Raw genomic sequence first — 44699 nt, forward strand, 5'->3', positions numbered from 1 at the left:
CTGGGAGAGAGGGGGAGGGGGAGAGGGGGAGAAATTAAGGCTTACTTTTTAGTCCTTCCTTTGCACTTTTGAGAAGGGACAGGGAAAAGCAGAATAAAGGATAAATTTTAGCTTTTCTTTCTTCAATAAAAGCTAACAATAACTTAAGGATAACCCTTTCTACATCAGGCTTCCCAGAGCGTCAGCGTTAGACTGAACTCTCAGTCTAACGCTTGTCAAACTACACGGCGAAGCCTTCCCCCTCCCTTTCTCAAAAGTACAAAGAAGGGACTAGAAAGGTTTTGCAAAAACCCTGAAATTGGAGGCTAAAACGCTTGTTTTTTCGTTACATGAGGGATTGATTTACAAATATGAGATGCACCCTAGAAAGTAAGCGTCAACTTCCCCCTCTCCCTTTCTCCCTTTCTCCCCCTCTCCCCCTCTCCCCTTCTTTTACTTTAACGAGTTTTTTTCGGATTTAATACTGTGTTAATTGCCCGGTCTAAAAACTCGATAAACTCACTGGGATAAGTAGAAAATTGACTCTTTCTCACCTTAGATTTGGGCGGTGTCGAGTTATAGCGTTCGTTATAAGACTCGTCAGCAAAGGATTGAATCAGTTCAATCTGACTAGGGTTAACTGTAACTCCCAAGACTTTAATCCGTTCCGGTACTGTCCAAGTTGCTTTCTCTTCATTACTAGAAGAGCTACCATTTTGAGCAATAGATACAAGGCTTTTTTCTGAAGTTTTAGATTGTTCTTTATCTGCTATTGCAGTGCAATCGCTATTGCTGCTATTCTCTAAAATTCCTGCATTTGTCAAGTATTCTTCTAAGATGGGAATTATAGAGCGATACCACTTCAATTGGTTGCCACTCCACTTGTTTGTCGATGAGGTAGCCAGTAAGGAAATACCATGAGTTTTACCCGCTTCTGTCAGTATCCAAATCCGCTTGGCTTCGTTGCGCTCTTGATATCCTAATGCCACTAGAGCTTTGTTGACGACATCTGGCTTGATTTTGAACTCTAAGCTGTCTGTGAGCAGCGCTGCTAGTTCCGTTACTGTCATCCCAACTTCTGTCAGAGGAGAAGCTGCACCAATTAGTTGCTTTGCAGTTTCTGCTATCCCTCGCAATTCTGGGTACATTGATGCCAGCGAGTTGAATTTGAACTGGGCGATTGCGGAGGCACTTAATCCGGTATCTTGTAGCCAAGCAGTCAAGTGGTCGATTGTCTCTATGGCAGCAGCAATTTCTTCGGAAGTGGGCATTTTTGCTCTTGAGTTTTCCATGTGTGCAATTATTGTAGAAATTATCAACAGAAATTGGGGAGTGCTAAATGCCGATTCCAAAATTCGCAGAAGCTACACTTCGCCAAAACAGCAGCCCCCAATCTTTTGAGCGCGGTGAAACCTACTATCGTAATGGCGCAGTTGTAGCCCTCACCTTGCGTGGTAAGATCCTCCAAGCTGAAGTAGAGGGTAGCGAAGCCCCATCTTACCGCGTCAGGCTTAGCTTTGAAAGCCAAAGCTTAACCGAAGCCTCTTGTACCTGCGCCTACAGTTTTGGTGGCTGGTGCAAGCATATTGTTGCCACTCTCTTAGTTTGCCAGCACCAGCCGCAAAAAATTGAAGAGCGTCCCACTTTAGAACACCTATTAGATCGCCTCAACCACCAACAAACTCAACTCCTGTTGCAAAATCTAGCCGCAGAACAACTCGATCTTATCGATCGCATTGAACGCCACATTAATCGTATTGTTGGTGTTACCCATGCTCAAAAATCCCCAACTACATCCCCACAACCTAGTACAATTAATACAGCACCTTACCGCCAACAAGTTCGCCAAATTTTGCGCGATGCTGAGCATTATTTAGAAGATGGGGACGAGGAAGATCCGATTACACCAGATATTCTCAACTTAATTTCAGAAGCTCAAGAATTTAGTCAATGTGAAGATGGCAATAACGCGATCGCTATTTTGCAAAGTATTACCGAAACCTGCATAGAAAATTGGGATACTGTTGCTGATTACGGCGCATATAATGAGGGCATTGTTACAGCCCTTGATGAAGCATGGACGGAGGCTATTCTCTGTGCTGAACTCACTAAAGAAGAGCAAAACAAACTTAAAGAAAATCTTACAAATTGGCAAGATGAATGGGATGCCAATTTTGCTATGAGTTTAGAAGCATTGCGCCAAGGTTGGGACTTTCCACCCCTACAACTTATCATGCAAGGAAATATTTTAGAACGAGGAGTTTGGGAAGGAGAAGCACCTGATTATGCGGAGGATATTGCTCTGATTCGCTTGGAAATCCTAGAGCGCCGAGAACGGTATGAAGAATACTTGTATCTGGCACAAGCAGAAGGAATGAATCAACAATATTTAGTAATGTTAGTTAGTTTAGGACGAATTTCAGAGGCGATATCGGCTGCCAAAACTCTGATGACATCAGTAGAAGAAGCAAAAGCCTTAGCTTTTGAACTGCGGAAACAGGGAGCAAAAAGTCAAGCACTAGAAGTAGCTCAAACGGGGTTTTCCTTGGAGGGACATTGCCTGTATGAACTCGCAACTTGGGCAAGCGATTTAGCCCTAGAATTAGGCGATTGCGCCACTGCTATGAAAGCCAAAATCCAGGCATTTTCTGCCCAGCCTTCTTTCGAGGATTACCAGAATATTAAGGAGTTATCGGGAGAGGAATGGGAAACTCTAAAAGTTGAGCTTTTAACTAACATTAGCTCCCAAGATAGATGGGGAATTCAAGAAGCTAAAGTAAACATTTTCTTGCATGAAGGGTTTATAGATAAAGCTATTGAAGTTGTCACACCTTTGAATTATTATCATTCTCGGCTCATTCATCAAGTCATGGAGGCTGCTATCCCTTACCGTCCAGATTGGGTGATTGAAAATGCGAGCCAGGAAGCTGAATCAATTGTTAATCGAGGTAAAGCAGATGCCTATGATGTTGCCATACAATGGCTGTATAAAGTTCATAGTGCTTACTTGCAATCTAATCGTCAATCAGATTGGTTAATTTATCGCAATTCTCTTGTAGAACAACACGGCCGCAAACGAAAATTTATGGAATTACTCAAACCGCTTACTTAATTTGATATTAAACCACAAAAAGTTAAGGGATTAAGCATGAGAAGATATCCCCTAACGGGAGAAGTTGAAAACAATTAACTTCTCAAAGGTTATGGACTCTAACACGGCTTTAATTGGCTTCTCAAATACTTGCTCTAAACCTGACAACGCTCCCCCCAGTGAAGTCAAAGAAGTGGTAGCGGTAATTTTTCCTTTTCTCACTCCGCCTCCTTTCGCTCAACTTCCCTTTAAAGTAGGCGATATCGTCAAATCTGGCAATTATTACGGCACGATAACAGCCCTCAATCAAACCGATAGACCTGTAATAATTACTTGGGATGCTAGTAACAACGAAGATAGTTTTTCTTGGAATTATACACTTGATGAAATTCGGGTGCTTAAAATCTCAGTTTTGCCTCAGTTTATTCCTCAAAAAACTACTGGTGAACTTCCCGATTGCACAACCATTGTGCTTACTAATTCGCAAAAAATACAATTCAGTAACACCACTACTTTCCAAGTAGAATCCCTAACTGAACATCACATTCTCATATTTACTCTTGACCACTATTATCTCTTTCCCATCAACTTGTTCCCTGGCTACCCGACAAGTTGTGTCATAGATGTCTTTACACCCCAACAATTAGAAGCCAGTCGCTTTTTGTCTTTCAATGACCTAAAAATTAGGGCTAAGACACACTTGGTTTTTGAAGTCCCCGACAATTTCTTAGAAATTGCCTTACCTATTCAAAAGCAGCAACTCAAAGAGAAACTGACTAAACAATTGAGTACAGAAAGTTATGAGCTTCTCGACTTTGATATTGCTTGGGAAGAAGCCTGGGACTATTGCCTTAAACATTTAGCAAAAAAATATGGATGGAGTGGTTTTCGAGAGGGGGATTGTCTCGAACAATGCCGAAATGAAGTCCAACGAATGGGAATAGTTATTAGTTTGAATATTCAGGAACTACGCCCATTTCAAATTCAATGGGACAGTGGAGAAATTCAAAGCTACAGCTTGACTGAACTCAAAAGTTTAGGCATTACTCATATCCCACTTCTTGTTAAATTATCGCCCAATGTTGCTTACCAAGTTAGCGAAGACTGCTCTTACTTTAAAGCTTGGATTGGTTTCCGTACTAAAGCTTTAGCTAAGGCTTGGCTAATAGTTATTAAAAAGCTAGTTGGTCGCCTTAGCTACCTAATTGATTGCCAAATTCCAGAACTTCAACATACAGGTTCTAAATACGAGTATGTGGTAGAAATACACAGACATAAAACTTTAAAGAAGCGCTTAGAAGCTCTGCGAGAAGTGGCTGAACTTGATTTAGAAAAGATGCCAAAATGATGAGAATTAGTAAAAGGTAAATCACCATGAACAAAACAGTAATAATTTCCGGCAGTCGTTCCATCAAGGAATTGCCATCCGAGGCTCATACCTCTCTCAATCGCATCATTGAACTAGGGTTTGAAGTCAGAGTCGGTGATGCGCCTGGAGTTGATAGCTTAGTTCAGCAATACTTGCGGTCTAAGAACTACGAGAAAGTTTTGGTTTACTATGCCTTGTTTAGCGGCAATGGCAAACCCAGAAACACTTCTGGTTATCCGGCTGTCGGTATTCCCGGAAACTATAGCGCTCGCGACATCGAAATGTGTTCGCATTGTGACTACGGATTAGCCATTTGGGATGGACATAGCATTGGCACAGCAGTGAATATCAAACGAGTTAAAAAGACCAAAGTTGTGATTGTTTAACAACTAACAACAGCAGCAAAATTAGCTCTGAATTATCATAAAATTCAGAGCTAATTTTTGATTAAACAATACTTATGACAACTTTTCTTGTCAATGACATAATCAGATTTTTAGGTAAGTTAGCCTAACGGAAAATCAACCCTTGTAGCCATTCTTTTCTGAAATTTGGAACTATTGTTATAAGTCAGTTTTGATTTGAATGTTCCTCCATACTCCTCCTCAAGCTAGCGCTTATTAGGATGCGAACGAATTAGTATTACTGTACACTAATGATTCAAAATTTACTAGAACGACCGCAGGAATTTAAACAAATTCCCTTTACTCTCAAGCCGCAGCAGGAGCAAGCGCTCGACAATTTGAGAACATTTGCAAGCAGCACTTCCGCATTCTTCTTGCTTTGCGGTTATGCAGGCACGGGAAAAAGCACACTTATTTTCCTTCTCATCAAAGAACTCTTAGCTCAAAGCAAGCGCATTGCCCTCACAGCACCCACTAACAAAGCCGTCGGTATCCTCAGAAAAGGCGACCCAGCCCAACTTAATCCTGTTGGAGAAAAGCGCTCGCCTGCTTTCAATATTGCCAATAAAGCTGTATTAACTCAAGTGGTTAGACAAGCTGGAGAAAGCCCCGTCCTTGATTTTATTACTGAATGTCGCTCTTTTGTCAAGAGTAAAACTGATGTCTTTTTGCCACATCCGAATTACAACTCATTGGACAAATCTAATGGTGCATTCAAAGTTAAACCAGAAACACTCATCCAATATGCTATCAAAATCATCAAGCAAGAATTTGCCTCAAATCCTGATTGTTTTCGGATTTTGTGCTGGACAAATAAGCGAGTCAACTATTACAATCAGGCTGTTCGAGAACAACTTTATGGTCGAACAACTGCCCGATTTATATCTGGAGAAAGGTTAATTACTAAGAAACCAGTTCTGGCTCCTGATGGTAAGACTGTGATTTTAGCCACATCAACTGAATTTACCATACAGCAAGTTGAAATAAGTCAGCACTACGGCTACCGAGTATGGCTGTTGAAAATTGTGACTGATGATGGTCTATTTCGGCAAATTTTTGTGCTCCATGAATCGGAAAATAAGCGCTACCAAGCTGAATTGAAAGAGAAACTCAAAAGTGCCAAACGTAATGGATTTCTCTGGCGGAAGTATTACTGGTTTAAAGATGACGTATTTGCCGAAGTTGACAATTGCTTTGCCCTAACTATTCACAATTCTCAAGGTAGCACTTTTGATGAAGTTGGTTTGGACAGCAATGACATTTTGACTCGACTTTTGGTAGGCAAGGAAATGAGCAGCCAAGAGAAACTTAAAGAGTACCACCGTCTTTTATATGTTGGAACAAGCAGATGTCGCCAACGAATACTATTTGTCCCTCCTAATTCATTCAGAGTGCAACGAGTATTAGGTCAATTGTAGAGGAAGGGGAGGGGGAAGGGGAAGGGGAAGGAAAGATAAGTTTTCACTTTTTTGAGTTGAACCTTCTTGTCTCAGGACTTACGCACACGATACCAGAAATCAGTTTGCTTCGTAGATATCTAGTTGAGAAAGCAACAATTTTTCAGAGAAATCTGGTTGATGAGCGTAAGTTCTGTTATCTCACTTATCAAAATCTAAATAATCAGTTTGCTTCAACTTGAACATAACGCGAGTTTACTGAACTTGTTCCACCCTTTCCCCTCCCCTTCTCTTAACCTTCCCCTTCCCCTTCCTCACTGCTATCGCAGCGACCAATCAAATTCTTGACACCGACTAATTATTATGGCAAAAACTCGACTTTCTGGAACACCTTCTAAAGAGGAAGTAGTGGAGAGAACAGCTAAGAAAAAACGCTCAACTGTAACAGTCACTAATTTGACTCCTACTACGAAGCCATCAGTCAAAAAAACAACTAAGCTTTCTTCTCCCCTACCCAAAACAACACAAATAGAAGAAGTAGAAGCGAACTACATTACAGATAATGGAACTTCTACATCTTCTGACACCCCAACAAATCCCCCTCCTGAAACCCATCTCAATACTGAAATCGCAGCATCTCTCACTCCGAAGCCTTCCCCATCGGCTCTTGAAATTGCCTGTGATTTAAGAGAATTCAACGATTACATACAGACACTCAAAAGCATCATTCCTAGCAATACCAGTCATCCTATTTTGTGCAATATCTTGATTGAGGCTGATGCCGAAAATCAACAACTGCACCTCACTGGTTACAATTTGGAATTTGGAATACAAGTGAATTTTGATGCCAATGTCAATCAACCCGGAAAACTCACCCTCCCCGCACCTATACTCGCTGATATTCTTGGGAAATTTCCGAACGGCCGCCTTACCTTAAAGAGTTCCTTTGAAATTATCAAAGGAAGTGACATTCCCTCTGTCAGTGCGACTTTAAGTTCATCAAATAGCAAGCACGTTATTCGGGGGTTAGCTGCGGATGAATTTCCGACTATCCCTAGTGTTAAACAAAAACTTGTAACACTTCCTGCTGGTGTATTAATCGCTGTTCTCAAAGCTAGCTTATTTGCTGTTAGTTCTGAGGAAACCAAACGCATTTTGATGGGAGCTAATTTTCAACTGAGTCACGACGTAGACAGAGGACTTAATCAACTAAGAGTGTGGACGACTGACGGGCATCGGGTAGCTATGATTGTCGGATTGAGTGAAAGCAGCAATTCTCAGTTTTTGAACTTTCAAACAGTAAATTTTACTGTTCCCGCTAAGGTACTCCGGGTATTAGAGCGTTCTGTAAATGCGACTGACAAAGTTACGATTTATTATGATGGTTCGCCAGAACAACCAACTAATTTTGTGGCATTTGAGTGGAATAATTTGCGATTAACAGCGCAGTTACTTGAAGGAAATTACCCGAAATGCGACCAGATTATTGCTCCTTATCGGTCTGAACTTAGTCATCAAATCGTAGTTGAAAGACTCAGCTTTTTAAAAGCTTTAGAGAGGTTGGCTACTCATAGCGACAAGTCTCACATTACAGCAATTTTTGACTTTGATTTAGAAGTGCAACAGGTGCGAGCATCACTCAACAATACTCTCAGTTCTGGTACTGAGACAGTTGATGCCAAACTCTGGGGTTGTGACTTTCGGCTCAAGTGCGATATCCGCTATTTGATTGATACAATTAAAGCTGTTTCTAGTTCCGATTTGCGGCTCCTGATGGCAACTCCTACGGCTCCTCTACTAATTGTACCCTTTGGCACGCCAGCTTCAGGTACAGAGGCGTTAGAGTGCGAATACGTTGTAGCTCCGCAAGAATAATTGTGGGGGTGGGGAGTGGCATCTAAATTTGATGCTGCCCCCTGCAAGTTGATATGCACATAGGGGTACAAGTCGCGCATTTGCGATCGCTGTCCTACGATTCCGTCAACGATCGCACCCATTGATAATCACTCTCACTTAGTGGTGGGACAGGCTGCTGTGAGTAATCAATTGCCAAGTCTAAGGCTGCTTCTTGATAAACTTGTCCCAAAATCTCAGATAAATTCACAACAGGTTCTCGCTCTGGTGGCTGCAAAGGAAACAAGAATTGGGGAATCGATTCACGCACATTAAACGGGTAGAGTTCAGCTTCGGGACGGAGATTAGCCCTACTAACCAGAATGCGGTAGTCTGAGCGAATCGAAGCATCCATTGGCATAAAATTTCCCGTTCTCAGCAGATCGATTTCAACTAAGTGAGTAGCACTGTTTAACACTTTTTGTCGCTTGGTGAGGTACTTTTCTCGACCTTCACCCACTCGTTTATTCTTAGGAGAGAGAACTTCTACCACCGTTACCACCTTTCCAGTCTTGACCTCCCGAATCTCCAGATAACGTTCAATAATTTCTTCAGTCAAAGGCAATGTTACTCGAATTGGCTTGGTTATTACCCCAGTTGTTACCGCAGAAGCTTGCTCAGCTTCAGGGTTTTGTTGGAAAACAGACGCATCGGGAATACCCACCAGTAGAGCATCCAAGTAAACCCGTTTTTCTACAGCCGCTCGATACTTTGGTATGAGTAAGGGATTGAGCGAGCGTGCTAGTTCGACAATCAACCAGGAGTGAACCTCTGACCACAAAGAAGGATTTTCAAGATAGGGGTTCATGCCTGGAAAATTCGGTGCCATAATCGCAAGAGAACGAAGGGTAAAAGGGATGAGGGAAAGAAGTACGTTCCATCTATAATACAATTTATTTGGCAAAAATGCAGAGCATCACACTCCCACCTTCTCTCGGTTCTAATGGGGATAGTGGCATCAAGTTACGCCTGCTTTATTTCGATAGCAAACTCTCTGAAAAAACCATATATCTCTTATTATTCATAGCCTGATTGAAGCAACGCTTGTTCTAGCAAATCAGTAAGTTTTAATGTCTCTCCCCATTGGTTCAAATAAGCTCGATTCAGCCGCCCTTGCTGCACCTTCAAAACTCCCAACACATCTCTCCATTGCTTTTGGGAACCATCAGGAGTCAGCTTATACCAACTAAGTTTTTGCAAGACGATATCTTCAGGTGAGTAAATGAAAATTCCCGACTCTGGTGAACCAGTGAGCGGGTAAAATTGGCGACGATTCATCACGGAAATAGAAAAAGGGTCATGGTTACTCATTACAAAAATATCTGCTTTCTCCATTGAAGGTAAATAGATGACATTGAAAGATGATTCACGGGGTGTTGCCGTTGAACGAGAAATTGCTTCAATCACCGCTGAATCACTAATATAAAACTCATCTGACATGGCATCGATTAATTGAGATGCTTGGGAAATAGAGATATTAATTACTAAGTCCAAGTCTTGAGTGGCTCGGCTTTCTCCTAGCAGTGAACTCGCCACTGAACCCCCAATTATATATAGAATATTCAAAGGCTCTAAAATCCCGATTATTTTTCGTGCTAGTTCAATCGGCTCGGCAATCACTAATTCACCCCAATCTTTACTAAAGGATAAAATTTCGAGCCACTCCCCACCCAAACATCTTTTAATAAATTCTCGCCGAATTTGGGTTGTAGTAGCGTGAGGATACTGCATTTCTATTCCCCATCGTGCCAGTTTTCTTACTGATTGATTGAAGTCGCAAAACCGCTGCACTTTTTGTTGGGGTGTCAATTGTCGAAATAACTGAAACATCAACACATCAGCATCAATGCTGGTATCAATTGATTGCGGCTGGTATCCTAGTTTGACTATGGCTTTAGGAATGGGTGGCACGGGAGTGGGGAATGGGGAATGGGGGAAGAGTGTTAAGAAGTTCTTTCTCAAGCAATACTGCGGACAGTTTTCTTTTGCGATCGCCCAGGTACGTAGTTGGGCCCGGCCCTGTTTGGGCATATAGCGGTTCAGGGTGAGATCGGGTACGCCATATTCTTTAAATTTCAAGGGTTTCGAGCTTTTGTTTGCACCTCATATTTCTAACAAAGGCGTAAAGCGTGCAACAAGTGTAGGTTGCGATCGCCCTCAAATCAAAGAGCGCTCTTATCGCCACAACGTACCTGAGAGCGCCATCTTAAAACTGTCCGAACTATTGTCTCAAGCTCCTTAATTAATAAAGATAAAGGTTGTAAAGCAGATGTAGTTTTACAAGAAATAATTGGATACCATTATAACACGTCTAAATGAATCGTACAACTCAAACAGAGTTGAAAAAACAATGGCACAACTCAAGAATTACCAATCACAGGCCTTTTCCAAAAATCAAGTATAGCAATTCTTACCATAGTAAGATAAGCTGTTGTACATTTAAACTGTGATACAAGCATTACCTTTGTTTTTGATTTTTCTTCCCCATTTAATAATCAACTCTCCTTCATTTAAGAGGCGATGCAATAAATACTCTAGCTCTTCAATTGATGTGAAAAGTCGATGAGCAATATATTCCTTTGCCGAATGCCAGACTAATTCAATTAAGTTATAGTCTGGGCTATATTTCGGCAGAAATTCTAAATGAAGATTAGGCATTTCTGTTTCAATTTTTTTCAGGTACTCTTCTTTCTTATGAAAACTAGCATTATCAAGAATAATCACTATCTTTGCTCCTTTTTTCTCAAAGTCTGATGCTTGGTTCCCGGCTTCTACCCATTCATAAATTAGTTCTTGATAAAATATTTTTAGAACTTTATAGAAATTATCTGAATTGCCTTTACTTATAACCTCTACGAACCTTTTTTTATCTGAATTTCTCAATCCTCCCATCAAATTAATTCTGCCTTTTCTTCGGTCTCCTCTGAGCTTTTTTTGGCTACCTTTTTTACACCAATTCTTTCTCCTTGTTACTCTTAAACTAAATCCACTTTCGTCCCAAAACCATACCTGCAATCGTTCTGGAGTTGCCTTTTCTATTTTTAAAAATTCTAATATTTTCTTTTTAAATGCTGTTCTTTTTTCGGGTTCTCTCTTAGATTCTAAGCTATATTTTGCCCAAATGTACACGTACTTTTTTTTCTCTAATATCCTCCTAACTTGCGCTCCACTTAATTTAATTCCGGTAGTTATCTCTAAATATGTCGCTAATCTCTGTGATGTCCATCTGCCAAAATCATAGCCTAATTCTTGGGGGTCTTTATCTATGGTTTGCAATAATATTTCTATATATTTATCTGTAGCTTTTTTATGGTTTCCCTTCATCCTCTCATCTCTTAAACTTTCTAGTTTATCTGGGTCGCCATGAATGCACCAGTATGATACTTTATTTACTGAACAACCCACAAATTCAGCAATTTTATTTTGTGTTTTTCCGTCATTTAGCAATAATAAAATCAAGATTCTTTCTCTAATATCTCCGTTTTCTTCCTGTTTTAAGGCTTGCTGTAGTTTTTCTATTTGTTCTTGATTGAGATGATTTTTAGCTGGCATTTTTGTACTGCTTGACTAAGTTAAGTTTCCATTATACACTATTTAAGTGTGCAACAGCTTAGTGAGGTATAACAAATCATTTAATCGTCAAGCTTTTTAGCTGAAATGATGTACCTCATCGACATGAGAAACGCTATATTAGGTAAAGAAGCAAGTTAGTTGTACAACGAATTTAGACTTTACTATATATCCCCTCATTCTTCCCCACTCCCCTCGCTTCTTCCCCACTCCCCACTCCCCTATCGGGGAATAGTTACCAGAACTATTCTAACTACTCCCTATGTACCAACCACTGCACCTTAAATATCGACCCAAAACCCTACAAGAATTAGTGGGTCAAGACAGCATTAAAACAGCGTTGACGAATGCCATTGTCTCATCGAAAATTGCTCCAGCTTACCTATTTACTGGCCCTAGAGGAACAGGCAAAACGTCAACGGCTCGCATCCTCGCTAAATCCCTCAGTTGCTTGAATACTAAACAGCCGACAGCTACTCCTTGCGGACAATGTTCAAGCTGTAAAACCATTGATTCCAGTTCCAGTTTAGATGTAACTGAAATTGATGCTGCTTCTCACAATGGCGTGGATGATGTCAGAGAATTAATAGAACACAGCAACTTTGCTCCAGCGATGAGCCGTTATCGAATTTGGATTTTAGACGAGTGCCACCAACTCAGTACCAGTGCTCAAAATGCTCTTCTCAAATGTTTAGAAGAACCGCCCGCTCATGTGGTGTTTATTCTCTGTACAACTGAGGCACATAAGGTGTTACCCACTATCATCTCTCGCTGCCAAACTTTTAACTTTCGAGCTTTGTCAGTTGATGCTATTGTCGGACAATTGCAGAAAATTAGCTCTGCTGAATCTATTGCAATTACCATTGATTCAATGCGGGCAATTGCTCGGATTTGTGATGGAGGATTAAGGGATGCTCTACAATTACTCTCTCAACTTTCACTGCTGAATTCAGAGATTACACTTGATTCAGTTGCAGAAGTCTCTGGTAGTATTAACGAGCAAGATTTGATTGCCATTCTTAAAGCTATTCGTTCCGGCGATACTCTAAGCATACTACAATCTTCAAGAATGCTCATCGACAGCGGCAAAACTCCCAAACTTATTCTCAGTAGTTTACTAGCAGCAATGCGAGATTTGCTCATTATCAAATCTACGCGCCAATGCCAGAATTTAATTACAGGGCCAGTCAGTTATGATAAACTGAGATCGCTCGCTCTTCATCTCGATTTTGAAACAATTGATGTGGCTTGTACACAATTGCAAAAATCAGAATTTCAATTGAGAACCAGTACGAATGCTGCTACTTGGTTAGAAGTCTGTTTGCTAAACTTGATGCTGTCAAGCAAACCCGCTAGCAAGGAAATACAATTGCCGACAACTTCCCAATCTAAGCAGCCTGACAAATTTGATAAAACCCCTCAAAGATTAGAGCCTGATTCTCCCGACTTAGAAGAAACTTGGGCGCAAGTAGTAGCCACAGCGAAACCTGGTAATCGCGAACTCTTAAACCGTGCTAAACTTGCAGAACTTTCTACTCATTCATGCGTGTTAGCAGTAGAAAGAAAATACGCGAATAAGTTTCAAGCCCACCTTGAATTTGTGCAAAAAATCGTTAGTAAAGCTTTAGGCTACTCTATTACTGTGACTGTCAAGCAACGGGAAGAGGTAGCAGCATGATTAGCATCCTAATTGGGAATGACACCTACGCAATTGAACGAGAAGTTGAAAAGTTCAAAACTCAAACTCACCCTCTCTGGCGAGATTTCAACATCCATCGGTTTGATGCTTCTTCCCTAGATGTAGCTATTTCTGCGGCTGCTTCAGTTCCTTTTGGTGTCGGAAGTAAACTTATCGTAGTTGAGAATTGTGATTTCAAGCAATTTGGGGAGACGGGGCTAGAATTACTGCAAATCTTGCCCCATTTACCTACCACAACACACTTAGTTTTCACTGCTGCTGTTATCGATAAACGGCTTAAGGTAGTCAAACATTTGTTGCAATTTGGTAAACTTAAGGAATTTACTCTCATTCCTCCTTGGCGTACCGATTTAATTGAAAGTGCGATCGCTACTACTGCTAAACAAATGAATCTCTCAATTGCCAGAGATGCTGTTAGCTATTTAGCGGTGGCGATTGGTAACAATTCTGCTAGAATGGTCAGTGAACTGGAAAAATTAGCCATCTATGCAGCAGGCGATCGCATTACGAAAGAATCGGCTTTAGCCCTGGTTCCGGCTACCACAGCCAACAGTTTTCAACTTGCCGAAGCTCTTTTAAGAGGTCAAGCATCAGTGGCGATTAAGGTACTTGATGAATTGCTCTCTAGAGCAGAGTTTCCTTTGGCAATTATCGCTACTCTTCAAACTCAGTTTAAAACTTGGCTATGGGTAAAAGCGGCTCTCTTTTCTGGGAAAAAGTCTGATAGCGAAATTGCTAGTTTGTGCCGACTTAGTAATCCAAAACGGCTGTATTTTCTGAAACAGGAGGTTCAGGCTGTATCTGCCAACTGTTTAAGTCAAGCACTCTCCATTTTGTTTGATTTAGAAATTGCTCTCAAAACTGGAGACAAGCCTGACTCGATGTTATCTGCTTTGCTCAGAATCACTCAACTCACTAAATAACAGGAAAGGGCTGCCGAATTAAATTGGCAGCCTTTTTCTATTATTTCTAGGATATGTTAAACTAAGCAAAGCTTACACAACTAAATAGGAAAGTTTGCTATGCTTGCCAAGTTAACGGCTGAAAATCAGCTTACTCTACCTAAAAGTATAACTCAAGCTATCGGGGCGGCTGAATATTTTGAGGTTAAGGTAGAAGGTGGACAAATTATTCTGACTCCAGTAAAAATTCAAGGGGCTGATTCTGTAAGGGCTAAGTTAGGAGCGTTAAATGTCAATGAACAGGATATTACTGATGCTGTAGAATGGGCGCGTCAGTTATGATTGAGTGTCCACGAGTAGTAATTGATACAAATTTAGTGTTGTCAGCCTTAGTGTTTGGAGGCCGACTGTCCAGACTGCGCCTTGCATGGCAGAATAATCGCTTTATTCCTTTAGCTTCAGAAGTTACAATTGCTGAGTTAGTTCGGGTGCTTACTTACCCAAAGTTCAAACTCACAAACTCTGAGCAGGAAGATTTACTGTCAGACTATCTACCGTTTTGTGATACTGTGTTGATACCCGATACTTTGCCTGTCGTTCCTGAATGTCGAGATCCTTTTGATATCCCTTTTTTGCTGTTAGCTGTTGTCAGTCAGGCTGATTATTTGGTGACAGGTGATGGTGATTTACTGTGCCTTTCAGATAATTTTTCTTGTCCAATTTTAACAATTGATGAGTTTTTAACCGCTATTAATTATCAATCACTCTAATTTTCCCTGTAACAACGTCGTTAATTAGGATATTGGAATTGCGTGTAAGGATTTCACTTTTATAGCTAGGATATACATTTTCATCTAACAGATAATTGACACTCGTTTGTGATTTGTTCAGCTTTTTTTCGGCGCTCAATTTTTGTAGCTTAACAATAGCAGATGGAGACTGTAATTTCTACCAGAAGCAGGCCGGTTTTCAGTAAGTTTTTTTGCCAATCTCTCTCATTTTTTTCCCTACCTATCGGTAGTAAGAGGAAAAAGATTCAGAGAGAGTAACCTATGCTTCCCAATTATATCAATCTCCTTTCCCAACTCATAGCCCCATCTAATTTTAACCAAAATAACAATAACGTCGCCCAAGCAGCCCATCGGGAGCCAACTGCAACAGCCGATTTGTTTGAATTTTTAGGTGAAGAAGTTATTTATCATACAATCACAAGCGCCACCACACAAAAGCGCTACAAAATTCCTCAAGACTTGCCACCTTCAATAATTTCTGCTTTGCACCACCAAGGTATTCAACAACTTTACTCACATCAACTTAAAACACTTAAAGCTGTTCGGCAAGGCAGAGATGTCATCCTCAGCACAGCAACAGCTTCTGGCAAATCTTTAAGTGCTTACCTGCCCATCTTAGAGGGCATTATTCAACATCAATTTACTGCCCTATCTGTTTATGGCTTGAAAGCTTTAACAGCAGATCAAGGTCAAAAACTTGCCAATTTTATCCAACTCATTCCTGAGCATGAACGCCCAGACCTTGCTATTCTAACGGGTGATACTCCTACCGAAACTAGAGAGCACTTACTAGCTACAAATCCTAGCATTATTGGCGCAACACCAGAGTTAATTCATTATGCACTAAAAGGTGTTCACTGGAGTCAACCTTGGCAACATTTTTTAAGCCGTCTTCGCTATATTGTGCTTGATGAAGCTCACACTTTTAACGGAGTTTATGGAGCTAATATGACGAGCTTAATTCGGCGTTTGAAATTAGCAGTAGATGAGCGCGGAGGTTGTTCTCACAAACTGCAATTTCTGATGTTGAGTGCTACTATTGGCAATCCCGTCCAATTAGCCAAGTTACTATCTGGTAGAACTCGAAAGCAAACTGCTAATAAACCAGACCGATTAGTTTGGATTAATTCTAGCGGAGCCGCTACCCCTGAACGCCAATTAATTGTTACTAAACCTAGTTATGATGCGAATTCTGATGTGGCTCGCATCATTTTGTTTTTATTACAACAAGGGCAAACCGGAATTTGTTTCAGCAATGGTAGACAAGCAATTAAGAACTTGTGGGCAACTTTGAAGCAAGAAGCAATATCTCAATCTTACTATGGAATTGAGTCGCAAGTAGCAATTTTCTACGGCAGTTTAACAAGCGAACGTCGTACTGAAATTATCAACTCTTTGCAGTCAGGAAAAGTTAAGTGCATCCTCAGTACCAGCGCTCTCGAAGCAGGAATTGATTTGCCTCAACTTGACTTTGCTATTATTAGGGGATGGCCGGGAAGTTTGCAAGCTTTCAAACAGAGAGCTGGTCGAGCTGGTCGCACAAAATCGGGTTTAATTGTCTTTATTCCTATTGCTCAATCGCCTTTAGATAACTATTTTGCTGAACGCCCTGAATTGTTACTTTCTGCCGAATCTGAATTGGTGAGTTTTAATGCCAATTATCCTATAGATATTGCCAAACATTTGATGTGCGCGGCTGTCGAAACTGGCATTCCTTCCAATAAGTTAAAACACTACTTTGGCAAGAGCGCTCCTCAAATTGCAACGGCTTTAATTGAACAAGGTGTTCTTCACAAAAGTCGGGATAAATTATGGGCTAAGGGCTTTCCGCATAAAGATGTAAATTTTCGAGGGGGGACGGGTGCTAGTACGGTACAATTGGTGGATGCTGAGACTCAAGAAGAGATTGAAATCCTTAGTGCGGAAATTGCTTATCGAGAGGTGTTTCCTGGTGCTATTTACCGCACACAAAACTCAGATGGTTGTTTAGTTACTTATAGTTCGCAATCGCTCTTGAACGGCAAAGCTATTTTGCAGAAAATCCCTGAAACTCCACTATTTACTGTAGCAATTAGCCGTACTGATACCAGCCTTAAACAGAAGTTGAGCCTACCTCAACAAATTCCGTTAGTTATTCCAGAAATTGAACGCTATGTTCAAGATAATTCAACGGATAGTAATGCCATTTCAGGTCAAGCTATTTTGGAACTGGTTTGGGGAGAAATTAGCCAACTTGTTACTGGTTATCAATTATTAACTCGTAATTACGGGTTAACTTGTCTCAATAGAAAATGCGTCAATTACAGAGAGCCTTTATCCCAATGTACTGCTTGTCCTGTTTGTGGTAAAAGAACTCGCTCGGCTGAACTAACATCGGTTCTTAATGAGGTGAACTTTGAGCAAGCCTACGAAATTAAATTTGCGACTCCTATGCTTCAAATTAGTTTGAATTCCCCAGTAGAATTGTACTTACAACAGATAGTAACAACTACTCGCCAGGAATTGCTGCAATCTCAACAGCCGATTCCTCCGGGATATCAGCAAATGTGGGAGTACCCTCCAAGTTTGTTGGCTATTCATAGCTTCGGTCATCAGATTTTAGCAGCTTTACCTCTAACTATTTTAGCTTCAGCTAATGATGTGAATTTTCTGGTAGAGAAAAGAGGTGCGAATGAGTATGTAGGACTGTTTTACGATTTAGCAGAAGGGGGTTCTGGAACCTCAGAAGCTATTTTCCATTCTCTCCCTCAATTAGCTTCTAATGCTGCTGAATTAGCTCGTAGTTGTTCTTGTAGTTCTGGCTGTCCTAAATGCTTAATTCATCCAGGGTGTCCTGATGGGAATAAAGCTTTGCTTAAGCAGGTGGGGATGTTGCTGTGTGAAGCATTTTAAGAAGGGGAAGGAGAAAGGGGAGGAGGAAGGCTTCGCCGTGAACTCTGCTGAACGGAAAATTCTAGGTTTTTTTCAATAAGGTTTAGTTAAGATTGACAGCATGATTGATGATCCAAATTTTGGGGCTTTTTAACTGAACCTTATTGAGTCTTAACTGAACCGAATCTTATTGGGTTATTGTTAGCTTTTATTGATGAACAAATAAAAGCTAAAATTTATCCTTCCTTCCCCTTCCCCCTTCCCCTCCCCTTCTGAAAATGTATGAACCGCAACTGCGGTTTTAAGAGGCGCATTTTTCATAATTACGCCCATGAAAAACACACTTATGTTACCAATTATTGACTCACAAACTAGAGAGTCAATGCTGTTACATTTCAGAAAGCAACCCTACAAACCCAAGAAAAAGCAAGCTCTAATTCCCAACCTTGAACGAGATTTAAAGCATGGTTGGCTGCTGAAAATTCTCGCACAAATAGACCGATGTTTATGGGGAAGATGGGATTATTGGGCTTTGTGTCAAGCTATTCCCGCTCATGCTTGGATGCGGTGGAAAATGGAGCCAATGTTAGCTATTCTGGAGAATAGAAAACTAGAAAAACTACCCAAGTTTGTAATTGAGGAAACTTTGCCAGCAGAACCGATTCCCCAAATCGAATGGCAGCATTCTCCTGTTGCAGAAGCTATGCTAGATAACACCCTCAATTGCATTCCCCAACATGGAGAATGGAAAACTTGGTCAGCTTGGGACTACTTGGAGTTTTTCTTGGACTGGGTTCTGTTCGCATTCGGACATCCAGCTTACAAAATTTTACCCAAAGAACCCGTCGGTTGTAAAGGTGCATCAATGCGTCTTTATCAGATGTTTGACTTGTCAATTCTCATGCTTTATCCTGAAGATTATATGGGTAGACTGCTACCCCAAATTTGCGGAAAGACTGCTCAAAAAAGTTCAGGGTTTTATCCGACACCCTTAGCTTTGTGTCAGTTCATGTCTAAGTTAGTCAGTGGTGATAAGACAGAGCGAACTTCCAACTTCAATGAACCCGCTTGCGGTACGGGGGCTTTAATGTTAACGCAGTCTAATTACTGTTTGAGCGGTGTCGGTCAAGATGTAGAGCGTACTCTGTTAAAATGCGCTTTGTTCCAGTTTTATATGTTTTCACCTTGGTTAGCTATTCCGATTTGGTGGTTGGGTCAAACTGACTTGCTGCTAGGCAATTCTTTAAGCAGCGAACGACCCCAATCAATGAATGCTGCTTACTGGTATGATGAGTGGTTTGAACCTGTTGATTCCTCAACTCAAGATCGTACCGATCGCGCAGTAGAACCTGAAATAATTTTAGGAGAGATGTCGGAAGTTATCGAATTAAACGAACCCCCATCTATTCACTCAAATCCAGTTGTTCAAGAAGTTGTTAAGGGCAAACGCCGACCAAAAAAGAAAACAACATCGCCTCACCAATTGACGCTTTTTAATTTGGACGATTTTTAGCCCAATACCTACCTATCGAACGATTGTTGCGGTACAGGTGAAGAGTTGAGTTCAAATCACGTTTAACGTTATTCTCATTGTTGGGAACAAAGCTACCGATATCGTTGGTAAGCGATCGCACATGAATTCGGAAAGCAACAAGCCGAGTATAGCGCAGTCAGACACTCATTGCGATCGCGACTACACAACGAATTTAGGATGCCGAGACACCTGAACATCTATCTGTCAATGCCTACGCACTCTAAACAAATCGTTCACTTTAGGGTGCATCGATACCGGAACGACTAATCTATCGATTGCTATGCACCCTAAACAATTCGTTCACTTTAGGGTGCATCGATATCAGAACGACTAATCTATCAATTGCTATGCACCCTAAAAATTTAAGACTTGAGCTTGCCCAGATAGAATGAATGATGCGTGCCGTCTTTACGAAATCTCAAGTAGGCATAGGGGCCACATCCTTTAATGGTCTTGGATTCGATGTATCCCCTACTACCGCGCGCACCGGTAGCAGCCATTTTTTGTTCTCGTTTTTCTTCCCAGTCAGAGTCGGCTTCCAACTCTGACAACCTTTTCTCTTCAGCGTCAATCAGCACATCAATTGCATCGTTCAGGTACTTGAGGTCTTCCAGCTTGAGTTGATAGCAATCCTGCAACACGCTGTGCAGCGTTGGAATTTTCACGGAACAACTGCGCTTTTTGGGCATAACCAGTCAAATTTAGGGGCAAGAGCGATCGCTACACCTCTAATCGGTTAAAAACTGAACATCGGCGGACAAAAGGGCATACTATGCAAACCTTGAGTCAATGCACCCTAAACTGATAGAGCGCAAGCGAACTGAAGTTTCCACCCAAACCTCGTGTCTTGTACAATTTTTAGTATAGGCTTACCACTTGTTAAAACTGTAGCACAGATATAAGGTCGAGCATGGGACGGAAACAGAGATCGCCTTCAGGCATTGTTTTTCGGGCACGAGTTGCACCACAGACACCAGAAAAACTTGAAAAGATAGCAGCTTCTATGGGTCACTTGTACGGAGGGAAGGGAAAACCCGGTGCCCTACTAGATATGCTGGCATCGGGAGATTTGGTTCTCGTACCCAAAACCGCAACAGATGTCATCAAATCTGTGGCACAGTTTTTAGAAGAAACCGAGCAGCCAACCGTCAAATTGGATCTTTTGCAGCGGGACGGTACTCAAACAATTCCTGCGGGGTCGCAGCAAATCTAGACCAATCTGTTCCTGATGGTGGTAAAGCAGATGTGGGTTATAAATTTTTAATCCTCTTATGCGCTCTCCGACTTTTTCTGTGGCGATCGCCACTATTGCTCAGCCTTTTATGCTCTGAGCAATGTACCTCATTACTCTGTCCAACCTCAATCAAACTGTCCAGCCTAACCAACTACAAAAACCATCTTTAGTTCCCAACTATCTCCAACAACATTTGCAACTACTTGTCAAGCAAATTTTAATCGGATTACCTGTTGAGACAATTCTCAGCAGTAATCCCCAGTTGCAGCAGTGGGTTAACGAACTTAAAGAACTATCGCCAACCCTATTTTTACCACAGCGAAAACTTTTTGTTGACATTCCAATTCAAGCAAAGCTACACCTAAAAAAGCAGGGAGAAACAGTAAAACACTCTTCCCCTTCATTTAAAGTAATACAAGTTCCAGCAAATGTTGGTTTTGTCAAAGGACGACCAAAGCTATTTGAGTGGGCGATTCGGCATCCTGTAATGACTTGGGAAGACCGGGTAAAGTTATGGGTAGCTACTCAATTCTTTAAGATAGAGCCTGAAAAACTGCAACTAATTGTTTTGGCATTGCATCCAACTCAACCTGCACAAAAAGTTAAATTTGTCTGGGATACTAAGCAACATCGACAAACCAGAAAATGGTTGCAAACCAAAATTCATTCTCAAACAATCAGTGAATTTGTTAGTTTCGGTTATGCTTTAAGGGTAAAACCAGAGTCAATAGTAACAGCTATTAATTTGGATGAAATCGATGAAGTTACGCTTTAACTCGTTCAATGATTAGAAACTGACAATTATGCTAAAGCTAAGGCAAGCCTTGGCGATCGCGTTGAAAGAGAAGCAAGGGTTGGCGTAAGAGCGATGCAAGGGCGATCGCGACTATGCTTGCGTTGGCTGTCCTGGACCGGAGGAATTAGACACCATCGCTCGCCCAAGTGTCCCAGCCAGCGCCTGGAGGTTTCGTGTGACCTGTCAAAACCTAATAATTGACCCACGCTCTAAACTAGCCATAGCTTGAGGATTAAATCCAGACAGGCTTGCGATCGCCTTAAGTCAAGTCCCACATACCTTGTCCATTTTAGTCAAAAGGGAACTCTAGTTTAAAACCTCGCTTAGTACCGCATGGTTACACGAAGTCAACTGAGGCGGGCATATCGGCTCGCCAAAATGGTTCTGACACTTAGCAATGTTTCTCCTTCCTACGACTATCAAACCAAAGACAGACTAGCAGTATTAAAAATCTTCCCAACAGATGAGGACACTACTAGCTTGCAAGTTCAACAATTTAGGAAGCGAACTTTCTGCCAAATTTCGGCAGAAAGTTCGCTTCCTAACCTTTAACCTGGAGAACAAATGATCGCTGGAGTAAAAGCAACCAAACCATCAACCATCCTAATTGTCGAAGACGATCCCATGATGCAATTAGGACTATCGCGACTCCTAGCAGCAGAACCTCAATTTACTATTGTCGGGCAGGCAGAAGATGGCAATTCAGCAATAGATGTAGCTTCAAAGCTAAAACCAGATATCGTAGTGATGGATATTGGCTTGCCTGATATCGACGGCATTGCTGTTGCCAGTCAAATAAAAGCATTGCTACCCCATACCCGCATCCTCATGCTAACTTCACACACCAGTGATACAGAAGTATTGGCTTCCTTATCTTGTGGAACCGAGGGTTATTGCATTAAAGGCACTAGCACAGAACAGCTATTAACAGCCATCAATGCTGTCCGAGAAGGTAGCACCTACCTAGACGCTAAAATTGCCAGTTGCGTCATTCAAAATCTAAGAAAACCAACAACTAACTGCGAAGAATCCCTGTTTACCTCGCGAGAATTGACGGTATTAAAACTAATGGCAGAGGGCAAAAGTAATAAAGATATCGGTCATCAACTGCACTTAAGCCCTAATACTATCAAAGGTTACATTAAAGCGATTTTCAACAAAATGGAGACTAACGATCGCGTACAAGCTGCGGTTATTGCCCTGCGAAGTGGTCTGGTTTAAACACTGGCAAAGTGAACCAAAAAGTAGTACCCTTACCTAGCTCACTCTCTACACCAATTTCTCCACCATGCGCCTCGACTATTTGCTTCGAGATGTAAAGCCCTAACCCAACCCCAGCAGTACGCTTAACTCCACTACCTCGCACATACAGTTCAAACAATGAAGCACACTGCTCTGATTTTATTCCCACCCCATTATCTCTCACCGTGCAGCGTAGATAAGAGGCCTCTGGCTCCAGCGATGCACCTAATGTTAACGTAAATCCAACTGGATTGTATTTGAGAGCATTGCCAATCAAATTTTCAAAGACTCGCCTGATCTGAGCGGAATCGGCATTAACTAAAGGTAAATCAGGAGTAAATTGATAATTGAGGACAATTTGGCGTTTTGCCAACATTAATTCCCACTCAAAGAGAATGCTGCGTGTCAAACTGTAGAGATCCATGGGCTGTAACTCCAAAGGAACACCTACAATATCACCCTGCTGCATTTCAATCAGAGAATTAATCAGTTTGATTTGGCGCGAACAGCTTTGCAGGATACTTTCTAAACTTGACTTATCAATAACAACTTCATTTTCTCCTACCACTTTCTTTGGTTCAACTGACTGCTCTTTGAGGAAACATTGCAAAACAATTGATATTCCTGTAATGGGATTTCGCAAGTCGTGGGAAACAGCGTGCATAAAAACTTTTAAACCCCTTTCAGCCTGTTGTCTTTCCTGAATTTCCTGAGCGAGTTGGCTATTTTGTGTAACCAATTGTTTGTTAGCACAAAGAAGTTGCTGCTGCAATCGGCTCATTTTTAGCTGAGCTTCCACTCGTACCAGCACTTCCATCGGCTCAAAGGGTTTAATAATGTAGTCAGCGCCACCTGCTTCAAACCCTTTTACTTTGTCAAAAATATCATCCAAAGCACTAATAAAAATAATCGGAATTTCTGCCGTATTCTCTTGTGCTTTTAAAATACGACAGACTTCATAGCCATCCATCCCTGGCATTTTTACGTCCAACAAAATCAAGTCGGGAGGCTGGAGGCTCACTGCTTTTAACGCTCGCTCTCCACTAATGACTTTCCTAACTTTGTAGCCACTTTCAACCAGCACTTTAGACAGTAAGTGAATGTTGTCACGGCTGTCATCTACAATCAAAATATCAGCTTTTATTTGCATAATTTAAGAGGGGGAGGGGGAAGGGGAAGGGGGGAGAAAGGGAAGGGAGGGGATTTATCATTGTCAAACTTCGTCTGATGCACCCTACAAGTCGATTTGAGTGTGACAGTTACGTAAGTCCTAAAAAGCTAACAATAACCTAGATTTTCCGTTCAGCAGAGCCCACAGCGAAGCGTTCCCCGTCCCCCAATAATCAGCTTTTTCTACCCTTCCCCCTCCCCTTCTTTCCCAATCTCAGCATCTAGCAGTTTCTTCCTAAGACTGCTAAAAATTAATGCTTCCGCAGCCAGAGACTTAGAAGAATTGGCAACATTCCTAACCTCCACCTCTCCAGTTGTCACTGGTTCATCGGGGTCATTGGGATGAGGCAGCATTTTTTCAGCAGCTCGAATCCGATTTTCCAATTCCCGATCGATATTAATTAATTGTCCCGTCAATCGGTTCACAGACAGCAAGGCCGCTCTTTGAGACAACTGCGGACAAATATGACTGTCCCAGAGAGCTTCTGACTCTTTAGCTTGCTTTAAGTCTCGTTGTCGAACCGGGATTTTCAAAGGATAGGGAAACAGAGCTTCTGAATCCGAACTGTAGGCTGGTGAAGTGATGACACACTTCCCTTGCGGAAACCTCAGAATCTCATCGGCACTCAAAAGTGGTTTCTTTTGCAACTGCTCGCTCCAATTGACAGAACGGCTTGTTTGTTGCCCCGTTGAGCTACCTGTCGAGCGATTTTTTACCAGCACTTCCATTTCCCCATACCGCTTAGAATATTTCTCCGCTGTATCAAAATCGCCGGGGTTGAACAAGACATGAGTTGACAAAGCACTTGCGATCGCCGCCCCTTTTTTATCCCCATAAAGATTATAGAGTTGATTGAGGGATTGAATGCCAACAATCGGCACACCACCAGCCGAACGATATTCGTTAGCCCACTGATCCATTCTATCGAACTTGAGAGACGGAAACTCATCGAGACAGTACACAAATGGGTCAGAACGTACTCTACTCAAATTAGACACTACACATAAGTGAATAGCAGCAGCTAATAGCGGCCCCACTACAGTGCGCCTTTGGTCGTCTAATTTAAAAATAATGCACTTTTTTCCCGACAAAACAATGGGAATTGTACTGTGACCAATAAATGCCCGCAGCAAATCTTTTTGAATAAAACTTGAATAAGTTGCCTCTGCACTTGCCTTGATACCCGCCACTGTTTTTTCAGCATCTTTTGAACTTAATAACTGTGAAAAACTAGAGGCAATCCACCTGTCCATTTTGAGAGGATGGCCCTCCGGGCGGTGGACAGCATGGTGAATGCGACTAACTAAATCTGGAAGCTGAATAATTGCATAAACAAAAGCCAAATCTGGGTAAGGACTGCCTTTTGCTAACTGCACTAAACCCTTCGCCATTAACTCCCCTGCTTTCTCAAAAAACTCATTACCTTTACCCTCACTTGAACTAGCATTTCGAGCAATAACTTGCCCAATTTCTGCTGCCATTACTGCATCTTGGGCATCTCTCATAAAATCCAGAGGGTTGATTACACCCGAATAAGCTTCCCCCGGTGCAAACACTTGTACGTCATAGCCGTAGCGCACTGCTAGGGGCGCGTGCAGCTTCATCTGGTCTCCTTTTTTATCGTAAATAATCACAGGAAAACCTTGCTGAAATGCACTCTCAACCATCCGGTCAATCACGCTAAAAGTTTTGCCAGAACCCGGAGCACCAATTACTAAAGTACCGCGTTCAGCATGGGGAAACCAAACAGTAGGATTTGCGCCTAATAGCGTTTGTAACTGAGCGCTCAATCCCTTTATATTCTTGAACCAATAAGTCGGCGTACCGCTCCATAAAGTAACGGGTTGCCGCTTTTTTTCTTTCATTTGTTTGAGCGCTAGACCTGTCGCTGCCATCTTTTCAGCCGTACCGCACAACCGACCCGAAGTAACTTTCCCTTTGCCACTTCCAATGATCTTGGAGAAAATAAACAAAGCTAGTAATAAGCCTAGCATTGAAAGTCCTTCTGGATTGATAAATTGACCAATCAAACCCTTGAAGTCTATACCAATAAGCGGGCGTTTAGTGACAGGCTGGGTTTGGACTTGAAGCACTAATTTTGGGTTGTTTTGAGAAAACAATTGAAGATTTTTCATAGGAAGGGGAAGGGGAAGGGGAAGGGGAAGGAAAAACTAGGTTATTGAGTGAGGGGGAAGGAGAAGGGGAAGAGGAAGGCTGCGCCGTGAGATACCGAACGGAAAAACAGGTTATTATTGCTTTTATCGCTACTAAGCTGTCATCTACAAACCTGCAATCTGCTGTATCCTTCCTTCCCCTTCCCCTTCTACATTAAAAGAACGGCTATCGCCTCTGGGGGTTGATAACGACTCAAATAAGTAAATAATGGTCAGAACTAATAACGCTACACCCCAAACAAAGACTAAAATATCAACACCTAAAAGTGCAAAGGAAGCTACTCAAGAAAACACAACTTCTGAAGCATATAAAGTTGACCCAGAACTATTCGGCAGTGGATACAATCAAGCACGCAAACCGTCTTTACCCTACGGTATTGTCATCAATGATAACCCTGCTGGCATCTTAATTCCTACTGACCAACTCATTAAAGCTGAGTGGTACTCCATCCCATCCGAAGCCGAGTTAACGACAGTTGATTTAACTGAAGAAGTGACAGGATTGCTGCTCCAAAAAGTGAAAATTTTGGTATTAGCTTTTATGCCAGAGTACATTCGATACAAAGATATTGAAGAAAATGGTGAATTAGCTGGTGCATTTGTTGGATTGTATGACGAATACCGCCATAGTTTCAACAAAAAGATGCAGGAAGTCTGTTCAGAACACGCTCTCATTTTCTTAAATTCCCAGAATTTACCATTGCACAAATCCCCCATAGTAGTGCGGTTTAAAAATGTCTCTCTTTGGAGCTTTAAGAGTGCTAGAGAAGAGTTTTACCGCAACTTAGAAAGGGCATTTGCTGATTACTTTGAGGTAGAATACAGTGGCAAGAATGACAGATGGCGCTCTTTAGGAGTCTTGAATGTTCACTTCCGAGCTATCAAAGAAGGGGAAGGCAAAAATAAATCGTTCTGCTGCAAAACTTACAGCATTACTAAGCCAACTAAGGCGAATTTGCCTAAACTATACCTCGGTAAGCCAAAACAGAAAAAAGAGGTTTGGAATCTACACAATAGCATTGGTGGCTTTCTTGAAGCTGGAGAAGCTCAATTACCAGCTTTAGCGGCTAATGCTGATAACAAACCAGAACGTTCAGCCTCCCTTAAAGTTCAGGTGTTGCCTGCTTTAAGTAAAGATTTAGACCACCGTAAAGGTCAAGCCCTTAAAGTTCAGGTGTTGCCTGCTTTAGGTAAAAATTCAAACCACCGTAAAAGTCAAGCGAAAAGTCAATCCAAGCTGCCTCGTAAAATATCACAAGTTGAGTCAGAATTTGATACAGAACTAGACGAATTGGATGACTTTGAAGTACCAACAGAGGTTGAAATTGAGGTGGATGGAGAAACTGACTTTGATTAAGTTTTGAAGGAGGGAATGGGGAATGGGGAGTGGGGAGTGGGGGGAAAGGGGGAGGGGGAGAATTTGAGACTTACTTTCTACTTCCTTCTTTGTACTTTTGAGAATAAGGGGAAGGGAAGGAGAAGGAAAGATAAATTTTAGCTTTCCTTTCTTCAATCAATCCTTCGGAAACTTAGGGAAAAATGACTACAAGGGTTAATTTGCTCTTGGTGGTAATTTTCCTCAAACCCTTATTCTGTCGTTGGTAATCAAAAGCTATCCGATACTCCCTACTCCCCATTCCCCACTCCCCACTCCCCTTTCCTACGTCAGTTGATAGACAAGACCATTATAGCAAAATTTCAGCCTGCGTTGGCTTGTTTTTACGAGTTGGTTCACAATTAAACAGGGCAATTCCACCTCCGCTTGTTCACTTCCTTCAACTGCAAATAAAGCTGTTTTTGGTGCAATATTGGGGTTAAGGTAAGCTGTGAAAACTTCACGTTTAACCTGACTTTTATCATTAGGGATTAAGTAGCCAACGTAAAGACAGCCCATCTTGCCACACAGTTTGGAATTGTTAAAGTCGTACAAATTAAGTTGACCTTTATTACCCCTAACTTGTTGGACACGCATAGTGGCGATCGCCTCTTTTGGCTCCACAATGCTACTATGAGACTGTACAATCTCGATCAAGGTTTCTGCGGGAACAATTCCACTAGCTTTCTCCCAGGATAATTGAGAAAAAGTTGTATCGCTACTCGCACTGCAAGCAGCCGTCCCCAATAGCATTGCTAAGCCAATAAAGATTGTTAAACCAATACGAAACCAATAGCCAGTCCGATTCAACCAAGCTGGGGGTTTACTACATTTGACTACCTGTTCATTCAACTCTTGCATATTTTCCTCTATTCAGACACTAATAAATTCAATGAGCAAGTGTAGTTGCCGCTATTGCTACTGCTAAACCCAAAATGGCTTGTAGTAGAAATGAGTGTTTCAAGCGTACTGAAAATTCTCCCCTAAAGAACTTTATTGACCCTAAAACCATGCTGATAGTCGCGGCTATTGGCAACCAACGAGTACGCCAAGTCCATGTCTCACCGCCAGAGTGGTTGCTGATAGAACTCGAAATGCAACTGCTATTGTTGCGGTTATAGTTGTAAAGGGTTTTGACTTTTTCTCCGTACTGCTTAAGCGAGTAGCCTCCTAAAATGTCCGAGTAGCTGGCATCCACCTTGCTACTAGAACCGCCAAAGTGCTTTTGTGCCACTCGTTCAATTAAGCGATCGCCACTGAATAACTGCCTAGTTGTCGGGTCAATTTCCTGCTGCGTGCCAACTACACTCTCAGCCAGAGAATTTTGCAAAACCCGATCCTGAACCGCTGGGGGAAAATATTGAAAAAGCTCCTCAGAAGTAGGCTGGGTGCCACTATTAACTTTTTTGAGGAACTCCGCACCCCCAGGTACAGAAGCGATCGCCTCCTGCACATCTTCCCGGTAGCTCATAAATTGATAGCGACCGAGTGCCCGCCCGCAGTTGCGTGAGCCATCTGCACAGGTAGCAGTACCGATTGCTTCGTAGTCACCACTACCTGCACTTTCCAAATTGGCGATCGCCTCGGATAAAGCAGCCACATCTACGTTGTTAATGTAGGTGGCAGGTTGGGCGCAATCTCCCTTTGATTTGGGAGTGGGTGGACGGTTTTGTTTAAGCTGAGGCGGCTGTTGATTTGAGCCTTTTGGTTGGGAAAGTTTTGGTGAAGATACAGCATCAGTAGGGCGAGAAATACTGTTAGAAGCACCCCCCTCCACTTTGCCAACAAAGATAGGGGAATTTGTTTGGTAGGACAAGAACGGAAATGGGCCAATAATGTAAGGCGATTTCCCACAAGGCAAACTAAACCTGAAGTACAGAGCCGTGTCAACAGTATCGCTGGTTTCTGATGGCTCCATTACCACTACTTTAAACGCATCTCCAAAGGGATGCCGACCCGTTGGTTCCCAACCAGCCAAACAGCCAGAACCGCCTTGCACTTCCTGATATTTCCCACTAATCCACTGCTTCCCTTCCAGTTTCGATGCAAGCTTGCGACCGCTGTTTTCTAAGTCATCAAGTTCAATGTAAGCACAATCTTTCTGGCACGCTACCGCAAATCCTTCTACGTTAGAACCTGAGATTGTATTAGAGCGCTTACTTTCAGCCGTTCCATAAATCATGTCAATTCGCATCACAGTTGAACCCAGTTCTCCCACAGGAATTGGGAAACTGCTCAAAGGCACTTGATTGAGTAAGGGAATGTCAGCAATCCGCTCTGATATCCACCCCTCAAACTGTTCTAAATTGACACTTGATAAAGAGGGAATGTCCATTAAAGAAAACCCAGAAAGGTCGATTTGGTTGAGAGAAGCTTCTGCGAACTGGGGAAATTTAGACATAACTTGACTGAGCGGTAGTTCGCCAGCATTAGAGACATTTATGAGCGAAGTTTGAGAAGCTAAAGATGCAAGAGGGACAACTTCTTTCAATTTCAAAGAGCTTAAATTTGGCACAATTTGGATGAGCTTCTCTACCTTTTGTCTGCCCAAGAGTGGAAATGCTGCTAGAGAGATATTTTCTAGGTTTGTTCCTCCTGTTGCTAACTGTTCAATGCTTTCAAGAGAAAGAATTTCTGGTTTGAGAGCTTCGCTGATGTCTCCAAGTTGCAAGATTTGGTCAGGAGTGTTGCCTTGTGACCAACTACGACCTCCCCAACTAGATGAATTAGAAACTGGTGGTAAATTGCTAAAAGTAATTTGGCTCCAGTCAGGTAATAAAACTCTTGTAGCAGACTTTTGCTGGTCATTACCAGGAATTTCCCAAATCCTAACTGGTAAGGAATTTAACTCAGAAGAAGCATTAGCAATTCCTGGTAATTCCAGTGCTATGACAACAGAAATTAACCCAATTGCTGTAGCTCTTATTAAGAGCCAAATTAACTTATTCAGTTCAAAGCAAACATTATTTAGCACTTTCATAGCATTGGCAGTTCCAACAACAATTAGAGCAATTTTCAGTGATAACAGGGTAGTTGCTAATTGCTAATTGCTAATTAAAAGTAGTACCTACCCAATTGAAAACTGCTATAAGTGGGAAGGTTGGGTTGCCTATGTCATAAAGCTGCCCTCCCCACTCCCAACTATTAAATTTCCAGTTCAAACTGTGGATTGGGATGAGATGCTGTGTCCGTCCAAGCACAATCTGCTAGATTGGACTCGTCGTACACATTTTCTTGATAGCCGTCTTCAAAGTTACCTTCTTGAGATTTCTGAGGTAATGAATAGCCACCTGATTGATAGCCCTCTGACTGGTAGCCAGAAGTGTTGTAGCTTGATGTGGATTCGTCTGAGTAATTAGGGTTCATAACAATACATGAAACTAGAAAACACTTCTAGCCTAAGTTAACGATCAAACCAATGCCATCACCACAATCGACAATATTTGATAGCTCAACTGGATCGATCCTAATGGAGGGGGTAGGTTTAACTATAAACAACAATCTTCTTTAGCAATAGCTTGCTACCGATTGCGGTTGTCAACAAGCTATTAACTAATCTTGGGATTATGAATTATTTACCTATCCATCCTCAAAACCTGTACGAAAAACTATTAACTAATCCACCTTATTCGTGGTTTCCCTCATCAGAATTTGTTTTAGAAGAAATGTTAAAATATGCTCAAGTCACTCCCGGTATTGTAGCGTTAGATCCGACAGCCGGAGAAGGTGCTGTTGCTAGAAAACTGCAATCTGCTGGAGCCATTGTCGATGTCATTGAAATTAATCCCTTGCTGCAACAAATTTTATTTCAGCAAGGATTTAATTTAGTTGGCTCGGATTTTATGAAAGCTGAACCCCAGCGTCTCTATCCACTATTAGTAGCCAATCCTCCTTTTTCATTTAGTCCATCAGAAAGAGGAGTTGACTTAACAATTATCAGACGAGCTTTCGATCTATTTCTCGCACCGGGTGGGCGATTGGTTTCAGTTGTCAGCGCTTCTCACAAGCATAGCCAATGTTCTAAGGCGAGAGCGTTTAGGGGATGGTTAAATCAAATTGATGCCCAACTAATTGAACTGCCCCTAGAAGCTTTTTGGGGAACATTAAGGCCTGTTACTGTCGAATCTTGGTTAGTAATTGCTAAAAAATAAGGGGAAGGGGAAGGGGAAGGGGAAGGAAGGATAAATTTTAGCTTTTCTTTCTTCAATAAAAGTTAACACAAACCTGGATTTTCGCTTCCCTTTCCCTTCCCTAAATAACTTGTTTTTCCTCACCCTCTCACCCTCTCCCCTTCTCCCTCCCTTTCTCTTAACCTTCCCCTTCCCCTTCCCCTTCCCCCTCCCCCTCAAATGAAACTTAACCTAGTTCAAACTCCTTATCAACTGTTAAATAGTGGTTCAGAATTAGAATTAGCTCTTAAACCATTTCAACAGGCTTCATGCTTTGGAATTGACTGCGAAACGGCTTTTGGAATTGACCCATACCGAGCTAAAGTTCGCCTGGTACAGCTTGCTATTCCCGATAGGCCAGTAGCGATCATCGATCTCTTTGCGATCGCGCCCACCGATCTTGGCCCCCTGCGTTCCCTGTTAGCCGGAAATGCCCTCAAAATTGGACATAACCTCAAGTTTGACTGGCTGATGCTGACTAGGGCTGGGCTTTCACCATCCAAACCTTTTTTTGATACTTATCTGGCTTACCGCGTGCTAATAGCCGGACTCAAGCGCACTTCGTCTCTGGAAGCTGTTGCTGATAAATTGCTGAAAGTGAAGCTAGACAAAGCACAGCAGGTTAGCGACTGGTCAGGAGAACTGAGTAGAACTCAACTGCAATATGCTGCTACTGATGCTGCCATCTTACTACCGCTATGTGAGGTACTTCACCGTCAACTTTATTCAGCACAACTTTGGCAGACTGCGAAACTAGAATTTGCCTGTTTACCTGCGGTGGCTTCTATGGAACTTAATGGGATGCTTTTAGATAGAGAACAGTGGGGTATTTTAGGAGAGAAACTCGCGACTAAACGCGATTCCCTTTTAAGACAAATTAATTCACAACTCCATCGACCTAACCCTCATAAACAAATCTCTTTGTTACCGGAATTCACGGATACAATTAATCCTCGTTCTCCGAAACAAGTCTTAGCGGCTTTGCAAGAGAAAGGCATTCCTGTTACTTCCACTAATTCTCAACAATTAATTCCTTTACAGGGCGAGTATCCCGTTATTCAAGCACTCTTAGAATATCGCAGCTTATCAGCTCGTATCAACACTTTTGCTCTGGGTTTACCAGAACATATTCACCCAATTACAGGGCGCATTCATCCTAACTGGTTTCAGATTGGGGCTCGGTCAGGGCGGTTTAGTTGTCGAAAGCCAAATTTAACAAATATCCCTAGAGATAAAGAAACCAGGCAGTGTTTTAAAGCTGCACCCGGTTACGTCCTACTTAAAGCCGATTACAGCCAGATTGAACTGCGGATTATGGCGAAAGTGTCGGGGGATATTAGGATGGTTAAAGCTTACTCTCAAGGGGAAGATTTGCATTCTTTGACAGCTTCCTTGGTGTTGGGAAAACTTTTAGCTGAAATTACTATCGAAGATAGACAACTCGGCAAAATTATTAACTTCGGTTTAATTTATGGCATGGGAGTTAGGAAATTTAAGCTGATGGCTCAAGCAGAGCATGGAGTCATTTTAACTGTGGAACAAGCTTCGTACTTTCGGAAGAAGTTCTTTGAATCCTATACAGGTATCAAACAATTTCATGCCAAAGTTCGGAGTGCATGGAGCCGAGGTATTCGAGAAAGTCGCACCGTTTTAGGCAGAAGGAGATTATGGTCAAAAGAGACTAAGCCGTTGCTTAATGAGATGTTAAATAACCCCATTCAAGGAATGAGTGCTGACATTACTAAACTCGCTCTTGCTCTATTGTTTAATCCTTTGAGTCGCACGAGAGCGAGACTGATTTGTGTCGTTCACGATGAAATTTTAATCGAGTGTCCTCTTGAAAAAGTGTCGTCAGTTAAAGCAATGCTTGAAAAATGTATGGTGAGAGCCGGGAATAAGTTTCTCTCTCCAATTCCTTGCCAAGTAGAAATTAATGTGATTGAAAGTTGGGGAGGGTAATAGATTAACGAGGAAGGAAAGGAGTGGTGAATAGAAAGTGGTAAAGCGGCTACTGCGTTCAAGTTAAGTCTTAATTTATGTGACTTGAGCGCAACCGGATGGTGGCGTAGGCTTAGCCAGCACTTCCTACGTTAGTTACCACCGCAGGCATCGCACACTATCAAACTCACGTTGCATTAAGAATGGTATGTTATATTGATTAACCATCAACCGAGAGAATCGTTAGGTCATCGCACACCATCGCTCAATTAACTGTTGTAACATCCGATCGAGGTCAGCGATCGCTCCCAGGTTGAGACAAAAAACATTCTCAAGGGTAGCGCGTAACTCTGCAACCGTTGAAAGGATACGATGTTCTGTTCGACCGTCCAAATAATGTACCGTAAACTGATTATTCCACAAGGCATAACGACAATTTGAATCCGGTTTTGCCGCCATCAAGTTAGTAACAAAAATCGAGTTGGGATGAGTTGAAACATACCAATTACTCACCTCATAATCGGGTAATTCTTGCTCCTGAAGATCGAATCTGTAAAGTGATTTCCACTCCTGCTTGATATATGCTTGCATGATGTAGGTGCGATCTGTGGCGATAAATCGAAATGATTCATGGGATGTAGCTTGTTCAATATCCGGTGTCAAAGCAAGCGGCGTGGTGAGCGTTAATCCTCCGAATCCCACATCTGCAATGTATGGCTCTCCATCAATATTGACCCACAATACCATATGACTGCGAGGTGCGATCGTCCCGGATGGTAAATTCCACAGCACACGGGCTGCCAAATTTTTTAACTGAAAGCCAAGAGCAAGCAAAACATCCCGCAACAGTGAATTTTGCTCAAAACAATAGCCGCCCCGTCCCTCATTGATTAGTTTTTGTTGCAAGGATGCTAAATCCAGCTTTACAGGTTGTTTCAGGAGTGAATTGAGGTTTTCAAACGCGATCGTTTGGGAATGTCGTTGATGAATTGCCTGTAACGTTGTCAGCCTGGGTGAACAGTCGCCACTATAGCCAATTCGTTGAAAATAGGCATCAAGGTCGATCTCAGTCAGTCGTTGTTGCAATGGTTGCAGATTCGCAGCAATCTGTTCGGCGCGTAAAAGCAATGGGTGTCGATCTACCATAGGGGTCATCCTCCAAAAACTAACTGTTCCAGTCAACTCGCAAGCTGGTATGTACCACCCCGTTTTAATGCCTGTTGATAGGCCGGGCGAGAATGGATGCGATCGCAAAACTCCATTAGCCTGGGACGACTGGCATCCAATCCGCCTCGCGCAATTGCTACCTCAATGGGAAAGCTCATCTGAATATCAACCGCGGTGAATTCATCTCCAGCAAACCAGAGGCTTTGCTCAAGCTCTGCTTCTAAATAATTGAGGTGCTGCGTAATTTGAGGAGTAATGAACGTATCCTTGGTGCGTCTGGCGATCGTCTGTGCGATCGGTTTGATAAAAAATGGCAGGGGTTGTTGCTCAATGCGATCGAAGACCAGCTTGAGCAGCAGGGATGGCATAGCTGAGCCTTCAGCATAATGCAGCCAGTAGATATAGCGCCATCGCTCGGGTGTGCCGGGTGGCGGTGATAATCGTCCTCCACCGTATTGCTCCACCAAGTATTCAATGATGGCTCCAGATTCGGCTAAGGTTAGCGTTCCATCAGTGATGACAGGCGACTTACCCAGAGGATGAATCTGACGCAGAGCCGCTGGTGCTAGCAGCGTTTTGGGGTCACGTTCGTAATACTTGATGTCATACTCCAGCCCCAGTTCCTCTAACAACCATAGAATGCGCTGGGAGCGAGAATTATTTAAGTGGTGGACAGTAATCATCTGCTTACTCTAATTGTTGCAAGTGCGTTCTAATTTACCAGAATGCTCAAGTCCTTTGATCTAGATATAGATTTTAGGGGAAATAATTTATATCTAACTATCTGATTCCTGTGCTACTGTCAAAATCCAAGGCGATCGCCTTGAACATTGACAAGCTGATTACGATCGGTGTGTTTTTACAGCGCTCGCCATTTATTTGGATCGCCAAAAATTGCCTTGACGATCAAATTGGATCGTAAGCAGGTGGCCGGTACTCAAACAATTCTTGGTCGCCCGCTGCAAACAAAGAGCGATCGCGACCAGTTGCAGGCCGAGCAAAGGACGCTTTATTACGAATCCCCTGAATATCTTCAGAAGAACGCTCAGATGACAGCACAAACTGAGTCCTCTGATAACGTAAATCAGCCAATTCAATTTTACCCGGCCTGCCTTCACAATAAGCTCGTTCAGCGCAGCGCTTAACTGCGATCGCAATTTCCGCACTCGTGGCTCCGGCATAATCAGATAGCAACGAATACCACTGCCTTTCACTCCAAGGATTCTCAATTCCATCCCCAAACTGCTCCTTGAAATACTTAGCCAAATGCAAATTGAAAATCTCATAACGAGCGCCGCTATGTGGCAAATCCACAAACCAGATTCCGCCATCATCAAATCTGCGGATAAGTTCAGCCGGCAGCATTTCTAAACGGTTAACAGTAGCTAACATTAGCACTTCACTTTCATGCTCCTGCATCCAAGTTAGCAACTTCTGTGACAGCCGCCTAGCTACACCACCATCCGCATTTGATTCCCAGCCAGAAAAACCCTTATCAAAATCATCAAAAAACAGCACACAGCCACCCAAATTATCCGCTGTCTCCAGCATTTTATGGAGAGCGCGATCCGGATTAGAAGCACCGAGAATATTGCCCCAACTTGCGGATATAAGCGCATAGCCTAGTTTTTTAGCAGCTAGCTTTGCACTCAAACTTTTGCCCGTCCCCGGCGGCCCCCACAGCAGCATTCCTTTCGGAGGTTTAAGGTGATATTTCCTCGCATTACTGTCGGATAACTTCGTGACATCTTGCAAATAAGCATCTAATAGATCTAAACCGCCAGCATGAGGCACGTCTGGAGAAGCAATGAACTCCAACCCCTGGTCTCGAAGTTGCGATATTTTATACTCCAATACCAACTGTGCGATATGAACAACTGAAGTGGTCACAGAGAGCGATCGCTCTAACACCAATTCAATTTCAGCCTGTGGCAGCCCTAAACTAGAAACAGCCAGCCGTTTTTTAGCTGTCACCGCATCTGAACCAAAATCAAGGGAACAATTCCGAGCGCAAAATTTATCTATAATAACTCCTACTTCCAAACTATCAGGTAGCGAACATTTAAGTAGAGGAATTAAAGGCCTTAACTTTGATGGTAATTGGATGTACTCACCCAGGAGTACCCAATATTGCTCGGCTGAACGCTCTTTCAACTCAAAGAATGCGTTAGCGAACTGAGAATAACGGCGGATAATAGGCTCACTGGCACTGCCTGACTCCAAAATATCCTCTAACAAAAAGATGCCAGGGCGGTCACTTTCCAACATAAATTGCAGAACATCATTCAAAGCTGAAAGCTCAGTCTTGCAGAGGACGCATTTACTATCAAAACATCGCACCTCCTGAATATTTGCATATCCGGGATTCCAGTAATAAACAGGTAAAGAGCGCTCATCGCCATACTGATAAAATGATGACAAGATAGCTTTTCTATCTGCACTGCAATATTCTACTGCAACAATGGGAGTATTATTTGCCAATATATTTGTAAGCGAGGAAATATTTTTCACTTTTCACTTCTCCAATAACACTTCAACTACTTTAACCACCAATCTTTAAATGTAACTCCCTACTACTAGATGAATTAACATCCCTCAATTGGAGGGAGAAGGGGTGAGGGGGAAGGAAACGTCAAATTCTCTCAGTCTCCCTCTCCGCACTCCCCCTCAATTTTAGTAATTGTGCCTAGCGGCACTCATAAATTGATGTTATGTAAGTTAAATTGTCAATCATGGCCATAACTAAAAAGCAAACCGCAGCTACTCCAAATCGCTCTCAGTCACCTGTTGCTGCTAAATCTAAACCGCCTGAAAAGAAGAACAGTCAAACAGTCGGCAGTAATAATGGAGCCAAATCAAAACCTCAACCTAACCTCAGCGCCGAGCAAATTGCTGTTGAGCTAGTCAAACAGATTCGTAATACAATTCATAAGAAGTACGGTGTGACAATTCAGCGTCGCAATAGCCGTATTTCGACAAAGGTAGGTCACGCAATTCGTGAAAAACTGGGATTAGATATTCAAGCTCAGTTGAACAAGCGTAACGGCAACGGCAATGGCAAAAAGTTCGACTGGCAAGAGTGGAACAATACTGTGTTTCCCAAGCTAGTTGGTCGGCCTGATGAACTCAAGTATGATGTCGAAGTTGTTGCCCTAGCGATGAGCCAACTTTACGATTCCATTGCTGAAAATCCACAAGCTGCTATTGCGGATTTAATGGAGTTCAATGCTCAAAGTTTAAAGCGTCGCAACGAGTTAGCTAAGTCCTCTGAAGAAGATACTGAAGAACTCGATGATAACGACGAACTCGATGATGAAGATGATGATGAAATTGATGACATACTCGATGGAATTGATGACGAAGACGAAGAAAGCGATGAAGATAACGATGAGGAGGATGATGGCTCAGACTCAGACTCAGATGATTTTAGTTTAGACGAAGACGAGGAATTTGACGAAGACGATGAATAATTAATTGCTCAATTCCGATGAGAAAGCTCTGCCGAAATAGTAGAGCTTTTTTAGCCTCTATCGAGGCTTTTTCTAAGAATCGCAATTCATTTAATAAGGAGAGGGGAAGGAAAAATTTTCAGTAATGACGCGATTTTACTAAAGTTTTTCTAACCATTTCCCTTCCTTCCCCTTCCCCTTCCCCTTCCCCTTCATGGTAATGATTGTCGCCACCATCCGAGTCAGGGTGCTCTGGGAATTATACCAACAAATTCACAACCAATTAAACCTTAGCATTGGTTGTGAATTTGATTTTACCCACCCACCCACCACTAATCTTTTTAATTAATTCTAATTAGCCGACTTTCGTCGCTTTAGTTGTGAATAAAAAACACTTGGAGTGTTAATCATGGCTAATCGCAAATCCGCTCAAACTCCGATGCAAAAGCAATTCGCTGAAACTCTTGAAGAACAACGCTTTGAGATGTTTCTGCACGTCGCTCGCGAATTAACGGGACGTGCCAAACAGCGGCAGTTGCCGAAAGGTAAAGCTCTTGACTGGGAAGCATTCAATACTTGGTTTAACAAGCAATATGAAGGCTACTCAGCTAACGAGATACTTGAAGAAATCCTGAGCAATGTTTACTGGCTCGCATCGGAGCAAGCAGTGATTGACTTGCACTTCCGCTATATCGAATCGGCAGTTAAAGCCGCTAATAAGAAAAAGGTTACTGACGATGATGAAGACCTTGATGATTTCGTCAAGTAAGTTGATTGTTACCCCCAACAAAGGGGGTAAAGTCCTGCTCAAAGCAGGATTTTTTTTAACCCACCCACCACACCCAGTTCCATTTGCAACATTTAGAATCGCATTTTCTGAAAGTTTTAGTTGATTGGTTTTAGGCAACAAAATAGGTCGAACAACAAGTTGGGAAAAACTGCCTGTTTGTAAATCAAATGATTGTTTTATTTAAAAAGATTTGAGTTTAAACGCGAGCGCGTTTGAGAGATGTTCTACTTGTAAATTCTCGCCATGTACGAACCTATTCAACATTTTCTCACCCTAACAATTGAAACTGTAGTAATCCTTGGTTACGGTGGCTTAATTGTTCACTATATCGCTACGCTTTCTACATCGAAGCAGATGAATCTTGCGGAAAAACAGGAGGCAGAAATTACCCCAAAGTTTGTACCTATTCTCAATGAAATTACTTCCTTTCCTGCTGTTGCTGAATGTGCAGCAACTCAAGAACTAACAGCAGAACAAGGCTTAACCTCTTCGCTACAAGTTAAAGCCGAACTTGCTTCAAATATTCAACTCGATACTGACCCATTAAATCTGCCCTTCATTCAAGTCGATAGCCTCACTCTTCGACAATGCCGCACCGTTATTCGAGCAATCAATTCTACTCTGCCTAAAAGCGATCGCCTGAGTCTTAAACTCAACAAAAAAGACGCACCTATCGATTGGTTGAAAACACAAATCAAGAAGCAACTTGAAAATCATCCACAGCTATTTTCATCTTTAAACCTTGACAATTTGGAGAGCTAGTTAATTGCTTTTCTCGTGTTTGCCAAGGGTAATTAGATCCTACCAAGTTGTTCGCTCTATTCATTGAAGCTCAATCCCCCTTCAATCGCGCTCGCACGAATTCCCTCTCCGTCCTACTGACGTTACCTAGAGAATTGCTACATAGCAGCATATCTGCCTGCTGCGAAGATTTGTCGTGCCGTTAATTGCAAGTCAGGAAAAATTGAGGAAATCAGTCGATCTTCATTTTGAAACAACTGTTTTTGATACTCATCATCTTGCAGCGTACAAATAGTAACTGTTGGCTGTTTGGGTTTGCCAATATATTCTCTACCACCAATACCCAGATAGTCAACAATCCAATATTCAGGCACTCCTAGCAGTGCATAATCTTCAACTTTACGGGCATAGTCGTTCTGCCAGTTAGTGCTAACAACTTCAGCGATTAGTTTAATTGAGGAACCTGACGTAATCACAGGTTCTTGTTGCCACAAAGGTTCATTAATTAGTCGATTTTGATCTAATACAATCACATCAGGGCGAAAAGCTGTTGCTGTTCCTAATAGTTTGATGAGACAGCGAGGAGGGAGAAAGTAAGGTAAATCCAGGCGGTCAATTTCTACATTCAGTTTTCGTCCCAGAAACCCAGATACTTGCTCGTGAGGCCCTGTTGGTTCCATTTCGGTTAATTCACCATCAATTAGTTCGTAACTATCGCTGTCGCCGTAGTTGGTAATAAATTCATCAACAGTTATAAGTTTTGGAGGTGATTGAACCATTGTGTTTGTTCCTCAAACGACGGCAATGTGCATTTTTATTTAAAGCTCCGCCATACCTGAAAGCTTAGCGGTGGGTTGTTTGCGCCTCTGTTCCTCGGTGTCAGCCAAAGTAATCTTTCGCCTACCAATCTGTTCAATCAATTCACTCAAGCTCAATCCTCGCTCTCTGGCAATAGTGCGAAAACCCTCCCATCCCGCAGATGTTACCTGAATGTTCCTTTGCTTCTTTGGCTCCTCATATCGAGGTTCGCCTCCGCCTAACTTCAAATTAGCCAGAGAGTTGGGGTGGAGTAGCGTTCCTTTTCTTGGAGGCATTTGGCAACATTATCCTTTCTCTATTTTCTTTATTATCCCACATTTTTATTCCGATTCCATGTTACTATAGAAAATATGGAATAAACCTATACCAGCGATAATCTTCAAGCTGGTGTCTGGCTTTATTGCTGACAAGCTCAGGGCTGACTTATTTCAGGAGGCACAAGAAAATGTACCCAACTCAGGAGACATTGGGCAATGAGCAGCGTCAATCGTTAGTAGTTTTGCTCGACCCAACTTCCAAGCGCCGCCACACTGTTGCGGACTCCCCGCAGATTGACCCAGAATTCAAGGCGCTCATCCCTCCTTTGAGTCCGAGCGAGTTTGCTACCTTAGAAGCCAGTATCCTTGAGGAAGGATGTCGAGACCCATTGGTGGTCTGGACTGAGGAGAAAATTCTGATTGACGGTCACAACAGGTATGCTATTTGTACTGCACACAGCATCCCCTACCAAACTGTAGAAAAATCTTTCGACAGTCGCAACGCTGTCAAAGTTTGGATGCTCCTCAATCAACTGGGTCGCCGCAATCTTACGTCTGAATCTGTTAGCTATTTGCGCGGCACTTGCTACGAGCTGGCAAAGCAGTCCCACGGCGGCGACAGAAAATCAAGTGGTCATTTTGACCACTTGAAAACAGAGGAAAAGTTGGGGGTGCAGTTCAAGGTATCCCCAAAAACGATTCGCAGGGATGCTCAGTTTGCTACAGCAGTAGATACTCTGGGTTCCATTGGAGGAAACGAAATGAAATGGAAAATACTAACTCGCTCTGCTGGGTTGACAAAAAAGGAAGTCCTTGCTTTGGCAAATGATGCTCGCAGCCGTCGGGCTAAAGTTGCCCAGGCTTTACAGGAGCGGTGCCAAACGGTGGAACCTGAAAATCAACCTCCCATTGCTCACCAACTGACACTCAAATGTGGTTCCTTAGTAGAAGTGTACGCGCCTGATCGCCCTGAGCTTCACCACAGGTTAGGCCGAATTGACTCCGTTGGAGAAAAGACAGCCACAGTCTGGATGCAGCACGTTCCTACCTGTACCATACAGCTTCACACCTTCAAGCACAGAGCGCTAACTGTTGTGCCATTGGAGAGCGAACCACGCTTAAAGCAAGTGTGCGATCGCATAAACCGACTTTTTGAATCAGGCAACCTCGACCCATTTGAGGTAGAAATTTTGAATTTGCTCGAACAACGTGTTGCTCACACACCTTGTGAAATGCAATATTTGGAACAGATTGAAACGCGATACAGAACGAAGGAGAAGGGAGAGGGGGAGGGGGAAGGGAGAGAGGGGGAGGGGGAGAAGGGGAGAATTTGACGTTTACTTCCTTCCTACTTGTTTGTTACCTCTTGGTACTTTTTCCCTACTCCCTTCCCCTTCCCCTTCCCCTTCATTAGGGAGCAAAAACTCGCTCTTTGGGATTTCTCGTCCACAAAGTACAGAAGCCATCTGTCGCCGCTTTACCCTCTACAGTTAGCGTTACTCCCAATCGATTCACCTCACTTTCACACAACATTTTTCCATTTTTTTCACTCAACAAAGCTTGATTCCAACTCATAAATTGTTGAGCATATTTTCCCTCACTACTAATAGCCCACTTGATCGCTTCTGCATTTTTCATTGCAAATTGTCCTTCAGCACTCAACCCCCAATTCATTGCCACAGCTTCTTTGAGAGTTAACTGGCGAGGCCCTTTTGGATCGAGGGGTGTTGCTGGAGCAAACTTAGGAATTGCCAACCCGATAAACACGCCGATGGCTATTGCCCCTAATACGGCCGCACTTCCAAAAATTACTGACCAAATATCGTGAGCAACTTTCTCTAAAGCAGCTTGCTGAACTAACGTTTTAACTGAACTAGCAATCTTTCGGTGCTGTACGTTGACTGCTGCTTTACCCTGTCGTTCTAAAAACTCCCGGCTATCTTGTTCCCAGTTATCAATTAGCTGCCGTACTTGCTCTAGTTCTTGAGAGATAACAGCTTCAGAGTCTTTTAATTCCGCTTGCCATTTTGACTCCCAATTCCTGAAAAATGAATCAATTTCTTGAGGCTTTTTTTCGAGGAGCAATTCGAGTTGACCCGTTGCTAGAAGTACAATAAACAAAGGGTCATTTTTATCCAAACCGTAGCGGTAAGCATTGTTAATAACTTCGGAACGAAATTCAGCATTTTTGCCTTTGAGTGCCTGACTGATAAGAGACTCACGCTCATGCTCAAAAGCAGGTGGTGCAGCTAATTTGAATAAGTTATCTCCCACAGAAGTCTTATCAGGGGTTAGCTCCTGGTCTATTTGCTGCCACAAATATGAGTCACTATTTTCATCTTCTTCATATTGACCCTCCAAATTCTCATCATTTACTAAACGCTCTACAGTCTTCTCTGAAAAATCATCATTAAACTCAACTTCTGCCAATTTTTCAATCTTTCTATCGCTAACTCCGGTTGCATCATCTGACATAAGTTCCTCTCATAATCCCTGAAATTACATTGACACTCCCACCCCTCTCGACTCCTGAAGGGGCGATGCTTGCAGTGCGGTTAAAGTCTGTCAGGGGAAGGGGAAGGAAAAACTAGCTCATTGTTAGCTTTTCTTTGTTCAATAACAGCTAACAATAACTTAGATTTTTCCATTCGGCAGAGTTCTAAGCGTTGCCTTCCCCTTCCCCTTCGCCAGTATCTAAAACAGCTTCATCTGATGGCTGTTTCTTAATATCTTGTACCACTACTGACCGCGAACGATTCTCGCTTTTTAGATTAGGTCGATAGGGAGCTTGATTGAAAATTCTCGTTGCCTCAATTGCATCACAAGTATTTTCTAGAAAAGTGTACATTCGCTGTTGGTTGAGTAAATGAAAGCTGGGATGTGATAGCGCACCTGTTAGAGACAGGCTTTTATTAGTGTCGAGCAACCTTCGTTCTAAAGCACTGAGTTTAGGCAAGTCAACAACTAAAATGCTGTGTTCTTCAAGCAGCTTATTTAGGTTTTTATGGCTGCTGAGGTGAGACCAATCTTTGCACACCCCAAAATTGCGGACTAAAATGTGTTTCAGTCGGCCTTGAAAGCGGTTAACTGATTCCAAAAACATCTCGATACTATCAGCACGCCCACTGCACAAAAACCATTTGCAAACATCTATGCCTGACTTTTCTTTAAAAGAAGCAGTTAACAAACCCGCCGTCTCAATCCAGCCATCTATTATAGAAGAAACGCGAGCTGGCAAATTGACAATGACAGGAGCCTGCAAAGCTGTCTCGAAAATGATGTCTGCCTCAAAGTTTTCTTCATCTTCCGCCAAAGTAATGACTTTAGCAGACTCGGGATAGCGCTGCTGCACGTTGGGATTGCCCGCATCGCCATCGATTAGGGTATAAAGAAAGTCGTACTTGTTGTTGTACTCTACGAGAAGGCAACTCCACATAGACTTACCAACACCACCGATTTCTCCATCAACTAAATGAATCATATTAGTCATAAAAAATCTCCACAATGTTGCTCCTAAATAAAACCTTAGACAAGGTAAAAACCATCTCAATTCCTTAGATTCCCTAGCTAAAGGTGGGCCCTAGCATCGCCGGATCGAATCCTGCTAGATTAACTGTGTCACCCTCGCTGGGGTCAAATTCTGAGTCTGTCATCTGTTCTAGTTCTAAACTCGAACTGATAGCTTGTGGCGCTCTTGAAGATTGACGAGATGGTTTAGAGAGAACTGACTCGCTTGCTGTAGTGAAACCTGGGAGCATCCCGATTTGGTAAAAACAAAAATATTAAACTGCAAATTCGCCATTCAGGTAGGCACAACGCAGTTGTAACATTTGGGAAACACTTTCCGATTTCCACTGTGCGCCTGAAATTTTTAGCC

41 protein-coding genes are annotated in these 44699 nt (G+C 42.4%); 23 read left to right on the top strand and 18 right to left on the bottom strand.

Translation table 11 applies throughout. The features are described 5' to 3' along the window. Positions 1-437: 437 nt before the first annotated feature. Positions 438-1250 (bottom strand): hypothetical protein, encoded by an 813-nt coding sequence (locus PY364_RS22580; RefSeq protein ID WP_275526485.1) that lies wholly within the window; start codon positions 1248-1250, stop codon positions 438-440. A 68-nt stretch (positions 1251-1318) separates the two neighbouring features. On the opposite strand from PY364_RS22580, the gene PY364_RS22585 reads away from it, so the two are divergent. The 5 genes from PY364_RS22585 (at position 1319) to dnaN (ending at position 8115) form a co-directional block, all read left to right on the top strand. Beyond that, positions 1319-3091 carry an SWIM zinc finger family protein gene (locus PY364_RS22585; protein ID WP_275526487.1) on the top strand — a complete coding sequence of 591 codons (1773 nt, stop codon included), beginning with the start codon at positions 1319-1321 and terminating at the stop codon, positions 3089-3091. Between the two features lie 91 nt (positions 3092-3182). Continuing rightward, the gene (locus PY364_RS22590) at positions 3183-4418 is read left to right on the top strand and encodes a hypothetical protein (protein ID WP_275526489.1); all 1236 of its coding nucleotides are present in this window, start codon (positions 3183-3185) and stop codon (positions 4416-4418) included. A gap of 26 nt (positions 4419-4444) precedes the next feature. Further along, positions 4445-4825 carry a hypothetical protein gene (locus PY364_RS22595; protein ID WP_275526491.1) on the top strand — a complete coding sequence of 127 codons (381 nt, stop codon included), beginning with the start codon at positions 4445-4447 and terminating at the stop codon, positions 4823-4825. A gap of 269 nt (positions 4826-5094) precedes the next feature. Continuing rightward, on the top strand, positions 5095-6261 hold the full coding sequence (locus PY364_RS22600) for a PIF1 family ATP-dependent DNA helicase (protein WP_275526493.1): 1167 nt from the start codon (positions 5095-5097) through the stop codon (positions 6259-6261). A gap of 342 nt (positions 6262-6603) precedes the next feature. After that, entirely contained in the window at positions 6604-8115 is a 1512-nt protein-coding gene (dnaN, locus tag PY364_RS22605; RefSeq protein ID WP_275526495.1) for a DNA polymerase III subunit beta, read from the top strand. Positions 8116-8209: 94 nt separating this feature from the next. Here the strand turns inward: dnaN and PY364_RS22610 are convergent, their stop codons facing one another. The 3 genes from PY364_RS22610 to PY364_RS22620 form a co-directional block, all read right to left on the bottom strand. After that, complete coding sequence (locus tag PY364_RS22610) at positions 8210-8962, bottom strand: DUF4058 family protein (RefSeq protein WP_275526497.1); 753 nt, start codon at positions 8960-8962, stop codon at positions 8210-8212. A 188-nt stretch (positions 8963-9150) separates the two neighbouring features. Next, positions 9151-10212: a hypothetical protein gene (locus PY364_RS22615; protein ID WP_275526499.1), complete on the bottom strand. Its 1062-nt coding sequence runs from the start codon at positions 10210-10212 to the stop codon at positions 9151-9153. Between the two features lie 360 nt (positions 10213-10572). After that, positions 10573-11685 carry an IS630 family transposase gene (locus PY364_RS22620; protein WP_275526501.1) on the bottom strand — a complete coding sequence of 371 codons (1113 nt, stop codon included), beginning with the start codon at positions 11683-11685 and terminating at the stop codon, positions 10573-10575. A gap of 280 nt (positions 11686-11965) precedes the next feature. Between PY364_RS22620 and dnaX the strand changes: the two genes are divergently transcribed. The 6 genes from dnaX (at position 11966) to PY364_RS22650 (ending at position 19479) form a co-directional block, all read left to right on the top strand. After that, positions 11966-13381 carry a DNA polymerase III subunit gamma/tau gene (dnaX, locus tag PY364_RS22625; RefSeq protein WP_275526503.1) on the top strand — a complete coding sequence of 472 codons (1416 nt, stop codon included), beginning with the start codon at positions 11966-11968 and terminating at the stop codon, positions 13379-13381. Next, positions 13378-14325: a DNA polymerase III subunit delta gene (holA, locus tag PY364_RS22630; RefSeq protein ID WP_275526505.1), complete on the top strand. Its 948-nt coding sequence runs from the start codon at positions 13378-13380 to the stop codon at positions 14323-14325. The genes dnaX and holA overlap by 4 nt, the downstream gene beginning before the upstream one ends. A gap of 99 nt (positions 14326-14424) precedes the next feature. Further along, a complete protein-coding gene (locus tag PY364_RS22635; protein ID WP_275526507.1) occupies positions 14425-14646 on the top strand; it encodes an AbrB/MazE/SpoVT family DNA-binding domain-containing protein in 222 nt (73 codons plus the stop codon). Next, positions 14643-15074, top strand: coding sequence for a putative toxin-antitoxin system toxin component, PIN family (locus PY364_RS22640; RefSeq protein WP_275526509.1), 432 nt, complete (start codon positions 14643-14645; stop codon positions 15072-15074). Before PY364_RS22635 ends, PY364_RS22640 begins: the two co-directional genes overlap by 4 nt. Positions 15075-15356: 282 nt before the next feature. Beyond that, positions 15357-17987 carry a DEAD/DEAH box helicase gene (locus PY364_RS22645; protein WP_275526511.1) on the top strand — a complete coding sequence of 877 codons (2631 nt, stop codon included), beginning with the start codon at positions 15357-15359 and terminating at the stop codon, positions 17985-17987. A 310-nt stretch (positions 17988-18297) separates the two neighbouring features. After that, complete coding sequence (locus tag PY364_RS22650) at positions 18298-19479, top strand: hypothetical protein (protein ID WP_275526513.1); 1182 nt, start codon at positions 18298-18300, stop codon at positions 19477-19479. 383 nt (positions 19480-19862) lie between these two features. On the opposite strand, the gene PY364_RS22655 is transcribed toward PY364_RS22650, so the two are convergent. After that, positions 19863-20165 carry a hypothetical protein gene (locus PY364_RS22655; protein ID WP_275526515.1) on the bottom strand — a complete coding sequence of 101 codons (303 nt, stop codon included), beginning with the start codon at positions 20163-20165 and terminating at the stop codon, positions 19863-19865. Between the two features lie 245 nt (positions 20166-20410). Between PY364_RS22655 and PY364_RS22660 the strand changes: the two genes are divergently transcribed. The 4 genes from PY364_RS22660 (at position 20411) to PY364_RS22675 (ending at position 22751) form a co-directional block, all read left to right on the top strand. Next, positions 20411-20713, top strand: coding sequence for a hypothetical protein (locus PY364_RS22660; RefSeq protein WP_275526516.1), 303 nt, complete (start codon positions 20411-20413; stop codon positions 20711-20713). Between the two features lie 121 nt (positions 20714-20834). Next, complete coding sequence (locus tag PY364_RS22665; protein WP_275526518.1) at positions 20835-21509, top strand: hypothetical protein; 675 nt, start codon at positions 20835-20837, stop codon at positions 21507-21509. A 399-nt stretch (positions 21510-21908) separates the two neighbouring features. Continuing rightward, entirely contained in the window at positions 21909-22082 is a 174-nt protein-coding gene (locus tag PY364_RS22670; RefSeq protein WP_275526520.1) for a hypothetical protein, read from the top strand. A 12-nt stretch (positions 22083-22094) separates the two neighbouring features. Next, positions 22095-22751 (top strand): response regulator transcription factor, encoded by a 657-nt coding sequence (locus tag PY364_RS22675; protein WP_275526522.1) that lies wholly within the window; start codon positions 22095-22097, stop codon positions 22749-22751. On the opposite strand, the gene PY364_RS22680 is transcribed toward PY364_RS22675, so the two are convergent. Next, positions 22723-23922 carry a hybrid sensor histidine kinase/response regulator gene (locus PY364_RS22680; protein ID WP_275526524.1) on the bottom strand — a complete coding sequence of 400 codons (1200 nt, stop codon included), beginning with the start codon at positions 23920-23922 and terminating at the stop codon, positions 22723-22725. The two genes, PY364_RS22675 and PY364_RS22680, sit on opposite strands and share 29 nt — an antisense overlap. Before the next feature lie 203 nt (positions 23923-24125). Continuing rightward, entirely contained in the window at positions 24126-26078 is a 1953-nt protein-coding gene (locus PY364_RS22685; protein ID WP_275526526.1) for a type IV secretion system DNA-binding domain-containing protein, read from the bottom strand. A gap of 247 nt (positions 26079-26325) precedes the next feature. On the opposite strand from PY364_RS22685, the gene PY364_RS22690 reads away from it, so the two are divergent. After that, positions 26326-27474 carry a DUF5895 domain-containing protein gene (locus tag PY364_RS22690; RefSeq protein ID WP_275526528.1) on the top strand — a complete coding sequence of 383 codons (1149 nt, stop codon included), beginning with the start codon at positions 26326-26328 and terminating at the stop codon, positions 27472-27474. A gap of 303 nt (positions 27475-27777) precedes the next feature. Here PY364_RS22690 and PY364_RS22695 read toward each other — a convergent pair whose 3' ends face one another. The 3 genes from PY364_RS22695 to PY364_RS22705 all read right to left on the bottom strand — a co-directional run bounded on the left by PY364_RS22695 (position 27778) and on the right by PY364_RS22705 (position 30858). Then, entirely contained in the window at positions 27778-28353 is a 576-nt protein-coding gene (locus tag PY364_RS22695; RefSeq protein WP_275526530.1) for a hypothetical protein, read from the bottom strand. Positions 28354-28381: 28 nt separating this feature from the next. Then, positions 28382-30472, bottom strand: a complete 2091-nt coding sequence (locus PY364_RS22700) for a hypothetical protein (protein ID WP_275526532.1) — start codon at positions 30470-30472, stop codon at positions 28382-28384. A gap of 164 nt (positions 30473-30636) precedes the next feature. After that, positions 30637-30858 (bottom strand): hypothetical protein, encoded by a 222-nt coding sequence (locus PY364_RS22705; protein ID WP_275526534.1) that lies wholly within the window; start codon positions 30856-30858, stop codon positions 30637-30639. Between the two features lie 200 nt (positions 30859-31058). On the opposite strand from PY364_RS22705, the gene PY364_RS22710 reads away from it, so the two are divergent. Together PY364_RS22710 and PY364_RS22715 are read left to right on the top strand one after the other, a co-directional pair. Beyond that, positions 31059-31643: a class I SAM-dependent methyltransferase gene (locus PY364_RS22710; RefSeq protein ID WP_275526536.1), complete on the top strand. Its 585-nt coding sequence runs from the start codon at positions 31059-31061 to the stop codon at positions 31641-31643. 198 nt (positions 31644-31841) lie between these two features. Further along, positions 31842-33620: a bifunctional 3'-5' exonuclease/DNA polymerase gene (locus PY364_RS22715; RefSeq protein WP_275526538.1), complete on the top strand. Its 1779-nt coding sequence runs from the start codon at positions 31842-31844 to the stop codon at positions 33618-33620. A gap of 222 nt (positions 33621-33842) precedes the next feature. On the opposite strand, the gene PY364_RS22720 is transcribed toward PY364_RS22715, so the two are convergent. Then, positions 33843-34745, bottom strand: a complete 903-nt coding sequence (locus PY364_RS22720) for an arylamine N-acetyltransferase (protein WP_275526540.1) — start codon at positions 34743-34745, stop codon at positions 33843-33845. A 32-nt stretch (positions 34746-34777) separates the two neighbouring features. After that, positions 34778-35449, bottom strand: coding sequence for a glutathione S-transferase (locus PY364_RS22725; RefSeq protein ID WP_275526542.1), 672 nt, complete (start codon positions 35447-35449; stop codon positions 34778-34780). Positions 35450-35559: 110 nt separating this feature from the next. On the opposite strand from PY364_RS22725, the gene PY364_RS22730 reads away from it, so the two are divergent. Continuing rightward, positions 35560-35688 carry a hypothetical protein gene (locus tag PY364_RS22730; RefSeq protein WP_275526544.1) on the top strand — a complete coding sequence of 43 codons (129 nt, stop codon included), beginning with the start codon at positions 35560-35562 and terminating at the stop codon, positions 35686-35688. Here PY364_RS22730 and PY364_RS22735 read toward each other — a convergent pair. Continuing rightward, positions 35673-37277 (bottom strand): AAA family ATPase, encoded by a 1605-nt coding sequence (locus PY364_RS22735; RefSeq protein ID WP_275526546.1) that lies wholly within the window; start codon positions 37275-37277, stop codon positions 35673-35675. The genes PY364_RS22730 and PY364_RS22735 overlap by 16 nt on opposite strands. A gap of 221 nt (positions 37278-37498) precedes the next feature. On the opposite strand from PY364_RS22735, the gene PY364_RS22740 reads away from it, so the two are divergent. The 3 genes from PY364_RS22740 (at position 37499) to PY364_RS22750 (ending at position 39767) form a co-directional block, all read left to right on the top strand. Beyond that, a complete protein-coding gene (locus PY364_RS22740; protein ID WP_275526548.1) occupies positions 37499-38236 on the top strand; it encodes a hypothetical protein in 738 nt (245 codons plus the stop codon). Positions 38237-38624: 388 nt separating this feature from the next. Beyond that, complete coding sequence (locus PY364_RS22745) at positions 38625-38984, top strand: hypothetical protein (RefSeq protein WP_275526550.1); 360 nt, start codon at positions 38625-38627, stop codon at positions 38982-38984. A gap of 264 nt (positions 38985-39248) precedes the next feature. After that, positions 39249-39767, top strand: coding sequence for a hypothetical protein (locus tag PY364_RS22750; protein WP_275526552.1), 519 nt, complete (start codon positions 39249-39251; stop codon positions 39765-39767). A gap of 137 nt (positions 39768-39904) precedes the next feature. Here PY364_RS22750 and PY364_RS22755 read toward each other — a convergent pair whose 3' ends face one another. Together PY364_RS22755 and PY364_RS22760 are read right to left on the bottom strand one after the other, a co-directional pair. Then, positions 39905-40525, bottom strand: a complete 621-nt coding sequence (locus PY364_RS22755; protein ID WP_275526554.1) for a Uma2 family endonuclease — start codon at positions 40523-40525, stop codon at positions 39905-39907. A 39-nt stretch (positions 40526-40564) separates the two neighbouring features. Further along, positions 40565-40840: a hypothetical protein gene (locus tag PY364_RS22760; RefSeq protein WP_275526556.1), complete on the bottom strand. Its 276-nt coding sequence runs from the start codon at positions 40838-40840 to the stop codon at positions 40565-40567. 170 nt (positions 40841-41010) lie between these two features. On the opposite strand from PY364_RS22760, the gene PY364_RS22765 reads away from it, so the two are divergent. Beyond that, the gene (locus tag PY364_RS22765) at positions 41011-42156 is read left to right on the top strand and encodes a hypothetical protein (RefSeq protein ID WP_275526558.1); all 1146 of its coding nucleotides are present in this window, start codon (positions 41011-41013) and stop codon (positions 42154-42156) included. A gap of 76 nt (positions 42157-42232) precedes the next feature. Here PY364_RS22765 and PY364_RS22770 read toward each other — a convergent pair whose 3' ends face one another. The 3 genes from PY364_RS22770 to PY364_RS22780 form a co-directional block, all read right to left on the bottom strand. Then, complete coding sequence (locus PY364_RS22770; RefSeq protein WP_275526560.1) at positions 42233-43297, bottom strand: DUF6753 family protein; 1065 nt, start codon at positions 43295-43297, stop codon at positions 42233-42235. 184 nt (positions 43298-43481) lie between these two features. Then, positions 43482-44312 (bottom strand): mobilization protein MobD-like protein, encoded by an 831-nt coding sequence (locus tag PY364_RS22775; RefSeq protein ID WP_275526562.1) that lies wholly within the window; start codon positions 44310-44312, stop codon positions 43482-43484. A gap of 73 nt (positions 44313-44385) precedes the next feature. Further along, positions 44386-44580 (bottom strand): hypothetical protein, encoded by a 195-nt coding sequence (locus PY364_RS22780; RefSeq protein ID WP_275526564.1) that lies wholly within the window; start codon positions 44578-44580, stop codon positions 44386-44388. Between the last annotated feature and the right edge of the window lie 119 nt (positions 44581-44699).

The sequence above is a fragment of the Kamptonema sp. UHCC 0994 genome, assembly GCF_029167235.1.
GTDB lineage: Bacteria > Cyanobacteriota > Cyanobacteriia > Cyanobacteriales > Microcoleaceae > Kamptonema.

What these genes read in the sequence shown, in the direction of transcription:
- PY364_RS22580 (WP_275526485.1), bottom strand. Translation starts at nt 1,250, where the DNA reads ATGCCCACTTCCGAAGAAATTGCTGCTGCCATAGAGACAATCGACCAC.
- PY364_RS22585 (WP_275526487.1), top strand. Translation starts at nt 1,319, where the DNA reads ATGCCGATTCCAAAATTCGCAGAAGCTACACTTCGCCAAAACAGCAGC.
- PY364_RS22590 (WP_275526489.1), top strand. Translation starts at nt 3,183, where the DNA reads ATGGACTCTAACACGGCTTTAATTGGCTTCTCAAATACTTGCTCTAAA.
- PY364_RS22595 (WP_275526491.1), top strand. Translation starts at nt 4,445, where the DNA reads ATGAACAAAACAGTAATAATTTCCGGCAGTCGTTCCATCAAGGAATTG.
- PY364_RS22600 (WP_275526493.1), top strand. Translation starts at nt 5,095, where the DNA reads ATGATTCAAAATTTACTAGAACGACCGCAGGAATTTAAACAAATTCCC.
- dnaN (WP_275526495.1), top strand. Translation starts at nt 6,604, where the DNA reads ATGGCAAAAACTCGACTTTCTGGAACACCTTCTAAAGAGGAAGTAGTG.
- PY364_RS22610 (WP_275526497.1), bottom strand. Translation starts at nt 8,962, where the DNA reads ATGGCACCGAATTTTCCAGGCATGAACCCCTATCTTGAAAATCCTTCT.
- PY364_RS22620 (WP_275526501.1), bottom strand. Translation starts at nt 11,685, where the DNA reads ATGCCAGCTAAAAATCATCTCAATCAAGAACAAATAGAAAAACTACAG.
- dnaX (WP_275526503.1), top strand. Translation starts at nt 11,966, where the DNA reads ATGTACCAACCACTGCACCTTAAATATCGACCCAAAACCCTACAAGAA.
- holA (WP_275526505.1), top strand. Translation starts at nt 13,378, where the DNA reads ATGATTAGCATCCTAATTGGGAATGACACCTACGCAATTGAACGAGAA.
- PY364_RS22635 (WP_275526507.1), top strand. Translation starts at nt 14,425, where the DNA reads ATGCTTGCCAAGTTAACGGCTGAAAATCAGCTTACTCTACCTAAAAGT.
- PY364_RS22640 (WP_275526509.1), top strand. Translation starts at nt 14,643, where the DNA reads ATGATTGAGTGTCCACGAGTAGTAATTGATACAAATTTAGTGTTGTCA.
- PY364_RS22645 (WP_275526511.1), top strand. Translation starts at nt 15,357, where the DNA reads ATGCTTCCCAATTATATCAATCTCCTTTCCCAACTCATAGCCCCATCT.
- PY364_RS22650 (WP_275526513.1), top strand. Translation starts at nt 18,298, where the DNA reads ATGAAAAACACACTTATGTTACCAATTATTGACTCACAAACTAGAGAG.
- PY364_RS22660 (WP_275526516.1), top strand. Translation starts at nt 20,411, where the DNA reads ATGGGACGGAAACAGAGATCGCCTTCAGGCATTGTTTTTCGGGCACGA.
- PY364_RS22665 (WP_275526518.1), top strand. Translation starts at nt 20,835, where the DNA reads ATGTACCTCATTACTCTGTCCAACCTCAATCAAACTGTCCAGCCTAAC.
- PY364_RS22670 (WP_275526520.1), top strand. Translation starts at nt 21,909, where the DNA reads ATGGTTCTGACACTTAGCAATGTTTCTCCTTCCTACGACTATCAAACC.
- PY364_RS22675 (WP_275526522.1), top strand. Translation starts at nt 22,095, where the DNA reads ATGATCGCTGGAGTAAAAGCAACCAAACCATCAACCATCCTAATTGTC.
- PY364_RS22680 (WP_275526524.1), bottom strand. Translation starts at nt 23,922, where the DNA reads ATGCAAATAAAAGCTGATATTTTGATTGTAGATGACAGCCGTGACAAC.
- PY364_RS22685 (WP_275526526.1), bottom strand. Translation starts at nt 26,078, where the DNA reads ATGAAAAATCTTCAATTGTTTTCTCAAAACAACCCAAAATTAGTGCTT.
- PY364_RS22690 (WP_275526528.1), top strand. Translation starts at nt 26,326, where the DNA reads ATGGTCAGAACTAATAACGCTACACCCCAAACAAAGACTAAAATATCA.
- PY364_RS22695 (WP_275526530.1), bottom strand. Translation starts at nt 28,353, where the DNA reads ATGCAAGAGTTGAATGAACAGGTAGTCAAATGTAGTAAACCCCCAGCT.
- PY364_RS22700 (WP_275526532.1), bottom strand. Translation starts at nt 30,472, where the DNA reads ATGAAAGTGCTAAATAATGTTTGCTTTGAACTGAATAAGTTAATTTGG.
- PY364_RS22705 (WP_275526534.1), bottom strand. Translation starts at nt 30,858, where the DNA reads ATGAACCCTAATTACTCAGACGAATCCACATCAAGCTACAACACTTCT.
- PY364_RS22710 (WP_275526536.1), top strand. Translation starts at nt 31,059, where the DNA reads ATGAATTATTTACCTATCCATCCTCAAAACCTGTACGAAAAACTATTA.
- PY364_RS22715 (WP_275526538.1), top strand. Translation starts at nt 31,842, where the DNA reads ATGAAACTTAACCTAGTTCAAACTCCTTATCAACTGTTAAATAGTGGT.
- PY364_RS22720 (WP_275526540.1), bottom strand. Translation starts at nt 34,745, where the DNA reads ATGGTAGATCGACACCCATTGCTTTTACGCGCCGAACAGATTGCTGCG.
- PY364_RS22725 (WP_275526542.1), bottom strand. Translation starts at nt 35,449, where the DNA reads ATGATTACTGTCCACCACTTAAATAATTCTCGCTCCCAGCGCATTCTA.
- PY364_RS22740 (WP_275526548.1), top strand. Translation starts at nt 37,499, where the DNA reads ATGGCCATAACTAAAAAGCAAACCGCAGCTACTCCAAATCGCTCTCAG.
- PY364_RS22745 (WP_275526550.1), top strand. Translation starts at nt 38,625, where the DNA reads ATGGCTAATCGCAAATCCGCTCAAACTCCGATGCAAAAGCAATTCGCT.
- PY364_RS22750 (WP_275526552.1), top strand. Translation starts at nt 39,249, where the DNA reads ATGTACGAACCTATTCAACATTTTCTCACCCTAACAATTGAAACTGTA.
- PY364_RS22755 (WP_275526554.1), bottom strand. Translation starts at nt 40,525, where the DNA reads ATGGTTCAATCACCTCCAAAACTTATAACTGTTGATGAATTTATTACC.
- PY364_RS22760 (WP_275526556.1), bottom strand. Translation starts at nt 40,840, where the DNA reads ATGCCTCCAAGAAAAGGAACGCTACTCCACCCCAACTCTCTGGCTAAT.
- PY364_RS22765 (WP_275526558.1), top strand. Translation starts at nt 41,011, where the DNA reads ATGTACCCAACTCAGGAGACATTGGGCAATGAGCAGCGTCAATCGTTA.
- PY364_RS22770 (WP_275526560.1), bottom strand. Translation starts at nt 43,297, where the DNA reads ATGTCAGATGATGCAACCGGAGTTAGCGATAGAAAGATTGAAAAATTG.
- PY364_RS22775 (WP_275526562.1), bottom strand. Translation starts at nt 44,312, where the DNA reads ATGACTAATATGATTCATTTAGTTGATGGAGAAATCGGTGGTGTTGGT.
- PY364_RS22780 (WP_275526564.1), bottom strand. Translation starts at nt 44,580, where the DNA reads ATGCTCCCAGGTTTCACTACAGCAAGCGAGTCAGTTCTCTCTAAACCA.